62 protein-coding genes (2 of these 62 cut by a window edge) are annotated in these 57,671 nt (G+C 31.7%); 27 read left to right on the forward strand and 35 right to left on the reverse strand.

The genetic code is table 11. The features are described from left to right. Window positions 1-233 carry the 3' portion of a hypothetical protein gene (locus tag LG651_RS13655; protein WP_226696674.1) on the forward strand. 1 nt of this gene lie to the left of the window's left edge, so the window shows 233 of its 234 coding nt (coding positions 2-234); the start codon is cut by the window's left edge — 2 of its three bases fall inside, at window positions 1-2; its stop codon occupies window positions 231-233. 53 nt (window positions 234-286) lie between these two features. Here the strand turns inward: LG651_RS13655 and LG651_RS13660 are convergent, their stop codons facing one another. From LG651_RS13660 to LG651_RS13720, 13 genes are all read right to left on the reverse strand, one after another. Continuing rightward, complete coding sequence (locus LG651_RS13660) at window positions 287-991, reverse strand: response regulator transcription factor (protein WP_044632313.1); 705 nt, start codon at window positions 989-991, stop codon at window positions 287-289. A 2-nt stretch (window positions 992-993) separates the two neighbouring features. Beyond that, window positions 994-2,565, reverse strand: a complete 1,572-nt coding sequence (locus tag LG651_RS13665; protein WP_226696675.1) for a sensor histidine kinase — start codon at window positions 2,563-2,565, stop codon at window positions 994-996. Window positions 2,566-2,634: 69 nt separating this feature from the next. Continuing rightward, window positions 2,635-3,216 (reverse strand): dephospho-CoA kinase, encoded by a 582-nt coding sequence (gene coaE / locus LG651_RS13670; protein ID WP_226696676.1) that lies wholly within the window; start codon window positions 3,214-3,216, stop codon window positions 2,635-2,637. Next, entirely contained in the window at window positions 3,213-4,172 is a 960-nt protein-coding gene (locus LG651_RS13675) for a YbbR-like domain-containing protein (RefSeq protein WP_226696677.1), read from the reverse strand. Before LG651_RS13675 ends, coaE begins: the two co-directional genes overlap by 4 nt. Then, complete coding sequence (locus LG651_RS13680) at window positions 4,172-5,176, reverse strand: glycosyltransferase (protein WP_226696678.1); 1,005 nt, start codon at window positions 5,174-5,176, stop codon at window positions 4,172-4,174. Before LG651_RS13680 ends, LG651_RS13675 begins: the two co-directional genes overlap by 1 nt. Before the next feature lie 196 nt (window positions 5,177-5,372). After that, complete coding sequence (locus tag LG651_RS13685; protein WP_226696679.1) at window positions 5,373-6,194, reverse strand: enoyl-ACP reductase FabI; 822 nt, start codon at window positions 6,192-6,194, stop codon at window positions 5,373-5,375. Window positions 6,195-6,277: 83 nt separating this feature from the next. After that, a complete protein-coding gene (gene recN / locus LG651_RS13690) occupies window positions 6,278-7,930 on the reverse strand; it encodes a DNA repair protein RecN (protein ID WP_226696680.1) in 1,653 nt (550 codons plus the stop codon). A gap of 107 nt (window positions 7,931-8,037) precedes the next feature. Then, on the reverse strand, window positions 8,038-8,925 hold the full coding sequence (gene porD / locus LG651_RS13695; RefSeq protein ID WP_226696681.1) for a type IX secretion system protein PorD: 888 nt from the start codon (window positions 8,923-8,925) through the stop codon (window positions 8,038-8,040). Then, complete coding sequence (gene coaBC, locus LG651_RS13700) at window positions 8,918-10,129, reverse strand: bifunctional phosphopantothenoylcysteine decarboxylase/phosphopantothenate--cysteine ligase CoaBC (protein ID WP_226696682.1); 1,212 nt, start codon at window positions 10,127-10,129, stop codon at window positions 8,918-8,920. Before coaBC ends, porD begins: the two co-directional genes overlap by 8 nt. 11 nt (window positions 10,130-10,140) lie before the next feature. Further along, a complete protein-coding gene (locus LG651_RS13705) occupies window positions 10,141-10,467 on the reverse strand; it encodes a DNA-directed RNA polymerase subunit omega (protein ID WP_226696683.1) in 327 nt (108 codons plus the stop codon). A gap of 13 nt (window positions 10,468-10,480) precedes the next feature. Next, window positions 10,481-11,326, reverse strand: a complete 846-nt coding sequence (locus LG651_RS13710) for an outer membrane protein assembly factor BamD (RefSeq protein ID WP_226696684.1) — start codon at window positions 11,324-11,326, stop codon at window positions 10,481-10,483. 117 nt (window positions 11,327-11,443) lie between these two features. Beyond that, entirely contained in the window at window positions 11,444-12,322 is an 879-nt protein-coding gene (dapA, locus tag LG651_RS13715) for a 4-hydroxy-tetrahydrodipicolinate synthase (protein WP_226696685.1), read from the reverse strand. 1 nt (window position 12,323) lies between these two features. After that, complete coding sequence (locus LG651_RS13720) at window positions 12,324-12,842, reverse strand: DUF6913 domain-containing protein (protein WP_226696686.1); 519 nt, start codon at window positions 12,840-12,842, stop codon at window positions 12,324-12,326. A gap of 58 nt (window positions 12,843-12,900) precedes the next feature. Between LG651_RS13720 and LG651_RS13725 the strand changes: the two genes are divergently transcribed. Further along, complete coding sequence (locus tag LG651_RS13725; RefSeq protein ID WP_226696687.1) at window positions 12,901-13,656, forward strand: 5'-nucleotidase C-terminal domain-containing protein; 756 nt, start codon at window positions 12,901-12,903, stop codon at window positions 13,654-13,656. 3 nt (window positions 13,657-13,659) lie between these two features. After that, window positions 13,660-14,577 (forward strand): bifunctional metallophosphatase/5'-nucleotidase, encoded by a 918-nt coding sequence (locus LG651_RS13730; RefSeq protein WP_226696688.1) that lies wholly within the window; start codon window positions 13,660-13,662, stop codon window positions 14,575-14,577. On the opposite strand, the gene LG651_RS13735 is transcribed toward LG651_RS13730, so the two are convergent. The 5 genes from LG651_RS13735 to LG651_RS13755 form a co-directional block, all read right to left on the reverse strand. Beyond that, window positions 14,569-15,345, reverse strand: a complete 777-nt coding sequence (locus LG651_RS13735; RefSeq protein ID WP_226696689.1) for a hypothetical protein — start codon at window positions 15,343-15,345, stop codon at window positions 14,569-14,571. The genes LG651_RS13730 and LG651_RS13735 overlap by 9 nt on opposite strands. Before the next feature lie 348 nt (window positions 15,346-15,693). Beyond that, window positions 15,694-16,428: a hypothetical protein gene (locus LG651_RS13740; protein WP_226696690.1), complete on the reverse strand. Its 735-nt coding sequence runs from the start codon at window positions 16,426-16,428 to the stop codon at window positions 15,694-15,696. A gap of 80 nt (window positions 16,429-16,508) precedes the next feature. Then, window positions 16,509-18,509 (reverse strand): NAD-dependent DNA ligase LigA, encoded by a 2,001-nt coding sequence (gene ligA / locus LG651_RS13745; RefSeq protein WP_226696691.1) that lies wholly within the window; start codon window positions 18,507-18,509, stop codon window positions 16,509-16,511. Further along, a complete protein-coding gene (gene prmC / locus LG651_RS13750; protein ID WP_226696692.1) occupies window positions 18,506-19,363 on the reverse strand; it encodes a peptide chain release factor N(5)-glutamine methyltransferase in 858 nt (285 codons plus the stop codon). Before prmC ends, ligA begins: the two co-directional genes overlap by 4 nt. Beyond that, window positions 19,360-19,851, reverse strand: a complete 492-nt coding sequence (locus LG651_RS13755; RefSeq protein WP_226696693.1) for a GNAT family N-acetyltransferase — start codon at window positions 19,849-19,851, stop codon at window positions 19,360-19,362. Before LG651_RS13755 ends, prmC begins: the two co-directional genes overlap by 4 nt. 33 nt (window positions 19,852-19,884) lie before the next feature. Between LG651_RS13755 and ribD the strand changes: the two genes are divergently transcribed. Both ribD and LG651_RS13765 read left to right on the forward strand, forming a co-directional pair. Then, entirely contained in the window at window positions 19,885-20,868 is a 984-nt protein-coding gene (gene ribD, locus LG651_RS13760; RefSeq protein ID WP_226696694.1) for a bifunctional diaminohydroxyphosphoribosylaminopyrimidine deaminase/5-amino-6-(5-phosphoribosylamino)uracil reductase RibD, read from the forward strand. A gap of 6 nt (window positions 20,869-20,874) precedes the next feature. Continuing rightward, on the forward strand, window positions 20,875-21,483 hold the full coding sequence (locus LG651_RS13765; RefSeq protein WP_226696695.1) for an IMPACT family protein: 609 nt from the start codon (window positions 20,875-20,877) through the stop codon (window positions 21,481-21,483). 1 nt (window position 21,484) lies between these two features. On the opposite strand, the gene LG651_RS13770 is transcribed toward LG651_RS13765, so the two are convergent. Continuing rightward, window positions 21,485-21,883: an acyl-CoA thioesterase gene (locus LG651_RS13770; protein ID WP_226696696.1), complete on the reverse strand. Its 399-nt coding sequence runs from the start codon at window positions 21,881-21,883 to the stop codon at window positions 21,485-21,487. Window positions 21,884-22,074: 191 nt separating this feature from the next. On the opposite strand from LG651_RS13770, the gene dnaA reads away from it, so the two are divergent. The 3 genes from dnaA to LG651_RS13785 are packed head-to-tail and all read left to right on the forward strand — an operon-like array spanning window position 22,075 to window position 24,682. After that, window positions 22,075-23,502, forward strand: a complete 1,428-nt coding sequence (dnaA, locus tag LG651_RS13775; RefSeq protein ID WP_226696697.1) for a chromosomal replication initiator protein DnaA — start codon at window positions 22,075-22,077, stop codon at window positions 23,500-23,502. Window positions 23,503-23,514: 12 nt separating this feature from the next. Then, a complete protein-coding gene (locus LG651_RS13780) occupies window positions 23,515-23,967 on the forward strand; it encodes a low molecular weight protein-tyrosine-phosphatase (RefSeq protein ID WP_226696698.1) in 453 nt (150 codons plus the stop codon). 1 nt (window position 23,968) lies between these two features. Next, window positions 23,969-24,682 carry an SAM-dependent methyltransferase gene (locus tag LG651_RS13785; RefSeq protein ID WP_226696699.1) on the forward strand — a complete coding sequence of 238 codons (714 nt, stop codon included), beginning with the start codon at window positions 23,969-23,971 and terminating at the stop codon, window positions 24,680-24,682. A 13-nt stretch (window positions 24,683-24,695) separates the two neighbouring features. Here the strand turns inward: LG651_RS13785 and LG651_RS13790 are convergent, their stop codons facing one another. The 5 genes from LG651_RS13790 to dapF form a co-directional block, all read right to left on the reverse strand. Beyond that, window positions 24,696-25,352 carry a peptidoglycan-binding protein LysM gene (locus LG651_RS13790; protein ID WP_226696700.1) on the reverse strand — a complete coding sequence of 219 codons (657 nt, stop codon included), beginning with the start codon at window positions 25,350-25,352 and terminating at the stop codon, window positions 24,696-24,698. Between the two features lie 113 nt (window positions 25,353-25,465). Next, window positions 25,466-26,329, reverse strand: coding sequence for a DUF2279 domain-containing protein (locus LG651_RS13795; protein WP_226696701.1), 864 nt, complete (start codon window positions 26,327-26,329; stop codon window positions 25,466-25,468). A 35-nt stretch (window positions 26,330-26,364) separates the two neighbouring features. After that, window positions 26,365-27,408, reverse strand: a complete 1,044-nt coding sequence (mltG, locus tag LG651_RS13800; RefSeq protein WP_226696702.1) for an endolytic transglycosylase MltG — start codon at window positions 27,406-27,408, stop codon at window positions 26,365-26,367. After that, on the reverse strand, window positions 27,409-27,933 hold the full coding sequence (locus LG651_RS13805; RefSeq protein WP_226696703.1) for a GNAT family N-acetyltransferase: 525 nt from the start codon (window positions 27,931-27,933) through the stop codon (window positions 27,409-27,411). After that, a complete protein-coding gene (dapF, locus tag LG651_RS13810) occupies window positions 27,930-28,703 on the reverse strand; it encodes a diaminopimelate epimerase (protein ID WP_226696704.1) in 774 nt (257 codons plus the stop codon). The genes LG651_RS13805 and dapF overlap by 4 nt, the downstream gene beginning before the upstream one ends. Window positions 28,704-28,905: 202 nt before the next feature. Between dapF and LG651_RS13815 the strand changes: the two genes are divergently transcribed. The 7 genes from LG651_RS13815 to LG651_RS13845 all read left to right on the forward strand — a co-directional run bounded on the left by LG651_RS13815 (window position 28,906) and on the right by LG651_RS13845 (window position 35,558). Next, on the forward strand, window positions 28,906-30,315 hold the full coding sequence (locus tag LG651_RS13815) for a trypsin-like peptidase domain-containing protein (RefSeq protein ID WP_226696705.1): 1,410 nt from the start codon (window positions 28,906-28,908) through the stop codon (window positions 30,313-30,315). Window positions 30,316-30,463: 148 nt separating this feature from the next. Continuing rightward, the gene (locus LG651_RS13820) at window positions 30,464-31,912 is read left to right on the forward strand and encodes a glyceraldehyde-3-phosphate dehydrogenase (RefSeq protein ID WP_226696706.1); all 1,449 of its coding nucleotides are present in this window, start codon (window positions 30,464-30,466) and stop codon (window positions 31,910-31,912) included. A 127-nt stretch (window positions 31,913-32,039) separates the two neighbouring features. Beyond that, window positions 32,040-32,663 carry a tRNA (guanine-N1)-methyltransferase gene (locus LG651_RS13825; protein ID WP_226696707.1) on the forward strand — a complete coding sequence of 208 codons (624 nt, stop codon included), beginning with the start codon at window positions 32,040-32,042 and terminating at the stop codon, window positions 32,661-32,663. A 67-nt stretch (window positions 32,664-32,730) separates the two neighbouring features. Further along, on the forward strand, window positions 32,731-33,240 hold the full coding sequence (locus LG651_RS13830; RefSeq protein ID WP_226696708.1) for a TlpA family protein disulfide reductase: 510 nt from the start codon (window positions 32,731-32,733) through the stop codon (window positions 33,238-33,240). A gap of 19 nt (window positions 33,241-33,259) precedes the next feature. Beyond that, window positions 33,260-34,030: a thioredoxin family protein gene (locus LG651_RS13835; RefSeq protein ID WP_226696709.1), complete on the forward strand. Its 771-nt coding sequence runs from the start codon at window positions 33,260-33,262 to the stop codon at window positions 34,028-34,030. A 106-nt stretch (window positions 34,031-34,136) separates the two neighbouring features. Continuing rightward, window positions 34,137-35,105, forward strand: a complete 969-nt coding sequence (locus tag LG651_RS13840) for a hypothetical protein (RefSeq protein ID WP_226696710.1) — start codon at window positions 34,137-34,139, stop codon at window positions 35,103-35,105. An 18-nt stretch (window positions 35,106-35,123) separates the two neighbouring features. Beyond that, a complete protein-coding gene (locus LG651_RS13845; RefSeq protein ID WP_226696711.1) occupies window positions 35,124-35,558 on the forward strand; it encodes a hypothetical protein in 435 nt (144 codons plus the stop codon). On the opposite strand, the gene LG651_RS13850 is transcribed toward LG651_RS13845, so the two are convergent. Continuing rightward, window positions 35,555-36,160, reverse strand: a complete 606-nt coding sequence (locus LG651_RS13850) for a DUF1684 domain-containing protein (protein WP_226696712.1) — start codon at window positions 36,158-36,160, stop codon at window positions 35,555-35,557. The genes LG651_RS13845 and LG651_RS13850 overlap by 4 nt on opposite strands. 253 nt (window positions 36,161-36,413) lie before the next feature. On the opposite strand from LG651_RS13850, the gene LG651_RS13855 reads away from it, so the two are divergent. After that, complete coding sequence (locus tag LG651_RS13855; RefSeq protein WP_226696713.1) at window positions 36,414-37,649, forward strand: MFS transporter; 1,236 nt, start codon at window positions 36,414-36,416, stop codon at window positions 37,647-37,649. Then, window positions 37,625-38,593, forward strand: coding sequence for a YpdA family putative bacillithiol disulfide reductase (locus tag LG651_RS13860; protein ID WP_226696714.1), 969 nt, complete (start codon window positions 37,625-37,627; stop codon window positions 38,591-38,593). Before LG651_RS13855 ends, LG651_RS13860 begins: the two co-directional genes overlap by 25 nt. Before the next feature lie 53 nt (window positions 38,594-38,646). Here the strand turns inward: LG651_RS13860 and LG651_RS13865 are convergent, their stop codons facing one another. Then, complete coding sequence (locus LG651_RS13865; protein ID WP_226540700.1) at window positions 38,647-39,090, reverse strand: Lrp/AsnC family transcriptional regulator; 444 nt, start codon at window positions 39,088-39,090, stop codon at window positions 38,647-38,649. A gap of 123 nt (window positions 39,091-39,213) precedes the next feature. Here LG651_RS13865 and LG651_RS13870 point away from each other — a divergent pair, with 123 nt between their 5' ends. Beyond that, entirely contained in the window at window positions 39,214-39,609 is a 396-nt protein-coding gene (locus LG651_RS13870) for a hypothetical protein (protein WP_226540706.1), read from the forward strand. Here the strand turns inward: LG651_RS13870 and LG651_RS13875 are convergent. Then, window positions 39,606-40,145, reverse strand: coding sequence for a sigma-70 family RNA polymerase sigma factor (locus LG651_RS13875; protein WP_226696715.1), 540 nt, complete (start codon window positions 40,143-40,145; stop codon window positions 39,606-39,608). The two genes, LG651_RS13870 and LG651_RS13875, sit on opposite strands and share 4 nt — an antisense overlap. A gap of 311 nt (window positions 40,146-40,456) precedes the next feature. Between LG651_RS13875 and purU the strand changes: the two genes are divergently transcribed. Both purU and LG651_RS13885 read left to right on the forward strand, forming a co-directional pair. Further along, window positions 40,457-41,311 (forward strand): formyltetrahydrofolate deformylase, encoded by an 855-nt coding sequence (gene purU, locus LG651_RS13880; RefSeq protein WP_226696716.1) that lies wholly within the window; start codon window positions 40,457-40,459, stop codon window positions 41,309-41,311. A 154-nt stretch (window positions 41,312-41,465) separates the two neighbouring features. Continuing rightward, a complete protein-coding gene (locus LG651_RS13885) occupies window positions 41,466-42,563 on the forward strand; it encodes an OmpA family protein (RefSeq protein WP_226696717.1) in 1,098 nt (365 codons plus the stop codon). 34 nt (window positions 42,564-42,597) lie between these two features. On the opposite strand, the gene LG651_RS13890 is transcribed toward LG651_RS13885, so the two are convergent. Then, window positions 42,598-43,725, reverse strand: a complete 1,128-nt coding sequence (locus tag LG651_RS13890) for a TlpA family protein disulfide reductase (protein WP_226696718.1) — start codon at window positions 43,723-43,725, stop codon at window positions 42,598-42,600. Between the two features lie 91 nt (window positions 43,726-43,816). On the opposite strand from LG651_RS13890, the gene LG651_RS13895 reads away from it, so the two are divergent. From LG651_RS13895 to LG651_RS13915, 5 genes are all read left to right on the forward strand, one after another. Further along, window positions 43,817-44,524, forward strand: a complete 708-nt coding sequence (locus LG651_RS13895; RefSeq protein WP_226696719.1) for a DUF4197 domain-containing protein — start codon at window positions 43,817-43,819, stop codon at window positions 44,522-44,524. A gap of 86 nt (window positions 44,525-44,610) precedes the next feature. Then, entirely contained in the window at window positions 44,611-44,817 is a 207-nt protein-coding gene (locus tag LG651_RS13900) for a Lacal_2735 family protein (protein ID WP_226696720.1), read from the forward strand. 84 nt (window positions 44,818-44,901) lie between these two features. Further along, window positions 44,902-45,048, forward strand: a complete 147-nt coding sequence (locus LG651_RS13905) for a hypothetical protein (RefSeq protein ID WP_226696721.1) — start codon at window positions 44,902-44,904, stop codon at window positions 45,046-45,048. A gap of 155 nt (window positions 45,049-45,203) precedes the next feature. Next, window positions 45,204-46,748: a phytochrome family protein gene (locus LG651_RS13910; RefSeq protein WP_226696722.1), complete on the forward strand. Its 1,545-nt coding sequence runs from the start codon at window positions 45,204-45,206 to the stop codon at window positions 46,746-46,748. Continuing rightward, window positions 46,727-47,143: a response regulator gene (locus LG651_RS13915; protein WP_226696723.1), complete on the forward strand. Its 417-nt coding sequence runs from the start codon at window positions 46,727-46,729 to the stop codon at window positions 47,141-47,143. Before LG651_RS13910 ends, LG651_RS13915 begins: the two co-directional genes overlap by 22 nt. Window positions 47,144-47,149: 6 nt before the next feature. Here LG651_RS13915 and pyrF read toward each other — a convergent pair whose 3' ends face one another. From pyrF to LG651_RS13945, 6 genes are all read right to left on the reverse strand, one after another. Continuing rightward, window positions 47,150-47,959 carry an orotidine-5'-phosphate decarboxylase gene (pyrF, locus tag LG651_RS13920; protein ID WP_226696724.1) on the reverse strand — a complete coding sequence of 270 codons (810 nt, stop codon included), beginning with the start codon at window positions 47,957-47,959 and terminating at the stop codon, window positions 47,150-47,152. Window positions 47,960-48,017: 58 nt separating this feature from the next. Continuing rightward, window positions 48,018-49,094 carry a peptide chain release factor 1 gene (gene prfA, locus LG651_RS13925; RefSeq protein WP_226696725.1) on the reverse strand — a complete coding sequence of 359 codons (1,077 nt, stop codon included), beginning with the start codon at window positions 49,092-49,094 and terminating at the stop codon, window positions 48,018-48,020. A 514-nt stretch (window positions 49,095-49,608) separates the two neighbouring features. Beyond that, complete coding sequence (locus tag LG651_RS13930; protein ID WP_226696726.1) at window positions 49,609-50,082, reverse strand: hypothetical protein; 474 nt, start codon at window positions 50,080-50,082, stop codon at window positions 49,609-49,611. 309 nt (window positions 50,083-50,391) lie between these two features. Further along, a complete protein-coding gene (locus LG651_RS13935; RefSeq protein ID WP_226696727.1) occupies window positions 50,392-51,357 on the reverse strand; it encodes a DUF3078 domain-containing protein in 966 nt (321 codons plus the stop codon). Between the two features lie 74 nt (window positions 51,358-51,431). Beyond that, window positions 51,432-52,610, reverse strand: a complete 1,179-nt coding sequence (locus tag LG651_RS13940) for an AIR synthase related protein (RefSeq protein ID WP_226696919.1) — start codon at window positions 52,608-52,610, stop codon at window positions 51,432-51,434. 71 nt (window positions 52,611-52,681) lie between these two features. Further along, window positions 52,682-54,868: a glutamine synthetase III family protein gene (locus LG651_RS13945; RefSeq protein WP_226696728.1), complete on the reverse strand. Its 2,187-nt coding sequence runs from the start codon at window positions 54,866-54,868 to the stop codon at window positions 52,682-52,684. A gap of 256 nt (window positions 54,869-55,124) precedes the next feature. Between LG651_RS13945 and LG651_RS13950 the strand changes: the two genes are divergently transcribed. Then, entirely contained in the window at window positions 55,125-56,147 is a 1,023-nt protein-coding gene (locus LG651_RS13950; protein ID WP_226696729.1) for a glutamine synthetase beta-grasp domain-containing protein, read from the forward strand. A gap of 200 nt (window positions 56,148-56,347) precedes the next feature. Here LG651_RS13950 and LG651_RS13955 read toward each other — a convergent pair whose 3' ends face one another. After that, complete coding sequence (locus LG651_RS13955) at window positions 56,348-57,298, reverse strand: calcium/sodium antiporter (protein WP_226696730.1); 951 nt, start codon at window positions 57,296-57,298, stop codon at window positions 56,348-56,350. A 239-nt stretch (window positions 57,299-57,537) separates the two neighbouring features. On the opposite strand from LG651_RS13955, the gene LG651_RS13960 reads away from it, so the two are divergent. Next, on the forward strand, window positions 57,538-57,671 hold the 5' end (the start) of the coding sequence (locus LG651_RS13960; protein ID WP_226696731.1) for a BlaI/MecI/CopY family transcriptional regulator. Its footprint extends 226 nt past the window's final position; the window shows 134 of its 360 coding nt (coding positions 1-134); it begins with the start codon at window positions 57,538-57,540; the stop codon falls past the right edge of the window.

Here is a 57,671-nt window from a genome sequence, read left to right on the forward strand (position 1 = left end):
TGAAACAACTTAAGCTAATCTGGGATTTTTATGGGCCAAATGCCGAAAAAACGGCACAGCATCATGAAATACACTTAAAAGAATATATTAAAATAGAAAACTTAGATATTACAATTACTGGCTGCACCACAATTAGCGACGTACACACCATTGCTTTTTTGGTTGTTAACGAATCTGATATGAAGCCTATTAGAGATGCCTTAAAACCCCATCGCGGACAACTTTATAATTAAACAAAAAAAATCCAACACACGGTTGGATTTTTTTTTAAATATTATATGTTTTATTATTCGTTTATAACCAACCTAAAACCTTCACCGTGTATATTTAAAATTTCAACTTTTTCGTCTAGTTTTAAATATTTACGCAATTTCGCAATATAAACATCCATACTACGAGAAGTAAAGTAATTATCGTCGCGCCAAATTTTTGTTAAGGCTAATTCTCGAGGCATTAAATCGTTTTCATGTAATGCCAATAAACGCAATAACTCATTCTCTTTTGGCGATAATTTTACCGGATCTCCGCCGTTGAATTTTAAGAAACGTAGTTTAGAATTTAAATCGAATTTACCAATTTTAAATTCAAATTGTTTACTATCCGAAATGGTTTCGGTAGCCTTACGTTGCATAATTGCTTTAATTTTCATTAAAAGCACTTCGCTATCGAAAGGTTTGTTTAAATAATCGTCTGCCCCTACTTTATAACCTTTTAAAACATCTTCTTTCATGGTTTTAGCGGTTAAAAATATAATTGGCACATCGCTATTTTTTTCGCGAATTTCTTTGGCTAAAGTAAACCCATCTTTATAAGGCATCATAACGTCTAGAATGCATAAATCGAAATCATCTTTTTTAAACTTTTCAAAGCCTTCCATTCCGTTTTTTGCATGCGTTACCTCATAATCATTCATCATTAAATAATCTTTAAGTACGGTTCCAAAATTAGGGTCGTCCTCAACTAGTAAAATTCTTTTCTTTTGCTCTTCCATATTTAAGATATTAGTGGAAGCTTAATTATAAATGTGCTTCCTTTGTCTTTTTCACTTTCTACTGATATATGACCTTGGTGGTCTTCTACAATTCTTTTCACATATGCCAAACCTAAACCGTGGCCCTTCACATTATGTATATTTCCTGTGTGCTCTCTATAAAATTTTTCGAATACACGTTTGGCAACTGCTTTACTCATGCCGCTACCGTGGTCTTTTATTTTTAAAACAATATTAGTTCCTACATTTTCTGTATAAACTTCTATTTCTGGGATGTTTGGAGAATACTTTATAGCATTATCCAAAATATTAACTATTACATTTGTAAAGTGTGTGTCGTTTGCCAAAACCGAAGATTTGTCGGCATTTAAAAAGGTTTTTATATAACCTTGCCTATCTTCAATAATTAACTCAACATGCATTATAGCATCTTCAACTAAGTCGTGCAACTTTACACGTTCCTTACTAATGTTTAACTCGTTTTTTTCTAATTTAGATATTCTTAATACGTTTTCAACCTGAGCATGCATACGTTTATTTTCATCTTTTATCATTTTTAAATAACGTAGCACTTTAGTTTCGTCGCTTATAATTTTAGGATTTTTTATGGCATCTAACGCTAAATTAATAGTTGCAATTGGCGTTTTAAACTCATGCGTCATATTGTTTATAAAATCACTCTTTATTTGCGAGATTTTACGCTGTTTAACTAATTGTAAAATGGCGCTTGTGTAAGCCAGAATTATAATTAAGGTGAAAATTACAGACAGTAAAATCATACCTATAACTCCAGACAAAATAAACTTATCGTCGTCTGGGAAATTAACCAATAAACGGTATGGAGTTTGCCTGTTTTCGTCGTAAAAAATAGGAACTTTAAATGTTGAATTAGGCCTGTTTTCGAAATTTTCACTACTCACCTTAGTTGCTAAATCATTGCTATAAATGGCTAATTCAAAATTAATATCGATACCATCCTTTTTTAGTTTTTCGCCCAGTAATTTTCTAATTTCTGCTTCGGAAACTCTTTTATGAATTGGTGTTCGTTTTGAAATAGCTTTGTAACTTTTTTCAAAACTAATTCGTTGTGCCTCATTTATAGCCCCACTGTTACGAATAATTTCGGAAATTGGACTCTTTAAATCTTTATCTGCTGGCCCAAAATCTGTATAAACTTCGGCAGTTGAATTACCAATTATATTTGTAATATCAAGACTATCTAAACCAATGTCAAAGAGCGATGAAGATAATTTATAATTTTCTTCAAGTACATTACTTCTATAAATGAGGGTTTCGTTGGTTGTATTGTTTTTTCTGTAAACCAATAATTGCGAAACATTTGTAGAGTCTAAAACTTTATCTTTATCTAACTTCTGAAAATTTTTAAAAGCCGTTTCTAACTCATTTTCTTCAATTATATTAGACACATAATTTAATGCTGTAACCACATTAAACTTAAAATGTTCCTTTTCGTTTTTAACCGATTCGTTTATGTAATAAGCTTGAATAGATATAATACCTATAAGCGACAAACTCATTAATATTATGAGTAGGATAAAAATTCTTTTCCTCATTAGTCAAATTTAACATTTTAACATTTAGAAATTTTATTTTTAACCTTACATTAACAAAAAGCAAACTACTTATCGTGTTAAAAGATTTTCATGAATTTTTGCTACCTGATTTTTAATACTTTGCAATGTTGTATTATGAATTACAAAATGTGAACGTTCTATTTTTTGGTCGTCGCTCCATTGGTTTTTCATAATAGCTTCAATTTTTTCAATCGTAGTATTGTCTCGTTTTAATAACCGTTCTATACGCGTTTCACGATTTGCAGTAACGGTAATAACAAAATCGCAGGCTTTATCACCGCCATTTTCGAATAGTATTGCAACCTCTTTTATTACGTAAGGCGCCTTTTGTTTTAAAGTCCATTTTAAAAAATGTTTTGCCACTCTTGGATGAATAATGGCATTCATTTTTTCTAAATAACTTTTATCGTTAAAAATAATATTAGCTATAAATGGTTTATTTAACTCATCGTTTACATAAACCTCTTCGCCAAATAATTGGATGAGTTTTCGTTTAATAATTTTAGATTTGCGCATTAGTTTTTTAGCCTCGTCGTCTGCAATATAAACGGGAATTCCCAATGCTTTAAATTGCTTTGCCACGGTGGTTTTACCGCTACCAATACCTCCTGTAAGTCCTACAACTATCATTTTACTATTATAAATTCTACACGTTGTCTATTAATTTTAGCGTTTTTTACCAAGTTTGGCTGCTGAACCAATTCGGGTATTAAAACCGTTTGATTATTATTTAACTTGCTGTAATCGCAAACCACTTTAAAATCTTTTGTAGTTATTTTATCGTAATTACTTAAACTTACATTATAACGCACATTTACAGATTTTGGGAAGTATTTTAACTCTAAGTTTTTAGGCTTATTAATTATGGTTATAGGTACGCTTAAGTTACCCTCTGTAAATTTTTCGACTCCTGCTTTTAAGGTTACGGTATTAACCGAAAACTTTAAATCTGAACTATTTTTAGGCAACTTTAGTTTTACAATTTTATTTATATCAGACCGAACCTCGTTAAAAACTTGAGCCTCGGTTTCTATTTCATTTATTTTTGAAACTAAAACATTAGGTCCAACTACAACTAACGAGTCTGGCTCGACTACAACAGGGTTTGGCGAATTATAACCTGGCGAAAAGTTTAACTGTGCCTTTACAACAACTGGAACTTTTTTTACCTGGTTAATTCCATATTTAAACGTTAAGGTATCAGGTTCTATATTAAGTATTTCAACTTCTTTACCAAATTGCGTATTATTTAAATATGCAGCCGATTTATACCAAACAAAAACACCCTCTTTTTTATAAACATCTTTACTAAAATCTATAGTTATTTTAGGTTCGCTAAATGCATATTTAAGCCATTTAAAACCATGTGTTTTTAAAGTAATATTTAGTTGCACCGAATCGTTTAAAATAATAAATTCTTGCGGAACATCCTGTTTTACAACAGAAAACCCTAACGTATTGGTATATGTTTTAGATAGTTTAGTGAAAATTAGAATAATAAAGGCAAACAACAAAAACAGAAAGAACACATTGATTCTTTTGTTTTTATGCGATTTTATTATTTCGGATTTTAGTTTATTAATCATTACGATTTAAAGAATAAATTTGGGAAATGACTTTCTGGATCTTTTTTTAACACGCTAACAGCTAAGGTTGATTTAAAAAAACCTAAACCATAACCAAAAAATTGGTACAAAATAGCCACCATTGCTAATAGTGACACAGTTATACTCTTTGTTGAAATTACAGCCAACAAAAAGGCTAGTAAAAAATACAAAACAAAACCATAAAACACCCAATTTACTCCTATAAAAAACAAAATAACAGAAACTATTAAGCCAAGACTAAAAACTGTAGGAAACCAGTAAGTTATTTTTTTTGTTGAAGGGTGCCAAACATTTAAAATAGGACGAACTAAACCAAATTTATGTACTTGATTATAAAATTTGCGCCATGAAATACGACGTTTATGATATACAAAAGCTTCTGGAATAAGTTTGGTTTTAAAACCTAATTGCCATAAACGTATGGTTAAGTCTGGATCTTCACCGGGATGGATTTTCCCAAAACCTTTTGATGCTAGAAATGCCTTTTTTGAAATCCCCATATTAAAACTTCGTGGTTGAAACTCATTGACACTATTTTTACTTCCTCGAATACCGCCTGTGGTAATAAATGAAGTCATGGCAAAATTTATTGCTTTTTGTAAATTACTAAAGGAAGATTGTGCTGCATCGGGCCCGCCAAAACAATCTGCATAATTTAAGTTCAAACTTTGGGTAACCTCATTGAGGTAATTTGGTGGCAATACGCAATCGGAATCGAGAATTATAAAATAATTACCCGATGCGTTTTGCATGCCGTAGTTTCTGGAGTCTCCAGGACCTGTATTTTCTTTAAAAAAATATTTAACATTTAACTTAGTATCAAACTCTTCTACAATACGTTTTGAAGTTATTGTAGAGCCATCTTCTACAATTACAATTTCGAAATTGGTATTGCCTTGTAATGTTGTAAAACTTTGTAAAAGTTCTAAGGTTTCGTCGGGACGATTGTAAACCGGAATTATAAAGGAAAACTGTAATTTCATGTTTGCACTAAACTTCGCTGATTTTTGCGTTAGGGATTGAGCCATTGTTGGAGCTCCTCGCAGAGAGCGACTTGCGAAAGCCCGACCCCGAAACTTCGGGGTAACGCCCAACTTATTTTAATTAACAAATGTAACAAAAAAAGCCACCTTAAAAAGATGGCCATGTATTTTTATAAACCTTAATGGTTTTTCAAACTTATTCTTCGTCTCCAACAAATGTACTCATAACAGCATCGCTAACGCCCATGTTGCTAAATCCGCCGTCGTTGTAAAGGTTTTGTAAGGTTACGCGCTTGGTTAAATCGCTAAACATTGCTACGGTGTAGTTGGCGCAGTCCATTGCTGTTGCGTTACCTAGTGGCGACATTTTTTCGGCGTAGGCTATAAAACCATCGAATCCTTTTACACCACTACCGGCTGTTGTTGGCGTTGGCGATTGCGAAATGGTATTAACACGCACGTTTTTATCGCGACCAAAAAAGTAACCAAAACTACGTGCAATACTTTCTAAATAGGCTTTATTATCGGCCATATCGTTATAATCTGGAAATACACGTTGCGCCGCCATATAGGTTAAAGCTACAATACTTCCCCACTCGTTCATAGCATCGCTTTTGTAAAGTGTTTGCATTAATTTGTGAAACGACATAGCAGAAACATCGGTTCCTTTTTGTGTCCAATCGTAATTTTGATCGGTGTAGTGCTTACCTTTACGCACGTTTATTGACATTCCTATTGAGTGTAGTACGAAATCTATTTTTCCGCCTAAAATCTCCATAGATTTATCGATTAGGTTTTGCAAATCTTCAACATTTGTCGCATCGGCAGGAATAATTTGAGATCCTGTTTTTTCGGCTAATTCGTTAATTTGCCCCATGCGCATTGCAACTGGTGCATTGGTTAATACAAATTCTCCACCTTCTTCGTGCACGCGTTCGGCCGTTTTCCATGCGATAGAATTAGAATCTAAGGCTCCAAAAATGATTCCTTTTTTTCCTTTTAGTAAATTAAATGACATATTTATTTTTGTTAAAAATCGTTAGTTGAAATTTTTAGTTGGGCAAAGGTAACAAACTTTTTACTTAAGCCTTTTAACTTTTACTAATTTAGTAAATCTTTAGCATGTGCAATAGCCGAGGTTGACATTTCTGTACCACCTAACATTTGTGCAATTTCCACAATGCGCTCGTCGTGATTTAGTTTTACCAAATTGGTTTGTGTTACCTCGTTAACATCTTCTTTATACACTTTAAAATGCGAATGTCCTTTGGCTGCCACCTGTGGTAAATGAGTTATGGAAAATACTTGCATGGTTTTACTCATTTGCAACATGATATCGCCCATTTTATTCGATATTTCTCCTGAAACACCGGTATCGATCTCGTCGAACATTATGGTTGGTAACTGTATATAATTGGCTAAAACAGACTTTATTGCTAACATTATACGCGATAATTCTCCTCCGGAAGCTGCTTTTTTAAACTCGTTAAAGTTGCCGCCTTTATTTGCTGAAAATAAAAAGGACAGCTCGTCTTTTCCGTTTGCTAAAAATGTACTCGATAAACTTAAATCTATTTTAAACTGTGCATTAGGCATTCCTAAACTGCTTAAAAGAGTTTCTAATTGTGTTTTTAGCTCAGGAATTACGGCGTTACGTTGCTTTGTAATTTGTAAAGCAATGGTATTAAGTTGTTTTTCTTTTGAATTTATTTCCGATTGTTTAGCTTTAATACTATCGTCTAAATTTTCGGTTACCGCTACTTTTTCTTGAAGCTTATTTTTAATTTCAATTAATTCTGAAACTTCGCTAACCACATGTTTTTGCATTAAATTATGCAGCATTTTTAGTCGCGCATCAACAACTTCCAGTCGGTTTGGATCGGCATCGATTGCTTCTTGTAAACTAGTTATTTCGCTAAAAATATCGTCCAGTTCTATAAAACTACTTTCGGCACGTTTATAAACATCTTCATATTTTACCGAATAACTAGACAGTTTCTGCAACGCATTTTTTAAAGCAGTTAAAGCTGTTAACGCTCCCATTTGCTCATCGCCCAACAACTGCTCTGCTTCACTTAATTTTTCCTGAATATTTTCAATATTGTTAAGTGTTTCATATTCTTCTTCAAGCGCTTGTAATTCGTCGTTAACCAAATTAGCTTCAACTAATTCGCTTAATAAAAAACTGTTATAGTCGTGTTCTTTTATGGCTTCTGCCTTAAAATTTAATAATTCTTTATATTCTTTTTCTAACTTTTTAAGTACTCTTAATTCCTGTTTGTAGTTTTTTAAAATATCGTCGTTTTTTGCCAAAGCATCAATAACTTGAAACTGATAATCGTTATTAGTTAATTGCATGGTTTGGTGCTGCGAATGGATGTCAATTAAGCGTTCACCAAGTAATTGCAAACTGCTTAAATTTACAGGAGAATCGTTTACAAATGCTCTAGATTTTCCAGAAGGTAATATTTCTCGCCTTATAATGGTTTGCCCTTCGTAATCGAAGTCTTCAGCTTTAAAAAGTGCTTCAAGTTTATATTTTTCAATATTAAAAACGGCTTCGATGATACATTTTTTAGTATCATCTTTTAAACTACTTAAATCCGCTCGTTTACCTAAAATAAGCGATAAACCACCAAGTAAAATAGATTTACCAGCACCAGTTTCTCCAGTTATTATTGAAAACCCATCGTTAAAATCGACTTTTAAATGATCGATTAACGCGTAATTTTTTATTGAAAGTGAGGTTAGCATGTTTTAGTTTATAGTTTTAAATCGCAGTGTTTAATTTTTTTATTTAATTACAGAACAGTCTCCGCTTTAAATTGTTACAAAAAAATTACTGCTAATTTAGGCTGACTTTAAAATTTTATATTTTGCCATTTACTACTATGAAGCGGTGCAATTTTTGGCAAAGTTTCTTTTAACTTAACAATATTTACACTTGGTCCGTTTGAAAAAATTTGCTCTATTTCGTCTGCTTTAGCATCAAAAAAGGTACGTAATAAAAAAGAGTTTGGTCTACGACTATTCATAGCATTAAACTTTAAAATAGACGTTGCAATAGCTTCTTTTCCTGTTTTAACATTTTCGCTCATAACATCTAAACCATCGCGATGATACGTGTACATTATGTTGCGATACTCTTTATAAGTTGGAGATAAAATATTATCGATTAAAACAAATCGGCTTTGTAAACCATCTTCCACTTTCCAGCCACTAAAATTACTTTGTTGCGAAAAGTTAACAATGGTTTGGGCTTGTTTATAATAAGGGCTTCCGCCGTTTTCAGCAAAAGTATCTGCATCTAAAGCCAAAATAATATAAACGTGATAAGCAATTATAGAAATAAGGTTAGATTGAAACTGCGTATTACTAAAGTTTAAATTTTGAAACTCCAAATACCTAAAAGTTAAATCTTTGTCGTTAAAACTATAAATTGGCGTGGTAAAGCTAGACCCATAAACAGGACGAGAAGCTTGCACTTGTAAAGCACCTTGAAATGTTTCGCCGCTATAATTGCTAATGTTTAACACCATGGAACAATTAATGCGTTCTTGTGGTTTAAAGGCTTTGTTAGTCCATTTAGTATTATTAACAAACTCGTTAAGTTGTTTTTCTAGTGTTTTAAAAATAGGGAAGTTTTCGTTACCCGTTTGTTGTGCATTAACAACCAATTTGCAGTTTAGCTCTTGCGAAAAACCGGCAAAACACAATAAAAATGCCAATAAAATTAATAGTTTACGCATGTATTTTAGTTGTAATATGATTTATTAAATCGTTTGCCACTTCGGTTTTAGTTTTTAAATCGAATGCCGTGATATTATCTTTATCATCGATAAAAGTAACTTTATTGGTATTCCCTTTAAATCCGGCACCTTTATCGTTTAACGAATTTAATACTATTAAATTTAAATTTTTACGTTTTAGTTTCCCTTTTGCGTTTTCTAACTCGTTATTAGTTTCTAAAGCAAAACCAACTAAAAATTGTTTCGTTTTTATTTCGCCTAAAGATGCCAAAATATCTTTAGTTTTTTCTAACTCTAAAGTTAACGTATTGGTTTTCTTTTTTATTTTCTGGGTTGCTACTTCTTTTGGGGTAAAATCGGCAACAGCTGCCGAAAGAATTGCTACATCGCTGCTTTTAAAATATTCGTGTACAGCATTATACATGCTTTGAGCACTAACTACAGGAACCACTTTTATTGCGCTGTGGTTAACTTTTTCATGGGTTGGCCCTGTAACTAAAACAACTTCTGCTCCGTTATTGGCTGCTGCTTTAGCTATTTCGAAACCCATTTTACCAGATGAATGATTCCCTATAAAACGCACAGGATCGATGGCTTCGTAGGTAGGGCCAGCCGTAATTAAAATAGTTTTTCCGTGAAGTGGTAATTTATTTAAAATATCGTTTTCTATAAAAGAAACAATATTTTCTGGTTCTGCCATTCTACCCTCTCCTACCAAACCGCTTGCCAATTCGCCACTAGCAGCAGGAATCATAACATTTTTAAAAGCTTGTAATTTTGTAAAACTGGCTAAGGTAGATGGATGTTTGTACATGTCTAAATCCATGGCAGGCGCAAAATACACAGGACATTTGGCCGATAAATACGTTGCTAACAATAAGTTATCGCAAACACCATTTGCCATTTTAGACAAGGTATTGGCCGTTGCTGGAGCAATTACCATGATATCTGCCCAAAGGCCTAAATCGACATGATTATTCCATACTCCAGTGTCGTCATCTTCATTTGTAAACGAAGAAAACACCGGGTTTTTAGATAAAGTAGAAAGTGTTAAAGGTGTTACAAAATCTTTTGCCGCTGGTGTTATAACCACTTTAACTTGGGCACCAGATTTTATAAACAACCTAACAAGTGAAGCTGTTTTGTAAGCGGCAATACCACCACTAATTCCTAATAGTATGTTCTTGCCGCTTAATATTGACATTTTAGAATGTTTTACTGAGCGTCTTCTTCAGTATTTCTAAAATAAATTTTATCCGTTAACCATTCTTGAACAGCTAACGCATGAGGTTTTGGTAACTTTTCGTAAAATTTAGAAACTTCGATTTGCTCTTTATTTTCAAAAATTTCTTCAAGACTATCGTTATATGTAGCGAATTCTTCTAACTTATCGATAAGTTCCTTTTTAATTTCGGTATTGATTTGCTCAGAACGTCTTGAAATAATAGAAATAGCCTCGTATATGTTTTCTGTAGGCTCATCTATTTGGTTTCTGTCGTACGTTACAGTATTAACAGGTGCATTAGTTTTCTTTAAATCCATCGGTCTTCTATATTTAACTTTTTGTGCTATAATTTTTTAATTCTTCTTCTAGTTGCACTGCCATATCGTTTACAGTTTCTAGATATTTAGAATTTACAAATGTACTTTTAAATGTGGTTGAATATTCTTTAGCACTCTCTAAACGTTCCTTACGCAAATGCACCAAACCTTCTTGTATGGTGTTTTTGTATTCTCTACTGTTTATAGCTTGCTGAAACATAGCATCGAGCTTTAAAAACATGGCTTCTTCTCGTAAAGAGGAACCAGGAAATTCAAATAAAAAGTTATCGAAAGATGTAATGGCTGCATTAAAATCTTTTGTATAACCTGGTGCAATCACCTTATATTTTCTAGCTATTTCGAATGCTTTCTTTTGAAGTTTAAAATCTAATTCTTGAACCAATTTATTTGCTTCACCTGCATATTCTGAATCTGGAAACATATTAATAAAATCTTGAAGATTCTCGATAGCCGTAGCTGTTTCGGTTTGATCTTTAGAATATACTGGCGATAGCATAAAAGAACTTTTTGCCGCTAAAAACGAAGCTTCTTCTAACTTTTCACTATTAGGGTAGCTCGTTGCAAAACGCTCGAACTGGTAACCGGCCGTATAATAATCCTTCATTTTGTAATATGAATTAGAATACAAAAACATAAGTTTTTCGGCTTGTGGTTTACCTCTATAATTAGGCACAATTTGAGCAAAAAGTTTGTTGGCTTTTCCAAACTTACCTTCATTATACAAGTCTTCACCCAATTTAAATTTTGTAGCAATATCTTCGGACTTTAAAGCCTTTTGATATTCACTACAACTTGTTAAAAGTGTTACAGCTAATAGTATGTATAAAACGTTCTTCATAAATCTTAAACAGTTTGCAAAATTAAGTTAATAAAATGGATTTTAAAAATATTATTTAAACGCTAAAATAACAGGTAAAAGCTAGTATTTATAAGGTTTAAGTAATATTTAACACCATTAAAATGCTTTTACAAAATCTGCAATTTTACTTTTTAACGCGTTTGAAGCTGGTACTAAAGGTAACCTTACGGTGCTTTCGCATAAGTTTAAAGCTTCAAAAACAGCCTTAATTCCTGCCGGATTGTTTTCTTCAAAAATGTAATCAATTACATCCATTAATTTAAAGTGAATTTTGTAGGCTTCTTTTGCATTTCCTGCTAAACCTAAACGAATCATCTCTGAAAATTCTTTTGGAAACCCTTGCCCAATCACCGAAATAACACCAGAACCTCCCGCTAGTACAATACCTAAAGCTAAATCGTCGTCTCCAGAAATAATCATAAAATCTTCTGGTTTATTTTTAATTAACGTTAAATATTGCGCCACATTATTACCTGCTTCTTTTACAGCCACAATATTTTTAAAATCGTTAGCTAAGCGCAGTGTTGTTTCTGGCTCCATATTTTTTGCGGTACGCCCAGGAACGTTGTACAAAATAATATCTACAGGACAAGCTTCGGCAATGGCCTTGAAATGTTGGTACATGCCCTCTTGTGTAGGCTTACTGTAATATGGCGATACCGATAATATAGCATCCATATTACTTAAATCTGTTGTTTTAATTTCTTCAATAACCTGCATGGTATTATTACCTCCAATACCTAAAACCATAGGCACTCGCCCGTTATTAGCTTTAGTTACAGTTGCAACAACGGCTTTTTTCTCTTCTTTAGTGATGGTAACGCTTTCGCCTGTGGTACCACAAATTACTAAATACTCTACACCGTTTTCAATATTATAATTTACAATATTTGCTAATGCATCGTGGTTAATTGATAAATCGGAATTAAACGGTGTAACCAAAGCTACTCCGGTTCCAAGAAACTTATTATTCATTTTATATTTTATTTAAAATAGTAAGGTATTTTACCACCTCGTCTTTAAAAAGATTAATTTCTTTTGTTGATGTTTTTATTATTAAATCGTTTAATCGTTCGTCTTGTTGAAAATTACCAATCTTGAATTTAGATTGACTCATTGCCGTAATCAATTTAATTTCTGTAATATCTTTTTCATAAAAACTGATTAGTAAATCGAAGTTTTTATTTAAAAAACCAGATAATTCAACGTTCTTAACAGCTCCTTTCCAGCCCAAATCGCTAGGGTTAAAACAAGAATCCCAAGATAAAACTTGTTCTTTTTCGTTTTCGGTAAAGGTTATAATTTTCAATCGGTTAGATCGAATATTTAAAGCTTCAGAAAAATTTACAAATTTATCTAAATCATCAAATTCATCAAGGTTTACAATAATCCCCAGACTTTCAATTTTGTTATCATTAACAATTATGTCTCTTTTTGATAACAATTTATTTAAATACTTTTTATTAGATTTTTCTTTAAAACCTTGTAAAATCATTTACCTTTATACTTTGCGCAAAGGTAGCAAAAGTACATTCAAAAAATATCGTAAAAAAATGAGGATAACAATTTTATTGGTTTTGTTATATTTTTTAAATTTTTCTAGTTGTAAACAAAATCAATTACACTTAAATAAAATTGAAGGTGAACGTATTGAAATTAACAATACAATTACCGAAAATGCCGATATAGAAGCATACATAAAGCCTTATAGAGAACACATTCAAAACGACTTAGACAGCATTATTGCTTACGCACCTCATACTTACACAAAATCGGATGGCGAATTTAACACCGCTATTGGGAACTTTATGGCCGATGCGGTGTACCAAGAAGCGAACCCCATTTTTAAAAAGAGGACGGGGCACGATATTGATATGGTTTTACTTAACCATGGCGGTATTCGTTCTATTTTATCGAAGGGAAACATTTCTAAAAGAACAGCTTTTGAATTGATGCCTTTTGAAAATAGCATTGTAGTTGTAGCTTTAAAAAAACCGCAAATCGATAGTTTATTACTTTACTTATCGAAATCAACTAAAGCTCATCCTATTTCGCAACTTAAATTAACTTTAAACAAAAATTTTGAAATTGTTGATGCTAAAATTAAAGGTGAAAATATCGCAAATAAAACTTATTACGTAGCTACAAACGATTATTTATACAACGGTGGCGATAATATGCGCTTTTTTAAAACTAACGATTCTTTATATGTTTTAAATTATAAAATAAGAAATGCCTTAATTGATTATTTTATTAAAAACGACACCATAAACCCTATACGAGACGACCGATTTACCCAAATAAATTAAACTATGAAACGTAGATATTTTTTACAACAAACAGCTGCAAGCACCACTTTAATTGGTTTGGGCGGATTAGGATTAACATCGTTTACTTCAGCAAAAAAACCAACTAAAATAACTATTTTACATACCAACGATGTGCATAGTCATATTGATGCTTTTGGACCAGAAGATGGCAGAAATGCCAATAAAGGAGGCGTAGCCAGACGCGCAACTTTAATTGACACCTACAGAAAAGAAAACCCAAATACCTTACTGTTAGATGCTGGCGATATTTTTCAAGGCACACCTTATTTTAATTATTATGGAGGTGAACTGGAGTTTAAGTTAATGAGTAAATTAAAATACGACGCATCAACCATTGGAAATCATGATTTTGATAACGGAATTGATGGTTTATACGCCCAATTACCTCATGCCAATTTTGAATTTGTTTGTGCCAACTACGATTTTAAAAACACCGTAATGGATACGCATGCTAAGCCTTATAAAACTTTTATGAAAGACGGTATTAAAATTGGTGTTTTTGGCATAGGAATTGAACTTGAAGGCTTGGTGGCACCAAATATGTTTAAAGAAACAAAATATCTCGACCCGGTTGAAATATCTCAAGATATGACGCGCATTTTAAAAAATAATGAGGCCTGCGATTTAATTATATGTTTATCGCATTTAGGCTATCATTATAAAAGCAACCCTAATAAGATTAGCGATTTAAAACTAGCAGCGGCCACAAAAAATATAGACTTAATTATTGGGGGTCACACGCACACGTTTTTACCAAAACCTACAGTAACTAAAAATGTTGAAGGAAACAATGTACTGGTAAATCAAGTTGGATGTTACGGATTGTATTTAGGTAAAATAGATTTTTATTTTGATAACGAAAAGAATAAAAGTGCCAACGGAACGTCTATCCTAGTTTAAAATTACAACGTCTGTAATAGCTTTGGGGTTTTTACGAACCTTTAATTTGGCCTTTCTCAACTTTTGGCTTTTTACCGCCTCGATAGTAGCATATTTAAAAATAAAATAGATACCTACAACATATAACATTCTATCAATCATTAAATAGCTAAAGCTACTAACATAATATTCATTTACATACTCCAGGATTAAAGAAAAACCAAAACAAGCAACCGACGATAAAAAAAATATTGCCTTTTGTGTTTGGTAATTTAAATACACTCCTAAAGCAACAAAACCCAGAACAACTAGTACCAAACTTTTAATAGCAAACACTTTTACTCCTAAATCGTCTGGAATAATAGTGAGCAAGAAACTATAAAGTGAATACAATAAATATATGTTTATTGAAAAAACAAGAATAAGATAACCTGCAATAATTTTATCTATTCGTTGAAATTTAAATTGCGGAGCAATCATAAAAATTAAGTACCCAAAACTTATTAAATAAAAAGCGTCGGAAATAAAACCAAAACTCAAATCGCTAATAAAAACTCTACTAACGTTTCCGAGGAGAGAAAACACCAAAAATGAAATTAATGGCAAGTTTAATTTTTTATAACGCATTAAAAAAACGGTCATAAAAACAGGAATTAATGCCACAAACGATGTTTGTATTAAAAATTGGCTTTTAGAAAAAACTCCAAGTAAATTAAAAAATAAAGTAACTATTAAAACTGCTAATAACAGCTTGCTAAAAACTGGTAGGGTTAATTTTTTCACAATCATAATATAAGTAGGTTGTTACAAATTTATAATAATAATTCAATTTCAACGTTAAAAAATGACTTTTTATCGATATTTTTAAAAAACCAGACACTTTATCGATAAACGTAAATTAAATTATCAACATTTTAAACCTATAAGCTTTACCTTTTTTAGGAAACTCTATTCCTGTTATGATTTTAACTTATTCACAAACGAATTTGCCCCTTTTTAGTTAAATAAAAGTAACTTGAAACACGAAAAATTTTTTCGAAACAATATAAAAGCAGAAATACTGAATTAAATAAGAGTAATTACTTATAGCAACTCATTAAAAAATTACAAGAAGAAGAAAATATTGGAAAAAAATTATTAACGATTTAAAATTTTAAATCTATTAGCTCCGTTAACAAAACCAGACTGCAAGTAAAAAAAGTAAAAAGCAAGTAACGTAAAAGTTGATCCTAACACATAGATTAACGACATACTAGACACATAAATATAAGCAACATCCATAACCTCGGAAAATACAATAGATAATGAGCCTAAAAATAGGTACAATGATTTCTTATTGTCATTATAAAAATAATTTAAGAGCGAAATAGACAACAGCAGCAGCACGATACTATTATAAATGACCTCGAATATACTCTCGAATTCATATCGTAAACTAGTATCGGAGACTAGCTGTAAAACATAAATTAAATAAATATTTAAAAAAGCGAGGACTATAATATGAATCCATAAATTTTTTAAAACAAATGACATTGATAAAAACTTACTAATTTTTACAATTAAGCATAAATAGGCTAAATCATATAATATATTCGATACATAGTAATCTAATTTGTAATAAACACTTCCATCTAAATTAAAATCGACGACTGTCCACTCTACAATAAACCCCAAGACATCTGAAATAGAATAAAATATTAAAAACAAGAAAAACCAAATGTTTTTTTCTTTAGCTAATACCAAATAACAGACAGTAATTAAAGGAACCATAATACTGTCGAAAAATGTAGAAAGAATATAATAACCTAAAAACTCACAAATTGCAAAAAGACAAAAGCAAATCGTTAAAATTGGTATAAATATTTTAGACATTTTCATAGGTAAAATCGTCAATGCACTCAACAAACATAGTTAAAAAACACATATCAACCAATAAAATATCGTTTTATCGATTATTTTTCAAAAATACGTAGGAATTGAATTTCATTTTTGAGTTCAATACCCAACTTTTCTGCCTTTTCTTTCTTGCTTGGTCCCATTTTATCGCCGGCAACAATGAAACTAGTTTTAGATGAAATTGAACTACTTACCTTACCTCCATTATCTTCTATAAGCTTTTTTAACTCAGTTCTAGAAACGGTTTCAAAAACTCCAGAAACAACTATAGTTTGACCTTCAAGTAAATTTGTTTGTCCTTGTAAAGCTTCTTCCGATAATTCTAACTGAACTCCAAACCCTTTTAATCTTTCAACAATTGTTTTGTTTTCTTCTGAAGTAAAAAATGCTACTACGCTCTCTGCTATTTTTACGCCTATTTCATCAACATTTACTAATTCTTCTTCTGTTGCCATCATTAAAGCATCAATACTTTTATAGTGCTTCGCTAATTTTTTTGCAACTGTTTCTCCAACATAGCGTATTCCTAATGCGTATAATACACGCTCGAACGGAATGGTTTTAGAATTTTCAATACCATTTACCAAATTTTCAGCACTTTTTTCAGCCATACGCTCCAAAGGAATTACTTGCTCTTTAGTTAGTTCATACAAATCGGAATAATTATTAATCAAACCATTATTTACTAAAAGCGCCACAGTTTCACCTCCTAAACCATCAATATCCATAGCTTTTCTGGATATAAAATGCTGAATACGACCAATTATTTGAGGATTACATCCATTAAAATTAGGGCAATAATGTTGCGCTTCACCAGCTTTTCTAACTAATTCTGTTCCACATTCTGGACAATGTGTAATATATTTTGTTGGTTCAGAATCTATTGGTCGTTGCAACATATCAACGCCTAAAACTTTTGGTATAATCTCACCACCTTTCTCTACATAAACCGTATCGTTAACTCGAATATCAAGTTTTTCAATTTGGTCGGCATTATGCAACGACGCTCGTTTTACGGTTGTGCCTGCAAGCTCTACTGGTTCTAAATTAGCAACAGGTGTTATTGCGCCTGTTCGACCAACTTGGTAAGTTATACTGTTTAATTTTGTAGACACTTGTTCGGCTTTAAATTTATAAGCCATGGCCCATCGCGGTGCTTTAGCTGTGTAACCTAATTCCTCTTGTTGTTGTAAATTGTTAACTTTAATAACAACACCATCGGTTTCGTATGGTAAAGCATGACGTTCTTCGTTCCAGTAATCTATAAACTCTAAAACTTCATCAATACTTTTTGCTAGTTTTGCGGCGTTTGGCACTTTAAATCCCCATTGGCGGGCTTTTTCTAAACTTTCAAATTGTGTAGAAACACCTAAATTATTTCCAGTTAAATTGTACAGCAAACACTCCAACGGACGCTTTGCTACTTCTGCACTATCTTGTAATTTTAAACTTCCAGATGCTGTATTTCTTGGGTTTCGGTAAGGCTCCTCGCCTATTTCTATACGCTCTTCATTCATTTTATTAAACCCATCAAAAGGTAAAATAATTTCACCACGAATGTCGAATTTTGGAGGATAATCGCCTTTTAATTGTAAAGGAACCGATTTTATTGTTTTTACATTAGCTGTTACATTATCGCCTTGAAAACCATCGCCACGTGTTACTGCTTTCGTTAGCTTTCCGTTTTCGTAGGTTAAACTAATAGATGCGCCATCGTATTTTAGTTCGCATGTGTATTCAATTGCTCCATCAACTAGTTTTTTTATGCGTTTTTCCCAGTCTTCTAAATCTTCTTTTGAGTAAGAATTATCTAAAGAATACATTCTAAACTCATGCGGAATAGTTTCGAAGTTTTTAGTTATTTCCCCGCCTACACGTTGTGTTGGCGAATTGGCATCAAAAAACTCTGGATGTTTATCTTCAAGTGCTTGTAATTCCTTCAGCTTAATATCAAAATCATAATCTGATATCGTGGCGTTATCTAACACATAATAATTGTAATTATGTTGGCGCAACTCGTTTCTTAAAGCTTCTATTTTTTGTTTTACATCATTCATTTTAAAACACCTTTTATCATTCTATCTTTTTCGAAAATGTCTTTTTTTAATTCAACTTTATTAAAATTTAAATTTAGTAAAGCCTTCATATCTTGCCCAAGATACTCATTGATTTCAAAAAACAACAAACCATTTTTATATAACTTATCAACAGCAAAATTTGTAATTGCTTTATAAAATATTAGAGGATTGTCATTATCCACAAACAAAGCTAAATGCGGTTCGTTCTCCAAAACATTGGGTTTCATTAATTCTTTTTCAAGGTTGCGAACGTATGGCGGATTGGAAACAATTACATCAAATTTTAAATCCTTCGAAAGTAATTTTGAGTTCTTTACATCTAAAATGGAATCCTCAATAAACTCAATATTTACATGGTTTAACTCAGCATTTTGTTTCGCTATTTTTAACGCTTCCGCGGAAACATCTAGCGCATAAACTTTAGCATTTGGTAGGTTTTTGGCTAAGGAAATAGCAATGCAACCGCTGCCTGTGCCAATATCTAGAATATTTATTTTGGCAGACGCCTTTTTACAATCGTTTATTATCCAACTTATTAATTCTTCGGTTTCTGGACGTGGAATTAAAACAAATTGAGACACCTTGAACTTTAAACCATAAAACTCGGTTTCACCAATAATATATTGTATCGGTTTTTGTGCTTCTAAATCTTTTAAAGCTTCATTTAATTTTGATACATCATCAACTTCAACATCTGGATTCAATGCTAAGTTAATTCTAGAAATGCCAAAATAGAATTCAATTAACTCGTAATAAAACGCATTAATTTCTTCCGAAGAATAAAACGCAGCTAAACGTTTTAAAAACGTATGTTGGATGGGTTTTAATTTCATAAATCTTTAATCATCCATACGCCACAAGAAAAATGACCTGTATTTCCCAATGCACCTTGCAAGTGTTTAAAACCAAAATTTTCGTAAATATGTATAGCCGCTTTTAATTGCGATGCAGACTCTAAATAACACTGCTTATAACCCAGTTGCTTCGCAGCTTCAACACATTTAGCAAAAAGTTGTTTCCCGTAACCTTTACCTCTAACTTTAGGTGAAAAATACATTTTTTGTATTTCACATATATCACCATTTGAATCTTGCAACGGTTTTACACCACCACCGCCTAATACTTCACCATTTTCTTCAATAATAAAGTACACATCGTTACTATTTTGATAGGCTTCATGCATTTTTTTAGTTTCAGGATCGGTATACGCTGTACCTTCTAACGGAATTTTAAACTCATGAAAACAGGCGCGTATTACAGCCTCAAGTTGCTCATTATCTTGAGGTTCTATTTCTCTAATAACTATACTATCTTTACTCACTTTAAAATGATATTTTTGTAGATATTTTACGGGATGAAGATACATGAAAAATACATAAAACGCTGTATAGAAATAGCCAAAAACGGTTTAGGAACAACGAGACCTAACCCCATGGTAGGCGCAGTTATTGTAAAAGACAATAAAATTATTGGCGAAGGTTTTACGAGTCCTTATGGAGGTAGTCATGCCGAGGTAAATGCCATAAACTCGGTTGCAGATAAAAATCTACTTAAGGAAGCGACCATTTATGTAACACTCGAACCATGTTCACATTATGGTAAAACACCACCATGTAGCGATTTAATTATACATCACAACATTCCAAATGTTGTTATAGGTTGTATTGACGATAACGAAAAAGTAGCAGGAAAAGGTATAAAAAAACTCATGGAAGCGGGTTGTAATGTTAGTGTTGGTGTGTTGGAAGTCGAATGTAAATCTTTACACAAAAGATTCTTTACATTTCACAATAAAAAACGCCCGTACATTATTTTAAAATGGGCGCAAACTACAGATGGTTTTATCGCGCCTAAAACAAAAAACGAGCAAAAACCTGTTTGGATTACCAATACATTTTCCAGACAATTGGTACATAAATGGCGCGCCGAAGAACAAGCTATTCTAGTTGGCTACAATACAGTGCTAGCAGATAACCCTAGCTTAACAACCAGAGATTACTTTGGGCAAAATCCTGTTAGAATTGTAATTGATAATAATAACAGTTTACCCAAAGACCTCAATATTTTTAACGCTGAAGCGGAAACAATTAGCTTGCAAGAAAATACGGCTAAGGCTATTTGTAACGAACTATTTAATGCAAATATTAATTCCGTTATAATTGAAGGCGGAAGTAAAACATTGCAAACCTTTATAAATGAAGGTCTCTGGGATGAAGCTAGAGTTTTTAAAGGCGCCGTTGTTTTTAATGAAGGTATTGAAGCTCCTAAATTCGCGGGAAAATTAATTTCTACCGAAACTATCGCAGGAGACATATTAGAAATATACCAAAACAAATAACTCTTTTTGATTAACGAAGACACATATCAAACTATTAACAAAGCAACAGAACCTGTTTTATTTAAAGATAAAAACAGCAAGTTTTTCGGGTATGCTTTTCCAGTTTTAACCGAAGATAATGTTAAACTTAATTTAGAAATGGTTAAAAAAGAACACCATTCGGCAAGACATTGGTGTTATGCTTACCAAATAGGCACCGAACAAATACATTATCGTGCAAACGACGATGGCGAACCTAGCAATTCAGCAGGTATGCCCATTTACGGACAAATACAATCGTTTAACGTTACCAATATTTTAATAATAGTGGTTCGCTATTTTGGCGGCGTTAAATTAGGTGTTGGCGGATTAATTAATGCCTACAGACAAACCGCACAATTAGCATTAGAAAGCGCAACGATTATTGAAAAAACAATAAATATTAACTACCTAATAACTTTCGATTATAAAAACATGAATGTGGTAATGCGCAGAATAAAAGAGCACCAAATAAATATTATTAACCAAAAACTAGAATTAAATTGCCAATTAACAATTTCTGTTAGAAAAACAGAATCTGAAAAAATATTTGAAATTTTTAATTCTATTTTCGAGGTAAAAATCAAAGCAATTTAAACTAATCTTCAATTAAGTTTAAAACATAATCTGGAGCTTTAACTGGCCGCAAAGTTTTCATACTAACAAAAACTAATGTTGTACTTGCTAAGGTCAATATTTCCCCCTTCTCATTGGTTATTTCATAGTCAAATTCTATCTTAGAAGTTGGTTTATTTTTAAGCATAGTTTTAACCGTAATTAACTCATCATAACCCGCCGATTTTTTATAATTAATATTTAAAGAAACGACAGGTAACATAATACCGTTATCTTCCATCGATTTGTAAGAAATCCCTAACTTCCTTAACCACTCAACCCGTCCCATCTCCAAGTATAATGCGTAATTTCCGTGATACACCACTCCCATTTGATCGGTTTCACCATACCTCACTCTTATTTGTATTTCATCGAATTTCATACTGTATTTTAAATATTTTTTTGTAGTTTCCCTTGCTGGCTAAACATGAGAAAAAATTTCTTAAAATTCAAGAGGTATTCATTTTTTTTTTTAGAATTTTGTTCACATATTTGCCTCACTATAAAAGGGGGTATTGAAATTCCATTTCAATCAATCTTATCTAACAAAAAACCTAAAGAAATTTTTAAAAAATGAGTAAAACTGCGAAATCGGTGTGGAATAATTGTCTTTTATTTATAAAAGATAATATTCAGCCCCAAGCATACAAAACATGGTTTGAGCCCATAGTCGCAGTTAAACTCACAGACAACGCGTTGAGTATTCAAGTTCCTAGTAAATTCTTTTATGAATGGCTTGAAGAGCACTATGTAAAAATTCTTAAAGTAGCACTTACTAAAGAATTAGGTGAAACTGCCAAACTGGTGTACATTATTAAAATGGAAAATACCTATGGCAACAAACAACCATTTACCGAAAAAATACCGAGTTCGCATAGAACAGCGGTAAAATCGCAAGATGTAGATATACCCTTAAATAATAAAAGTAGAGAATTAAAAAACCCTTTTATTATTCCTGGTATTCGCAACGTAAAAATTGAATCGCAACTAAATCCTAATTATAGTTTCGAAAACTTTTTAGAGGGAGACTCTAACCGTTTAGCAAGAAGCGCAGGGTTAGCGGTTGCTGCTAAACCAGGAGGAACATCATTTAATCCGTTGTTAATTTTTGGCAATGTTGGTTTAGGAAAAACCCATTTAGCACATGCTATTGGGGTAGACATTAAAGATAAATATCCTGAAAAAACGGTTTTATATATTTCTGCCGAAAAATTTACACAACAATACATTGAAGCTGTAAAAAAGAATAATCGTAACGATTTTATTCATTTCTATCAAATTATAGATGTATTAATTATTGATGATGTTCAATTTTTATCAGGTAAGAGTGGTACACAAGATGTGTTTTTTCATATTTTCAACCATTTACACCAAAATGGCAAACAGGTTGTTTTAACTAGCGACAAAGCTCCTGTTGATATGCAAGACATTGAGCAGCGTTTACTATCGCGCTTTAAATGGGGCTTATCTGCCGAATTACAAAATCCAGATTTTGAAACACGCGTTTCTATATTAAAAAATAAATTATATAGAGATGGTGTTATTATGCCAGATGAAATTATCGATTACATTGCCAAAAACATAAAAAGTAACGTTCGTGAACTTGAAGGCGCTATTATTTCGTTAATCGCACAATCTTCGTTCAATAAAAAAGAAGTCACTTTAGATTTAGCACGTGTAATTGTTGAAAAGTTTGTAAAAAATACTAAACGCGAAGTTTCTATAGATTATATACAAAAAGTAGTTTCAGATTATTTCCAAATGGATATTGAAACTTTACAATCGAAAACTCGTAAACGCCATATAGTTCAAGCCAGACAGTTGGCTATGTTTTTTGCGAAAAAATTCACAAAAGCATCTTTAGCTAGTATTGGTTCTCAAATAGGAAAACGAGATCATGCCACTGTTTTACATGCTTGCAAAACGGTTGATAACCTATCTTCTACCGATAAACAATTTAGAAAATACGTTGAAGATATCACCAAAAAACTATCGGTTTAAAATTATATACTAATGACTAAAATTCTTATGGTTTGCTTGGGCAACATTTGTCGTTCACCGCTTGCCGAAGGTATTTTAAAAGCCAAATTACCAAAACATTTTACAGTAGATTCTGCGGGAACATCGAATTACCATATTGGTGATGCTCCCGACAGACGCTCTGTGGCTGTTGCAGAAGTTAATGGCTTAGACATTTCAAATTTACGCGGACGCCAATTTAAGGTTTCAGATTTTGATGCTTTCGATTTAATTTACGTTATGGACGATTCCAATTATAAAAATGTCGTAAAACTAGCACGAAACGACGACGATGTTGCCAAGGTTTCTATGATTTTAAATGAAGTATATCCTAACGAAAATTACAATGTTCCCGATCCATACTATGGCGGAGACAAAGGCTTTGAAACTGTGTACAATATGCTTGATGAAGCATGCACAATTATAGCCAATAAATTAACGGACTAAAATGACGGTTACAGGGCAATTATACTTAATACCAAATACATTAGGAGATAACAATCCGTTAGATGTGTTACCAATTACCGTAAAAAACATTATTGATAAAACCGATTTTTTTATAGTTGAAAACAGTAAAGCTGCTCGACGATTTATAAAAAAAATATGTCCTGAAAAACCACAACCTTCACTAAAATTATTCGAATTAAACAAACGAACAGATTTAAGCGAGCTTCCGAATTTCTTAAGCCCGTGTTTAGAAGGTAAAAACGTTGGTTTATTATCTGATGCTGGGTGCCCAGGCGTTGCCGATCCGGGCGCCGATATTGTAAAAATTGCACATCAAAAAAACATTAAAGTTATTCCTCTTGTGGGACCTTCTTCCATTTTAATGGCAATGATGGGTTCTGGAATGAATGGACAAAGCTTTGCCTTTAATGGTTATTTGCCAATAGATAAAGGTGAACGAAAAAATGAAATAAAACGTTTAGAACGATTATCATTCGAACAAAATCAATCGCAATTATTTATTGAAACTCCCTACCGAAACAATAAAATGCTCGAAGATCTAGCGAATTGTCTTGACGCAAGTACGAATATTTGTGTAGCCTGTGATATTACCCTTTCTACCGAATTTATAAAAACAGAAACAGCAAAGTACTGGAAAAAAAATATGGTAGACCTTCATAAAAGACCTACCATATTTATAATTCACAAAAACTAAATAACCTTTTTGTTTATATAGCCTTAGCTTTTTTATTCGCCTTCACGAATGAGGTATCATAACCTGAAAAGCGTTTCATGTAATAACCTACCGTTGTACCATATCCGTCAGCAAAATTATCAAGACCATAACTACGTAAATATTTCTTCACGCTTCCAGGACCTGCTAAATGTGCCGCAGCTAAAATTCCAGATTCGGTAACCACAGTACCATTAATTCGTCGTCCCACAAAATTCTTAATGTCACGACGTAAAATCCACTTATTACGAGCTACATTAGCAATAAATGCTTTTTCCTGTAACTTTGGATTTTTTAAAAATTCATTAGGATTATTAATACCTATTAATTTTAGTGTTCCTGCACCAAATTGATATTTACCCAAATATCCAAAGGTATTAACCGAAAAATAATTTCCACCAGACTCTTTAAACGCAAGAGCTTCTTTAAAACCTACAAACGATTTACCCAAATACGGAGAAAATTCGTAGTCTTCTTGTTCTGTTGTAGCTAAAGACAATACATCGGTATTATCTTCTACAGTATAATCTAAACTTAACCCTTTTGTAGAGTAATCGTTTAAATTTGGAGTTTCATTATTTTGAAACGCCACGTTAATAAGTACACAAATTGTAAGTGCTATTGTAACATACATTGCAATATTTCTTACCATAACTTCTAAATTTTATAAAGGCACTTTATTAAATTCAGCACCTTTTTAAATTTGAGCGTGCAAAGGTAGTGATTTTTAAAATATCTGCAAAATTTATCGTTAAAAAACCTTTTTTAATAGTAGAATAGATGAAATACCCCTCCATTTTTATTAAATTCTAAAGTAGGAAATGGAATTTTCACCATATTAAACACATCAAAAAGGGTGTTTAAAAATTTCGATTTGGTACGAATAGCATTTAAATCTACATCGAAACTAATATAAAATTGTCGATACCTATCAGTTATCAAATTAGTATTTTCAACTCCCGAAAGCATCCCTTCCCCACCATAGCCTAATGCCAAATTTAACCACCGTGGAAACTCACTTTTTTTAAAAAAAGAATGCAAGTTAAAGCTTAACCAATACGTTTGTCCGTTATAATCCTTCAAAAATTGCTCTATATACGTTTTTCCGAGTTTGTTTGGATTTTGATTAGCATAATTTGTGTGATGAAACGAGTATTTTAAACTAATTCGTTGTTCGTCCCAAAGCAATTCTTGACCTACGAACAAACCTGTTCCTGCCGCATTAGCTAAAATATCACCCCATGAAAAGCCCCATTCTTGCGAAAAACCATCTAAAACCTCAATTGCCGATAAAAATGTAAAACCTAAAGTACCTCCATAAATAAGTTGCTCATTTTTTTTAACGCCACTCCAGTTTAATAATTGTGCACCATATTTCCCCATTTGGTATGAGGTAAAAGCATGCCCAACTTTATCGAGCTGCAGCCATTCCTTATTATCGTTTGTTGTATGAAATTTAGATTGTTCATAATCTGCATACCAAAGTTGGCTCAATCCCACGATTGTCGCTGTAGAAATAGCAGCTTCAGAAATTAAAACTGTATTTCGTCTGGATTTATTTAAGGTATCGCTTGCTGTAAAAAAGGTATCTATTTTAGGTTGAGAACAAACCAAAAATGGCAATAACATAAATATGAACCCATATTTTATAGCATTACAATGCACTATTTAAGAATACCTTGTGAAGATAAATAACGATGGTATTCTCGAGCATTTGCATTATGCTGAGCCAAAGATTTAGCAAACTTATGAAACCCAAGTCGTTTAGCGTCGGCAGCAAAATATAAGTAATTGTGTTTTTCGTAATTTAAAACAGCATCGATTGCCGAAATATCTGGCATGGCAATTAACCCTGGTGGTAATCCTAAGTTTTTATAGGTGTTGTAGGGTGAATCAATTTCCTTATGTACGTTTAATACCCGCTTAATGACCGTGTTTTTATATTTTGGTAATTGGTAAGCTGCGAATTTTAAAGTTGGGTCGGCTTGCAAAGGCATACCAATTCGCAATCTATTCAAATACACCCCTGCAACACGAGGTTGCTCGCTAGGTTGTTTAGACTCTTCGTAAACAATAGATGCCAGAGCGATTACTTGGTTTGGATTTAAACCGACAGCATTGGCCTTTTTTACTCTATCATCAGTCCAAAAACGTTTGTATTCTGTTAGCATTTTAGCTCTAAATTTTTCAGCAGAAGTATTCCAGAAAAATTCGTAGGTGTTTGGTAAATACATGCCTAAGGCGGTGGCCTCATTAAATTTATTTTCCTCTAAAAAACTAGCATCTTTCATAGCTGTTAGTAAAGACAGACTATCGGCTTCAATTTGGGTTGCCACGCGTCCTGCTAATTTTTCTAAAGTTTCTTGGTTATTGAATGCTACTTTTATTGGTAAATTTCGGCTTCTAATAGAATTTATAATATCGTTATTATTCATTCCTTTTTTAATTTCGAAACGTCCCGCTTTAATATTGGTTGTATATTTCTTTTGCTCAGCTAAAACATCAAATGAATTAATATCTAAAAGTAAAGGCTCTAACTGGCTCCTTACATCATTATAACTAGCATTTGTAGGTACGTAAATATAAGCAGCTTCGTTATTAAACGCTGTATTAGGTTTCATCATGGCTTTGTAAACCATATTTGCAAAATAAGCCGCTGCAGCCAACCCAATTAAGGCTATAGCAATAAGTATTTTTTTAATGTACATTTAGTTTTTTATTAGCTGAAATAAATATTCATTTTTATAAGAACCGTTAATTTTTGTCCAATCTTTTTTTAGTCCTACTTTTTTAAATCCTTGTTTGGTAAATAGTTTAATACTAGCTTCATTGTCTTCTGTAATGTTACAATAAAGTTGATGCAAGCCTAAATGTGTAAAACAATAATTAGTAAGCAATTTTAGCGCTTCGCTACCTACACCTCTTTCTCTATGGTTTACATCTTTAACTAATACGCCAACACCGGCACGAGCGTTTTTAAAATCGAAATCGAAGATATCAATCATTCCTAAAGTATCTTTGTTATAATTTGAAATGGCTAATCGCAGCTGTTTTACTTCAAAAATATCTTTATGTGCATGATCTAAATATTGTTTAATTAAATATTTAGAATACGGTGTTTGTGTATTACTTATTTCCCAAATGGTTTCATCGTTTTCAATGTCGTGAATAAACTCTAAATCTTCAGGCTCCAGCGCACGCAAATAAATATGTTCTCCTTTTAAGGTAATCATATACTGCCTTTAAACACAAATTTGGCTGGTCCAATTAACCAAACGTTTTTATATGCACCATTTTCAACATCGAAAGATACTTGTAGTTTACCTCCTTCTACATTTAAATCGATTAAATTCTTCTCGGTTTCACCAATATAATGCATACCAATTGCTACAGCAGTTGCTCCTGTTCCGCAAGATAAAGTCTCGTCTTCTACCCCACGTTCGTAAGTTCGCAATCTAAAATTAGAGTCAGATATTTTTTTAACAAAATTCACATTACTACCAGCCTGATTGTAAGGTGCGCCATAGCGAATTTTAGCACCTAACGATTTAATATCAAAAGCATCAATAGCTTCTTCGAATTGCACATGGTGCGGCGATCCCGTATTTAAAAACACGTGTGTTTTATGGTTTTCAACCACATTAACATCCAGCATTTGTAAGCTCACAATATCATTTTTAATAGTGGCATGATGTAAGCCATCAATAGCTTCAAAAACAGCCTTATCGCTAATAACGCCAAGGTGTTTTGCAAAAGCCACTAAACAACGACCTCCATTACCACACATGGTACTTTCGTTACCGTCGGCATTGTAATACACCATTTTAAAATCTAACTCCGGATGATTTTCAAGTAAAATTAGTCCGTCGGCTCCTATGCCAAAACGTCGGTCGCATAAAAAAGCTACCTGTTTGGTATTATTTTTGTCGAATGTTTGTGAACGATTATCAATCATCACAAAATCGTTTCCTGTACCTTGATATTTGTAAAAAGTTTGTGCCATAATGAAACACAAATATATAAATATAAAACCATTTTTATTGTTGTTAAAAGGCGTTAAAAACGGCGTTAAAAATCGTTAAAAGGTAAAATGAAATTCAATAAATAATTAATTTTAATCGTTATTAACAAAAAACATAAAACATTCGCAATTTAAAGCGGGTGTTTTTAACAATAAACAACTTTAAGTAAAATACATTTAAATTATGAAAAAGGTTTTAACACTTGTTTTAGTATCCGCACTTGGGGGTATTTTTACCTTAAGTACCTACAAATTATTTTTAGAAAAAGATAAACCCGTGGTTTTAGCTACTACCGAAAGTAATCCATCATTTTTGCCAACAACCAACTTAAACACCTTGTATAGTGCAGAAGATAAAGTAGATTTTACCATAGCTGCCGAAAACACCGTAAATGCTGTGGTTCACGTAAAAAACATTACCATAAGCACCGGGCAAATGAGTTTTCAAGATTTATTTTTAGGAAGAAGTCCGCAACGTGCTCAAGAAGGAACAGGTTCTGGTGTTATTATTAATGCCGATGGTTACATTATAACAAACAACCATGTTATTAATAATTCAGACAAACTTACTGTTACCTTAAATAATAATAAAACCTATGATGCCGAAATTGTGGGTACAGATCCCAAAACCGATATTGCGCTTTTAAAAATTGAAGCCGACAAAGATTTACCTTATGTAACTTTTGCAGATTCAGACACCGCTAAAATTGGCGAATGGGTATTGGCTGTTGGTAATCCATTTAATTTAACATCGACCGTAACAGCCGGAATAATTAGTGCCAAAGCCAGAAATTTAGACCCAACAGGAACCTATTTACAATCGTTTATTCAAACTGATGCCGCTGTAAACCCAGGAAACTCTGGAGGCGCACTTGTAAATACTAATGGTGAATTAGTAGGCATTAATACCGCTATATCATCGCAAACAGGTTCTTATGTAGGTTACTCGTTTGCTGTACCAAGTAACATCGCGCGCCGTGTTATTGAAGATCTTATGGAATACGGTAACGTACAAAATGGTATTTTAGGAATTAACGGTGGTGCTTTAAACAGTAAATTTGCAGATGATTTAGGTATAAATGACACCGAGGGCATTTATGTAGCGAGTGTAATTGAAGATTCAGGAGCCGAAAAAGCGGGTATTGAAAAAGGCGATATTATTAAAGAAATAGATAATATTAAAGTATCGAAGTTTGCTGATTTAACTGGACATATTGGTGCTAAACGTGCCGGCGATAATGTATCGCTTAAAATTGCTAGAGATGGTAATATTAAAACAATTCCTGTTACATTAACCAGAAACGAAACCTTTACAATGCCACTTGTTGGCATGGTTAAAAATGCGAAAAAACAAGAATTGAAAAAAGTTAATGCTTCGAACGGTGTAAAAATTACCGATTTAGACGAACAATACGAATCTTATTGGAAAAAGAATGGTGTAACAGAAGGCTGCATAATTACTGCTATTAACGATGTTAAAATTAATAGTATCGATGATGTTAAAAACGCGCTAAAAAACAAAACGCAATACGAACCGCTAAGAATTGAACTAATAAATAATAACGGTGAAAAAGAGCGTTATAACTTTAGGTAAATTGTAAAAAAGAAACATTCTTTTCTACCCAATACCCCGTCGAAAAAAATATATTTTTCGACGGGGTATTTTTTTCGATAAACAGCTTACGAAAACGTTTGAAATGTGGTATTTTTACTTCATAAACATTAAACTAAACTTTAAAATTATGAGTTTTAACAAAACTTATGAAAAGGAATTAGCTTTTCAAGCAGACCGACGAAGAGCCACGGTAGAATTTATTAAAATAGTAAATGACCTTTGGTATGAAAAATCTATTGAATTGGTCATTTTTAGAAATCAATTAATAGATAAAAATGTTAGCCAAATTTTAAACTTGCACGATTACGCTGGTAAATTTGTACAAAAACCAATTTCTATTTTCGATTCGGTTGAAATTGCACAAGCTATTAAAACCCTAAACTTACCACCAGCAAAATTAGATATTGGTAAACTAACATACGAATATCATTTAGAAGATAATACACATAATAATGCTACTGCATTTGTGGCATCAAAATTAAAAGATGCTCATAAAAACGGGGCCATTACACCAAAAGATGTTGTTTTATATGGCTTTGGTAGAATTGGTAGGTTGGTTGCAAGAGAGCTCATGGTACGCACAGGAAAAGGTAATCAATTACGCTTAAGAGCTATTGTAACTCGTGGTGAAATAAACGAGCAAATTCTGGAAAAAAGAGCTTCGTTATTAAAAAACGATTCTGTACATGGCGATTTTTTTGGAACTGTAAATATAGACGTAAAAAATCAAGCTTTAATAATTAATGGCACAACCGTAAAAATTATTTCGGCAAATGCACCTAATGAAATAGATTACACAAAGTTTAATATAAATAATGCTTTAGTAATTGATAACACCGGTGCTTTTAGAGACGATGTAGCATTAAGTAAACATCTTGAAGCTAAAGGTGTAGATAAAGTTATTTTAACTGCTCCAGGAAAAGGCTTACCCAACATTGTTTATGGTGTAAACCATAAAGCTTATAGCCCAGACGAATTAAATATATTTTCGGCCGCTTCTTGTACTACAAATGCCATAACGCCTGTTTTAAAGGCAATTGAAGATTCATTTGGAATAAATAGCGGACATCTAGAAACCATTCATGCCTACACCAACGATCAAAACTTAGTTGATAATTTTCATAAAAAATATCGTCGTGGTAGAGCAGCCGGATTAAACATGGTAATTACCGAAACTGGCGCAGGAAAAGCGGTAGCAAAAGCACTACCAGAGTTAGAAGGCAAATTAACATCAAACGCTATTCGAGTTCCTGTACCAAACGGATCATTAGCTATTTTAAATTTAGAATTAAAAAATAAAACCTCTCTCGATGGGGTAAATACTATTTTAAAAAAATATGCTCTAGAAGGCGATTTAGTAGAACAAATTAAATACGAATTAAGCGACGAACTTGTATCAACAGATATTGTAGGAAGCTCTGCTCCTTCTATTTACGACAGCAAATCAACCATAGTGCGCAAAGATGGGAAAAATATAATTTTATACATTTGGTACGATAATGAATATGGTTATAGCCATCAAGTTATAAGACTTGCAAAATATGTTGCTAAGGTTAGGCGTTATACCTATTATTAATGCTATTTTTAACGTCCAGAAAAATAAATTAGCCGTATATAAATTAGCCTCATAAATTGAGGCTTTTTATTTAAACTTAATTTTATATTTTAGTAACCTTACAAAACAATTAACAATCATCAATATAATGAACGCTTTATCATCAAAATTTTTATTAATACTAATTTGTTTATTCTCTAGTTTATCTTTCTCTCAAACTACAGAAATCGAAGAAACCCAATCTATAAACAGTGGCACTATTGATAATCAGTTTGAATACTTATTAAGAAAGTCGGGTAATTTCAAAGGAACTAATGGTCAGCCATACGAAGCTGTAAAATTAAGTATGATTAACGCTTTAAGAGCAAATACAAAAGATTCTTTAAACACCATAAAAAAGAATTTAGCCGACACCAAAGCTGTTGTAAACACACAAGCCAAAGAAATTTCTACCTTAAAATCTAATTTAAATAGCACACAAAGCTCCTTAGATGCAACAAATGCTGAAAAAGACAGTATGTCTTTGTTTGGTATACAAATGAGCAAAACGGGTTATAATAGCTTAATGTGGATTATTATTGCTGCTTTATTGGCTCTGTTGCTTTTATTTATTTATAAATTTAAGAATAGTAATGCGGTTACAAAAAGTGCTAAAAAAACTTTAGCAGAAACCGAAGAAGAATTTGAACAACACCGCAAAGTAGCTTTAGAGCGTGAACAAAAAGTACGCAGACAACTACAAGACGAAATTAATAAACAAAAAAATGCTTAAAACTTTGTTAAAGCATTAAACCTATATTTCCTCAGGAAGTCTAACAGCTTAATAAAAACCTATTTTAATGAAAAAAAGTCTTTTATTAAGCTGTTTTTCTTTGATCTTTTTACTAACTGCTTGTGGCAATAAAAAGAATAAAAATACTGCAATAAACAACAACGAAAATATAACTGTATATAATTTTAATACTATTGAACCATTGTTGTACAGTACTTCCAACAAAACCAAAATCGTTAATTTTTGGGCTATGTGGTGTGCGCCTTGCGTAAAGGAATTACCTTATTTACAGGAATATGCCCAAAAACATCCAAACGTTGAACTTTTATTAATTAGTCTAGATTTTCCTGAGACCATTGAAAAGGAACTAAAACCTTTTTTAAAAGAAAAAAATATTACAGCCAAAGTAGTTATGTTAGATGATCCTGACGCTAATTCATGGATTAATAAAATAGATACTAATTGGTCTGGCGCTATTCCTTTTACCATAATTTCAAATAAAAATAAACGTTTGTTTTTCGAACGCTCTTTTGATAGTGTTGAGGATTTAGAAAACGAAATTCAAAAAAACTTTTAATAATAACTTTAAACTATTTATGAAAAAATTTAATGTACTAGCAATAGCTCTAATTTTAACTTTAGGAGCATTGACTTCATGTAAAAACAAATCTGAAGCCAAGGAAAAAGAAGTCGTAAATCACGAACACAAAGGTCCAAAAGGAGATCGTCCACCAAAAGGCGAGCATCCTCCCAAACACCATGGCGACCGCAAAGGACCGCCTCCAGGTGGAAAACATAGCCCAGAACAAACTAAAACCTTAGAAGAAATTGGAGGCTATAAAATAGGTGAAACCGCTACCGATTTTAAACTTAAAAATGTAGATGGCAACCAGTTTTCGTTATCAAGTATTGAAAACGCCAAAGGTTACATTGTTGTGTTTACATGCAACGAATGTCCATTTGCTAAAATGTACGAAGATCGCCTAGTGGCATTACACAACAAATATGCATCTCAAGGGTTTTCAGTTATTGCAATTAACCCTAACGTTAGCGCCAATAATGATAAAGAAAGTTTTGAAGCTATGCAGAAAAGAGCTAAAGAAAAAGCATTCCCTTTTGTGTATTTAGCTGATGAAAACCAAGAAGTTTTCCCAAAATACGGCGCGGTTAGAACGCCTCATGTATTTTTATTAGATGCTGAAAGAAAAGTGCAATACATTGGTACTATTGATGACAATGCAAGGTCTGCAAACGATGTTAAAACAAAATATGTTGAAAATGCCATTGATGCTTTATTAAAAGGTGAAAAACCTGAAACCAATTACACAAAAGCGATTGGCTGTCCAGTTAAACCTGTAAAAGCTTAGTTTTCTATAAATTACTAGCTAAAAACCGCAATTATTTTGCGGTTTTTTTTATGTCTTTAAAAAATTAAAAGTACTTTTAAAACTAAATATAATTCCTGTTTTTCTAATGAAATGTTATAAAATTATACTCGGTTTTTTATTTACAATTACAATAGCGTGTGCTCAAAATAATTTAGACTTTGGAGAGAAATTCCCTCTAGAATTAGGTCAAACCACACCGTACGCAAAAGTATCTGTTGGAAATATTGAAGGTTATTTTTTGGTTGATTTCGGAACCACATCTAGCACCATAGACACAAATAATTTTACTAACGGCAAGCCATACGCGAACACTTCAAATAAATACAATAACTTTAATTTTCTTGGTAATTGGGGTACGGTAAGTTTATATCATCAAAACCACTCGAACATTGCAGGATTGAGTAATTTTAAGCAAGCAGGTATTATTGGAACCGACTTTTTAACGACTAATATTTATACTTTAGATTACGAAAATAAAGCTATTTATAAATCATCTGGAATAAATTTTTATTCCAACAAAAGCTTAGTTAAACAAGGTTTTAAAGCCGCATCTAGCGTTGGTTATTATTCAAACGATTACAAAAAATTGAATAACGATTGCACTGCAAACATACCAACCATTCCAATAAAAATTGGTTCTATTAGCGCCACAGCTCAAATAGATTCTGGTTACGACGATGCAAAATACCGCCATTCCATAAATATTAATCAAGCCTTTTTTAATGCTTTAATTGATGGAGGTATTTATTTAGTTGAAAATCCTTCAGCAAATATAACGCTAAGCACTTGTGTAAGTTTTTATAGTGAAGCTGTTAAGGCCTATAAATTGCCTAAAGGCGTAAAATTCTCGATTACTTCGGTTGATGGCTCTCCAATATTTTTAACCAACGATGTAAATATTTTTTTAAAACAAACACCACCCGAAGCGCAAACTTGCGGAGGTATTGGTACCTGGAAAATTCCTGCTGCACAACTAGGAGCTTCCTTTTTAATGGATAGTAAAAAGGTGATTTTCGATCCGTTTCAATCGAAAGTTTGGTTTTATACTAAATAATAATAAATAACATTAATTATGTTTGGAATAGAAAATTCAAAAGATAGACTTAATCAATTGAAAGAAAATTTTAAATCCTTACAAAAAGATTCCCTTAATATATCTTTGGCTGAAAAAACTTGTTCGGATGCGTGGCATTTAATTGATTGGGTGTATGAAGAGAAAAAAATAGAAGATTCTTCTCTTACTAAACAAAATTTTCGAATTTTTGTTTATAATAATTGCAATCAAATGAAAATTCTACATGATCTAGTAAATTCATTCAAACATAAAAAACTTACATCTCCCAAAGTACACATAAAAAAAACAATTACTAAACAAGGTGATTTTAGTGGTATTTTTTCAAATGATTTTAATATTTCTAGATTAGAAATTTATTACGGAAATCAATCCAAGATTAGCGTAAATGAACTCATTAAAACCACCATTGGTTTTTGGGAAAAATTAATCTAGTGTTTATTAAACGCCTTCACTCCTGCTTCAATTTTAGTTCGTAAATAATTTACACGAGGTACAATGGGACAAGAATATTTATCGTTATAAGCACAGTACGGATTGTATGCCTTGTTAAAATCGATAGTTAAGTTATCATCTTCAGGAATTCTTAAATCAATGTAACGCCCGCCGCCATAACTTGTGCTTCCGTTAGTTTCATCTAAAAAGGGTAAAAACAAATAATCTTCAAAACCTTCGCGCTGCATTAATTCTAAACCTTGGTAAACATTTAGTTTATAGGGCTTTCCTTTTAATTCAAAATGTAAAACGCCATAAATACGTTCTTTAGTCAACCTGTTTGTTGTAGTTTTCATATTAAACCATTTGCTATCTGGAGTGCGCTCTAATTTTGCATTTACAACATAAACAGAATCTACTTTAAAAAAATCTAAACCTTCAAACGTTTTTCTATCTTCCTTTTTTAATGGTGATGTAGAAGCATCTTTATATTCTGCATTCAATTCCTTTTGAAAATCAGTTTCTCCTTTTAAAAATCGCTTTTTTTGAGCACAACTAGTCAAACAAAAAAACGCAGTAAATAATATAATTAATGGTCTCATATTAAATTTTTTCATTTCAAAAATACAACTTAAAACTTTTTTACCTAGCTTTGGGGTAATAAAGAAAACAAAAATGCAAGTCAACATTTTAATTTGTAAAAAACGTTATACCTCGTTACAACAACAGAGGTTGGGTTATTTATGTATTAAAATGTAATAAAACATTGCACAAAACATATTTTTTAAGCCCGACCTTTTTAGGTCGGGCTTTTTATTTTTTATAAACCAAATTTTATGATTTAAAACTTTACAAATGAAAACTTTATTTAACAACTACATAAATACTTTTAAAGGCTTATCGAGAGAAATCTGGTGGCTTGCTTTTATTACTTTAATAAATAGAGCTGGCACCATGGTTATTCCATTCTTGTCGTTATACTTAAAGGAAGATTTAAACTTTACAGTTGCCGATGTTGGTTGGGTAATGAGCGCCTTTGGTTTAGGTTCGGTTGCGGGCTCTTGGTTAGGTGGTAAATTAACCGATACTTTAGGCTATTACAAAGTAATGGTAGGGAGCTTATTAAGTACTGGTATTTTATTTATTGCTCTGCAATTTCTTAACACTTTTGCATCAATATGTTTCGGTATTTTTGTTGTAATGCTCGTAGCCGATACGTTTAGGCCAGCTATGTTTGTGGCACTAAATGCTTACAGTAAACCAGAAAACAAAATACGTTCGTTAACTTTAATTCGATTAGCTATAAATTTAGGTTTTTCGGCAGGTCCTGCTCTTGGAGGCTTAATAATTACAGGTTTAGGTTATGGCGGATTATTTTGGGTTGACGGCATTACGTGTATTGCAGCAACCTTAGTATTAATAAATGTATTACACCCTAAAAAAGCGAAAGTTTTAGATGAAGTTAAAACCGAAAACCCGGTATCTGCTTATTCAGATAAAGCATTTCTTGTATTTTTAGTAGCCATGATGTTGTTTGGCATTGTATTTCTTCAATATTTTTCAACAATAACAATATATTACAAAGATGTACATGTTTTAAGCGAATTTGAAATCGGTATTATTTTAGGTCTTAACGGATTTCTTATTTTTGTATTTGAAATGCCTTTAATTAAGTGGCTAGAAAACTCAAAATACAGCAAACTTAGTCTTATGTTTTTTGGTGCCATTTTAACAGGTTTAAGCTTGTTAATTTTAAACTTAACAACTTGGTCTGGCGTTTTAGTTATAGGTATGTTATTAATGACTTTTGGCGAAATGATAGCCTTTCCTTTTTCTAACGCATTTGCTGTAGATCGTGCAAAAAAAGGTAATCAAGGTGAATACATGGCTTTATATTCCATTTCGTTTTCTGTGGCTCATATTTTTGGGCATAATGCTGGGTTACAACTTGCAGGAACCGTTGGTTACAATACAACTTGGTATATTATAACAGCTATTGCAGCTATTTGTGCTATTATTTTATTTAGCCTAAATGAAAAATTAAAAACTAATAAAAAAAGAAAAGCTTGGAAAATAAAAAAGATATCATAATTGTTGGCGGAGGACCAATTGGAATTGCTTGTGCTTTAGAGTGCAAAAAAAGAGGTTGGAGTTATTTAATAATTGAAAAAGGAGCGTTAACAAACTCTTTATTTAATTACCCTAAAAATATGACCTTCTTTTCTACTTCAGAAAAATTAGAAATTGATGATATTCCATTTATAAGCAATAACCCAAAGCCTAACAGAGATGAAGCTTTAGAGTATTACCGCCGTGTTGTAACATCAAATAAATTAAATATCAATTTATATGAAAACGTTAAAACTATTAATAAAAACAATAATGAATTTACTGTAACAACAGATAAAGCAAATTACATTAGTAAACGGGTAATTATATCAACTGGTTTTTATGATATTCCGAAACTATTAAATATTCCTGGTGAAGATTTACCAAAAGTTACACATTATTACAAAGAAGCTCACAACTACGCCTTACAAAATGTGGTTGTAGTTGGTGCAAGTAATTCAGCTGTTGATGCCGCTTTAGAAATTTATAGAAAAGGTGGTAATGTAACTATGGTAGTTCGTGGGGAAGCCATTGGTGAACGCGTTAAATATTGGGTGCGACCGGATATTTTAAACCGTATAAAAGAAGGCAGTATTACAACATATTTTAATTCTGAACTCTCTGAAATTACAGAAAATACGGTAACCATTGAAACGCCAGAAAAACAAATTACTTTAAATAACGATTATGTAATTGCTTTAACCGGTTATTTGCCAGACTTTAATTTATTAAAGAATAATGGCGTAACACTTTCTGAAGAAAAAAGAATACCTAACTACAATCCAGAAACTATGGAAACCAATATAGCAGGTATGTATTTAGCCGGTGTAATTTGTGGTGGCGAAGAAACCCATAAATGGTTTATTGAAAACTCTAGAATTCATGCTAAATTAATAGCAAAACATATAGAAAGTACAAATACTTAAACAGGGTATTTTAAAGCTAAAAATATAATTTTTTAACAAAGAAAGTTATCCCTTTACTTCAAAGGAATAACTTCTTTTTGTTTTACTACTCTAGATAAAACAATTTGAGTTTTAGATTCGCCGTAGGTTATTAACTGGTCTATAAAATTCTCTAAATGTTTATTGTTTTTTAAAACCACCTCCATTACAATATTTTCATCACCTGTAATTCGGTAACAGTTTATTACTTCGTCGTAGGTTTTTACCTTTTCTAAGAATGGCTTTAATTTACCCATAAAGGCACGAAGTGTAATTATAGCTTTTAATTGGTAACCCATTTCAAATGGCGAAACAATAGTTTTATACCCTTCAATTATACCTAAATCTTCCATCTTTTTTATGCGTTCTGAAACTGCTGGAGAACTTATACCTACTCGCCTACCTATTTCGGCATTCGATAAACGTGCATTTTCCTGTAAACACTTCAAAATCTTACTATTAAGAGAATCTAATTTCATTTTACATAAAAATTAACTTAAAAACTTAAAAATTAAATCAAATATATCAATTTACTTTAAAATCTAAAGAAGAATATAAATTTATGTGAGTAATTTTGATGTGATTGCTAAGAAAAACAACATATGTCTACTAATACCCCATTAAATCTATCGGAATTACCGGTTTACAGAAAAGCTCAAGAGATTTTTACTATATCTCAAAACATATCTGCATACTTAAACCATGATTTATCTGGTTTAAATCCAGATGGTACAGAAGACAATAATATTTATTTTTCTGGAGATATCGTACAACAATCAAATTCTTTAGCTCCAGAAATTGCTAATGCCCAATTGGAACGTTGTTCGCTTAAAAAACGTAAGCACATTGCGTCTTTAAAACGTTTAACTAACAGACTTTATAAAAACTCTTATAGACTTGAACGCTCGAACAGTAATGGAAAAGATTTTTTACCTATTTTAAGAAGCGAATTAAAAAAGTTTAAAAAGTTACAGCGTAACTGGATGATGACGCTTTAGTGGCAAATTTTGCAATCTTCTTTTTCTTTAAGTTCGCCAACCAAATAGCCCGCTTCATTTAATGTATAACCACAGCAGTACATAAACCCTTCGGCTATTTTAGTTCTGCCACGTTGTATTTGAGATTTTACAGTAGATAACGGCAACTTTAAACGCTCCGCCACCTCACGTTGTTTTAAACCCATTATATCTGCTAAAAAAATGGGGTTTCTATATTTTTGTGGCAAATTAACAAGTATACCTCGCAAGCAATCTTTTTCAGAATGTTTATAAATTTCTGGTTCTACCTCGGCTTCAATTTCATTTGTATTCACTTTAATATTACTAGTTTTAAAATAATCTAAAACAGTATATCGAGCTACAGAAAATAACCACGCTTTAAGTTTACTATCATCTTTTAAGGTATGTATTTTTGTATGTACTTTTATAAAGGTGTCTTGCAGTAAATCATCCGCAATATCGTTTTGCTTTACTTTATCTTTTATAAAACGTTTTATATCTTTTGAGTATGTTTCCCAAATTTTCTTTGTTGTCATATCTTAATTTATAAAAATCAGCTTAAATTTCAAAAAATTCAAGCTGATAGTTAGTTAACAATTGCAGTTTTTACAATTACAGTTCTCGCATTGGCAATCGTTACATTTTCCTTTACTACATGGCTCGCAATTACAAGCGCAATTTTCTCTATTTTTCATAATGATAAATTTTATTGTTCATTTAATAGACGATTATTTTGTAAAAAAGATGCAAAAATTATTCACGATTTATGTATTAATCATAAAAAATAAAAAAATTAACAATTTTAATACTATTTAAATTAATTTTGAATGCATTAAACAAAGAATAAATGAACAAAATAACCATATTAATACATTGCCAAGATCAACCAAATATTATAGCTTCTGTAACTAATTTTATAGTTAAAAAAAATGGAAACATTGTATATATAGATCAGCACGTAGATCGTGAACAGAACATATTCTTTATGCGATTAGAAAGTGAATTTTCTGAAAATAATTTTTCTACTGATGACTTTAAAACTTGTTTTAAAGAAGATTTAGCCGATAAATTTATGATGAAATGGCGCATTTATTCATCTGAAGCAAAACCTAAAATGGCACTATTTGTTTCAAAATACGATCATTGTTTATACGATTTACTTGCTAGATATAATTCTGGAGAACTAAACCTTGAGATTCCTTTTATAATTAGTAATCATAATGATTTAAAACATATAGCCGATAATTTTAAAATTCCGTTTTATCACATTCCTGTAACTAAAGCTACAAAAGCCGATGCTGAAAACAAACAATTAGAGCTTTTAAAAAAACATAATATAGACTTTATTGTTCTTGCGCGGTATATGCAAATTGTTTCTAGTAAATTAATAGATGTTTATACTAATAAAATAATAAACATTCACCATTCATTTTTACCTGCTTTTGTTGGCGCAAAACCGTATCACTCTGCATATGTTCGTGGAGTTAAAATTATTGGAGCAACAAGCCATTATGTTACCGAAGAACTGGATGCAGGACCTATAATTGAACAAGATGTAACTAGAGTAACACATACACACTCAATTAACGACCTTATAACCAAAGGACGAGATTTAGAAAAAATTGTTCTTGCGAATGCTGTAAAATTACATGCAAACAGAAAAGTTATGGTTTACAACAATAAGACTATTATTTTCACATAATTATTAAGTAATAACTTACATTTGGTTACACATTAGTAAAGCCCACTTAACATTTTTTTAAGAAATTTTAATTAATTTTAGTGACCCTTTATTTTTTTTCGTGTCATAAACATGAAAGAATTAAAAACCGTTATAAATAACTAAAATTAAAACAATGAAAAAACAATTATCGATTGGGCTAATGTTACTATTAGGTGTAGGATTTGCAAATTCTCAAAATTTACCTGCCAATCCAGATCCAGGAAAATGTTACGTAAAATGTATCACTAAGGATGAGTTTAAAGATGTAGAAGAAACTATTGAAGTGTACCCTGCTTACACAAAATTAACTGTTGTTCCTGCTACTTACAAAACCGTAGAAGAACGTGTTTTAGTAAAAGAAGCAACTAAAAAGTTTGTTTACGTTCCTGCAACTTACGAAACTATTGAAGTACCTTACGTAAAAAAAGAAGGAAGAAATAACTTAGAAGTTATTCCTGCTACTTTTGGTTCTGATTCAAGAACTTTTGAAGTTTATCCAGCTACTTCTGGTTGGGAATACAAAGAAACAGCTTGTGATTCTCCAAATAAAGAAGATTGTGTTGTGGCATGTTTTGTTGAATACCCTTCACAATCAAAAGACGTTAGCTTTACTACTTTAGCAAGCGATGCTAGCACTAGAAGCATTCCTGTTTCTGAGGCAAGCGCAACCTACAAGAAAAGAGTTATAAAAACTCCTGCAAGAATGGATGAAATTGCTATTCCTGCTGAATATGCAACAATTACAAAGCAAGTGTTAGATACTCCTGCAACTACTAAAAGCGTAACTGTACCGTCTAAAACTCAAACGGTAACTAAAACAGTTTTAGCTAAAAAAGGTGGTATTACTACTTGGGAAGAAGTTGACTGTGGATTGTTAAGCGCTAACGTTTTACCAATTTTTTACGAATTAGGTAGTGCAAGAATTACTCCTGCTTCTAAAAAAATAATTGATGATACTTTATTACCATTATTAAATAGCAAGCCTGTAAACATTGAGTTAATGTCGCATACAGATTCTAGAGGTAACGACGACTTTAACATGTCTTTATCGCAACAACGTGCTAACTCGGTAGTAAACTATTTAGTTTCTAAAGGTATTTCAAGAAGCCGTTTAACTGCTAAAGGTTATGGTGAAACTCGTTTAGTAAACCGTTGTTCTAATGGCGTTGATTGTTCTGAATCTGATCACCAAAAGAACAGAAGAACTGAGTTTAGAGTTTTAAACAACTAATAATAACTCATTATATAACAAAAAAGCATCCTTTTTAGGGTGCTTTTTTTGTTATGTTATATACTGGATAAGCTGTGTTTTTATTTGAAACCTGGATGCCATAATCTTGGAAGTTACTTACCATTAATTCATAATATTTATAATGAATTTGCCAATCATGTAATGCGTCTTCTTCATATTTACCATCTACTAAAATAGGCTTTTCAATAAGATTAGATACTTTATAAATAACATCGTTAAACGTTACATTATCCGCTTGAATTTCAGAGTCGCCTATTAAAAACTTTTGATTATTACCTTCCCAATTAAATTGAGATGTATCCCAGAAATTAGCCGTATTAAACGCAACTGTTAATACATCACCTGTTAACTCATCTTGTTTTGCATTTAATTTTAAAGACTTAAAAATTGTGCGCTTCATATTTTTACTTGCCCTGCTTCCTTTTGTAAAGCGCATGCTATAACTTCTGTTATCTGTATCACTAATTTTTATTTGCTTGTAATAAACCCCATATACATACGATAATATTTTCTGTAAACTCCCACTTAACTCAATATACGAATCATTTTCAATAATTTGAATAGTCTCCAAATCGCTATAATCATCAATAACACGATATTCAAAATCGTTGAAATCTATTGGTTCCAAATCTGAAGTTTCAACAGCATAAGCTTCTGTTTTGAAAAAAGAATTTACATCAATTACATTTTTATTTTCCCTTAAAAAGGATTCTAAATGTTGCTTTTTAAAATTTGCAGGATGCCCTTCCCATAATTTTTCACCCTTTGCATTAAACAAAACACCTTGTGGCAAACTGTAAATGTTATACTTTTTAAATGTTTCGCCATCAAAATCAATTCCAACAGCCAACTTAAGATCGTGTTTTGCTAAAAATTTAGCCACCACTTCTGGACTTTCCTGAGAAAGCGACAATACATAAAAGTTTTTAGGATATTGACTCTGTAAAGTTTCTAAATATTGCGACACATGGATACAAGGATTACACCAAGTAGCCCAAAAATCTACAAAATACAAAGCATTTTGCTCACTTTTTGCTAATTGAGATTCTGACATTATTTGAGACACTCTAATTTGACCAAAAGCGCTATAAAAGCCAAAGAAAACGATAAAAATAAAATATTTGGGAACCAGTAAATTCATGATATTAATTTTAATTTTATTAACAACAAATACCATGCTAAAATAGTATATAAATATTAACTTTGCGGCTAAAAATTAAAGTCCACTACTTATGATACGTAAAATTTTATTAGTTCTTATCGCTTTAAACTTAACGGCATGCGCCGAACTTCAGCAAGTTGTTAACCAGCTTCCTCAAGAAACTACAACTTTAGGGAACGACCAAATTGCAAACGGCCTAATTCAGGCTTTAAATTTAGGAATAGATAAACAAGTTACTAAATTAACTCAAACCGACGGTTTTTTTAAAAATGAATTGGTTAAAATAACATTGCCTGAAGAGTTACAAAAAGTTGATAAAGCTCTAAGAGATATAGGATTAAGTAGTCTAGCCGATGAAGGTTTAAAAGTATTAAATCGAGCTGCTGAAGACGCCGTGAAAGAAGCAACTCCTATTTTTGTTGATGCTGTAAAAGGTATAACTTTTGCAGATGCTAAAAATATTTTATTAGGTAACGACGACGCTGCAACCCAATATTTAACTACAAAAACGCAAACTTCACTTTACGATAAATTCCAACCAGTTATTAATAATTCGTTTGCAAAAGTTGGTGCAGATAAAATATGGACTAATTTAATAACAAAGTATAACAATATTCCTTTTACTAGCAACGTAAATCCAGATTTAACCGATTATGTTACTGGCGAAGCTTTAAATGGAGTTTACAAAATGATTGCCGTTGAGGAAAAAGAAATACGAAATAACGTAGCATCAAGAACAACTGATATACTAAAAAAGGTATTCGCATTACAAGACTAAAAAACATATCAAATAAATAAATTTTACGTTAAAATTTTAAATATTCGTTAGTTTTTTGTACTTTTAAGTACTAACTACTTAAACTAATGAATAGAATTGAACTAATACAAATTAAGCTCAACAAGCTTAAGCGTAGACACAGGCAACTTGTTGAGCGCTCGTACAACTACAAACAAAGCGATTCTGCACTAAGTGATTTTTTCGAGTTTAGAGCTATTAAAATTTCTTATAAAATTAATAGACTTAATTTCCTATCCAGTGAGCTTAATCACAAAAAGCAAGCTGTAGCATAAAAAAACTCCATTTTTCTATATTATTTGCTATATAGAACATCCAAATTCTCACTTTTTACGTAATTTCTTTAAAAGAACATTATTATGAATAAGCATTTTTGTAAAGTTGGTAAAATTAAACCAAACTTAAGTAAACTTTTAAGTTTAAAAGAATTAGAAAACATGATTGAAAATTTTGTTGATGACGTTAGCAAAGTAGATTATAAACATGACTTAGGACAATTATCCTAATATTTAAATTTAAAAACTAAGACAATAAAACGTCGTTTAAGTAATTTATGACCAAGCTCATAAACTAGTTTATTATATTTACGTAAGTTAAAACACCTTTAATTGAAAGAATTTTACTATATTCGTTAAGGTGCCAACTTAGATATAATAAACTTATGCCTCACCAAAACGAGAATAATTTACGCCACACAACTTTATTTGCATATAAACTAACTGCAAATTTCACCATTTTAATGGCAGTTATAAATATTTATGCATGGAGCTCAAACCACATAAATAATTTTTTTACTGGATATATTATAAATCCTGATGCTACCATGAAGGTAGCCACAAGTTTAAGTTTTATCTTTCTTGTTATTCCTTTATTCATAAAACGGAAATTTATAAGATATTTTTTATTGGCAGGTTTAGTTATTCAAATTGCTCAAATACTGGCCTATATATTTAATTTAAGTCCAAGCGGTGTTTTTGCCTTATCATCGTATGCCACAATTTTAATGTTTATATTAGCTTATGCTAGTATATACTTTGTTTGGGTCCTCAAAAAAAACCTTTACTTTATAATAAGCAATTGCTTATTATATTTATTATCTTCATTTGCCATATTTTATTACCTTTTAGATAAAGATTCTGTAACAACAGTAATTGGTTTTAGCAGTTTAAGCTGGAATACGTCCATACTATTTTTTATCAATGCGATAGCATTATTTGAAATAGCATTAATTGAAAAAATAAAAAATTATGAATTTCAAATTCTACCTCTAAAAAAAACACACCCCTATTACTATTTTCCATACTTTTTTTTATTACCTATAATTATAATAGTTAGCATTTCTATTGCCATATATTTTAATATAATTCTTCCAAACGTTGGCATATTTATAATATTTCTGTTTTTAAACCTTACCATACTAATGAGTATTTTTTTATACTCGTTTCGCTTTATAGATTTTTTTAAGGAAATTTCAGATAAATCAGAAGCTTTACTGCATGCAAATATCCAACTAAAATTAGTTAATAACGAATTAGGTAAAAAAAACAACTACTTAAACGATTTTGCTTCATTAACATCCCACAACTTAAGAGAACCTATAATTGCTTTAAAAGAACTTTATAATTTTTACAAAGAATCTGAAACAGAAGCGGATGATTTAAAATTTAAAGATTTAGAAAACATGTATTTAACTAATACCAATAATTTAAATTATGGATTAAATTTATTGACTAACTACCATGAGTTTATTAAAAGCTTAGGGAATGATAAAATCTCCAAAATTAAATTTTCTGAAAACTTGGAAAACACAATATTTGAGTTAGACTATTTAAAACCAAAATCGACAACTATTAGCCATAACCTAATAGCTAATTTAAACTTGCCTGAAGTTTATATTAAAAACTTATTAGTTAATTTATTAATTAATTCTTTTATGAATAAATTAAATAATATTGATTTAAAAATTAACATAACCACTACACACACTAACACCTTTTTTAATATCGTTTATACTGATAATTCTGGTTTTTTAATAACTAATAATACAAAAACCCAAATAAAGAATAAACACCAAAATTATAGCTTACACTTTTTAAATTTATACCTAAAAAAACTATGCGGAAAAATTAAAATTTTACCGCAAAAAACTATTGGCAACATTATTACTATAAAACTGGATTACGCATGCATAAAATCGCAATTATAGATGATAATTTACTGTTTAGAAAAGTTACTCAAAAACTGCTCTTTAAGTTGAGTATTAAAGACTCGCAAATATTATTATTTGAAAACGGTAAAACTGCACTTAGTTTCATATCAGATAATATTGAAACGCCCAAAACCCTGCCTAGCATTATTTTACTAGATTTAAATATGCCTTGTGTTAATGGTTGGGAATTTTTAGAGCTAATAAAAAAAATTAACCAAGATAATTTATACCAACCAATTATACATATTATAACCTCATCGATAGATGATAATGACAAGCAAAAGGCAAAACAAACTAACTTGGTAAGTAATTATTTAGTAAAACCCATAAATTTAGGGCAATTACAAAATGTTTTAAATTTTAATAGTAATAACGAAAAAATGGTATCGTAACCACTATTAAACAAATGCAATCATTTCATTTTGTATTTCTTGTGCCTTTTTAGCTGCTTGCTGCGCAAAATCTTCGTTTTTTGATGCATAAATAATGCCTCTAGAAGAGTTTATTAATAAACCGATTTGGTCATTTAAACCATATTTACAAACCTCTTGCAAATTTCCACCTTGCGCACCAACACCTGGGACTAATAAGAAACTATCGGGAATAATTTGCCTTATTTCAGCTAAATATTCGGCTTTAGTAGCACCAACAACATACATTAAATTTTCTGAGTTCTTGTAGGTTTTTGATACCTTTAAAACCTCTTTATATAATTCATTCTCCTCCACCTGTTTTGTTTGAAAATCGAAGGCACCTTGATTAGAGGTTAAAGCCAAAAGTATAGTATGCTTATCTTTAAATTCTAAAAAAGGTTCTACAGAGTCTTTTCCCATATATGGAGCCACAGTAACAGAATCGAAAGCTAAATCTTCAAAAAAAGCTTTGGCATACATTGTACTTGTATTACCTATGTCTCCGCGTTTAGCATCTGCAATGGTAAAAATTTCAGGATAATTTTCGTTTAAATATATAATAGTTTTCTCTAAAGCTTTCCATCCTTTTAAACCATAAGCTTCATAAAAAGCGGTATTTGGTTTGTAGGCAACACATAAATGGTGAGTTGCATCAATAATGGCTTTATTAAAAGCAAATATCGGATCTTCTTCTTTTAATAAATGTTCTGGAATTTTGTTTAAATCAACATCTAAACCAATACAAAGAAATGATTGCTTTTTTTTAATTTCTGAAACAAGTTGTGCTGTTGTCATGTTTAATATTTTCAGTAAACTATTATATAAAAAGAATCCCGCAATTGCGGGAATATATTTAAATGGTTTCGTCGCTTGCTTTTAATTTTTCTGTGTTTTCTGCAAGCATTAACTCATCTATTATTTTTTGAATGTCTCCGTTTACAATGTTTTGTAAATCGTAGAGTGTTAAACCTATTCTGTGATCGGTTACGCGCCCTTGCGGATAATTGTATGTTCTAATTTTAGCACTACGATCTCCTGATGTTACCATGCTTCCACGCTTGGCAGCATCTTCTTCCATTTTTTTAGCCAATTCTAAATCATATAATCTAGAACGTAACACCTTAAATGCTTTTTCTTTGTTTTTATGCTGCGATTTTTGGTCTTGACATTGCGCTACTAAACCTGTTGGAATGTGCGTAAGTCGTACAGCTGAATAAGTTGTATTTACTGACTGCCCACCAGGACCAGACGAACAGAAGTAATCAATTCTAACGTCTTTTGGGTCTATTTCTACATCAAACTCTTCTGCTTCTGGAAAAACCATACAGGTTGCTGCACTTGTATGTACACGACCTTGTGTTTCGGTTTGTGGCACACGCTGCACACGGTGTACACCGGCTTCAAATTTTAAAGTACCATAAACATCTTCACCAGATACTTCAAATTGAATCTCTTTAAAGCCTCCGTTTGTGCCTTCACTAAAATCTACAACATCTACGCGCCAACCTTTGCTTTCGCAATACTTACTATACATTCTATATAAATCGCCTGCAAAAATACTCGCCTCATCTCCTCCCGTTCCTGCGCGTAATTCAACTACGGCATTTTTAGCATCTTCTGGATCTTTTGGTATTAAAAGTACACGAATCTCTTCTTCTAATTTAGGAATACCCTCCTTAGCTTCATCATATTGCATTTTGGCCATTTCAACCATTTCTGCATCGCTACCGTCTGCTATAATTTCTTCAGCTTCAGCTAAATTATTAGTTAATTCAATATATTCTTCGCGCTTATCCATTAGAATACGTAAGTCTTTGTACTCTCTGTTTAACTCTACATAACGCTTTTGATCTGATATAATATCTGGTTGAATAATTAAATCGCTAACCTCATCAAATCTTTGTTTTACTATCTGTAACTTCTCTAACATCTCTCTTCAAAAAATTGGAAACCAAAAGTACAACTTTTTACCGATTTATTTAAAGCGTAAAATAATTTTAATTCACCAAACGTTAAAAGACGTATGACACGGCAAATAACCTCCATTATAAACTATTACAAACCATTAGCATTATGGTCTTTTTTAATAACAATTATTATTACCGTTATTAATCCAATGGTAATATTAGCCCTATGCACAAAGCTATTTTTAACACTTTTACTTTGGGTAATGTTAAGTGATAGAAACTTAAGAAAACGCTTAAATTTTTATAAAATAAGAGGTGTTTCTAACTTTAAGTTTTTTCTGAGTCTTTTTTTAATAGATGCCTTTATAACTTGCAGTTTTATTTCATTAATAAAAGGCTTTATCTAATAATAAACTTGATGCTTTTTTTGAGGAATTAAGTTGAATAGCAAATTAAACATAAATTGTGTTTTCAATTTATGACTAAAAAAAGGTTCTTGATGATTAACTATTTCTACAATTTTAAAAATTAATTCCCCTAAATTATTTTAGACTTATGCGGTTTTAATAATGATGAAATAAAGTAAACGAGCCCAAATAAATAAAGTAAACGAGAAAAGTAAAACAGTATGTTTAAATTAAGATGAAAACCTAAAACATAAAAGATATCTGAAAACACTATTGCTATAATTCCCCCAACAAAAAATAACGATTTTTTTGTATTAAATCCTAAACCATAAATAATAGCTAAATAGCCTAGAGCTAGCATAATAAGGCTTTCTGGAATATATAAATAAAACCTAACAGGATTATAAATGGTTGGTTTTATTAAATCTAATATTAATGCTACACCTCCAATATTAATTATAAGTACAATTGTAATTATGATAAACGAAAATCGATCTACTCTTTTAAAATTTACATATTTCCATATTAAAAAAGTTAATAATACATGTCTCAAGTACCTCGCAAAAACATAATAATAGGTATAGTTTTCTTTAGAATGAAACATTAACAAATAATCACACAATAAAAAAACTAAAGCAATAGCAACAATTAACTTACTATTTTGTTTGAGTTTATTTGAAACGAAAAAATAAAATAGAAAAAACAGTAAAGCCGTAATAAACCTAAACAAACGGCTATAAAAAAAATCGAAGTGATAAACCGCTAGTAAGTTAACAATGATTAATAAAAAAACAACAACCAAGTTTAAATACTTTTGGTTTAAAAAATTAATCATATTACATTAAATTACTAAAAACGAATGCAATTATACAACAATAAAATTAATGAAAGAAAAAGGCAGGGCGGCTTGTGACTAAAAGTCTACAGCAACACCTATTCCAAGAAACTGTTTCCATTGCACTTTCGCTCCAGCTTCATCGAACTCACCTTCAACTTCGGTTGAGGGTACAGTTGTTTTAACATCGTCGTCGTAACGAATATGCGAGCCTAAAGTTGCCTTTATAAAATTGTTAACTTTAAAATCGAAATCGACGCTCCAATCAATATCAACATTTCCAAAATTATTAACATAATCTGAATATAAACTTAACTGATTTTTGATATTAATATTAGTCGCTAACTCTGCTTCATAAGTATTAGTTACTAACACCCCTACTTCGTTTCTTACGCGCTCTCCTGGAGTTAAAATAGCACCATTATCGTCGTAAACAGCAGGATCTACTCCAAAAGCGCCGGCATTCGACAAATCTTCATCTAAAACAAAAGTTGCTTTTAAGGTAACCGGAGAAAAGTAAAATGATAATTTATCTATATGTTTTCCATATTCCATACCACCACCAAAAAACAAATAACCAGGTGCCATTAATCTTGAAATTGGATTATCGGTATCGGGATAAGAATAACCATTAAACATCTGGCTTTTAAAACTCATTCTTGCAGAATAAAACCAATTAGACGTAATATCTGACTGATATCCTAAATTAGAATTTATCTCAACTAAATCGTCCGATTTTTGTAAACCTAAAGACTGCTGTTTGTTTATTCCCAATCGAACCAAAGCACTATTTGTCCAATTAAAATATTTATCGGTATAGTTGGCTTTAGTCTCGAAAGCGAACAAACCTGAGATTGAATTAGTACCACCAGCATTCCAGTTAACAAACGAAACCTGGCTTAAATAAACCGAAGCCTTATTTGTTTGGTCCCATTTTGGACCAGTGTATTCGTCCTTTTCCTTTTCTTTTTTAAATAAAAAACTTGGCTGTGCGTGCATTAAACTAAATAAGAAAAAAGCCGGTACGAAAATAAAATGTTTCATTGGTTTATGTTTGGTTAATCATTAAGTTTCAAAACCTATCAACAATCATTCCAAAAAATAAATTTGACTAAGTTTTAATAATTAAACTCTCCAAACTCACTTTTTATTGTAAGCTTTTTTTCTTTTGATGCTTCCACTCGTCCAATTATTTGAGCGTTAACATTAAACGATTTTGATATTTCAATAATATCTGTAGCAACATCTGGAGAAACATAAAGTTCCATTCTATGCCCACAATTAAATACTTGGTACATTTCTTTCCAGTTGGTATTACTTTGTTCTTGTATTAACTTAAACAAAGGCGGAATTGGAAACAAATTATCTTTTATAATATGATTTTCTTCAATAAAATGAAGAATTTTTGTTTGCGCACCACCCGAACAATGCACCATTCCATGTATAGCTTCGCTATTATATTTTGCCAATATTGCTTTAATAATTGGTGCGTATGTACGTGTTGGTGACAACACTAATTTACCAGCATCTATTGGTGAATCTTCCACTGTATCGGTTAATTTCACTTGTCCAGAATACACTAAATCTTCGGGTACAGAGGCATCAAAACTTTCTGGATATTTTTCGGCTAAATATTTATTAAACACATCGTGTCTTGCAGATGTTAACCCATTACTTCCCATTCCACCATTGTACTCTGTTTCGTAAGTTGCTTGCCCAAAACTTTCTAAACCAACAATAACATCTCCAGGTTTTATGTTTGAATTATCAATAACATCGCTTCGTTTCATTCTGGCTGTTACTGTAGAATCTACAATAATGGTTCGCACTAAATCGCCTACATCGGCAGTTTCACCACCTGTTGAATGAATGGTAACACCAAACTTTTTTAATTCTGATATTAATTCTTCTGTGCCATTAATTATTGCAGAAATTACTTCGCCCGGAATTAAATTTTTATTTCTACCGATGGTTGAAGATAACATAATATTATCTGTAGCGCCAACACATAATAAATCATCAATATTCATTATTAAAGCGTCTTGAGCAATACCTTTCCATACCGAAACATCTCCGGTTTCTTTCCAATACATATAAGCTAAAGATGATTTTGTTCCAGCACCATCGGCATGCATGATTAAACAATAGTCATTATCATTGGTTAAATAATCTGGAACTATTTTACAAAATGCTTTAGGAAATAAACCTTTATCTATGTTTTTTATGGCATTGTGTACATCTTCTTTTGATGCTGAAACGCCTCGCTGTGCGTATCGTTTAGAAACTTCTTGACTCATAATGTTATATTGATGTGCAAATTTACTTTTTTGCATTAAAAAATCCCGCATTTTTATTACGGGATTTAATTTTATCTTGTAAATAATAATTCGCTGTATTTAGCAAGTGGCCAAATTTCATTGTCAACTAGTAATTCTAAACTATCGCAATGAGTACGAATTTTTTCGAAAAAAGGCATTACCTTAAAACAATAAGCCATGGCTTTTTCTTGAACTTTTTCATTATTATTGGCAACCTCTCTTGCCTTTATCATTTTTGTTACGTTATCGTTTATACCTTCAATATGTTTTGATACTTCTTGAATTAATTTTATTTGCTCTTTAGCCAATTTATTAAAATCGTTTTCAAAAATAGATTTTAAACCTTGTACATTTTCTATTAAAGTATTTTGATATTTTACTGCCGTTGGTACAATTTGATTTCTGGCCATATCGCCTATTACAATACTCTCAATTTGAATATGGGTAATATAGGCTTCCATTTCAATTTCATAACGAGCTAAAGTTTCAATCTTACTCATAACTCCCATTTCTTCAAAAAGCGAAATACTTTTCTCCGATATTTTAGCTTCAAGTGCTTCTGGTGTAGTTCTGTTGTTACTTAAACCTCGTTTTTTAGCTTCGTCTTCCCATATTTTTCCGTAGCCATTACCTTCAAATAAAATGGCTTTTGTATCTTTTATATACTCTCTAAGAACATTAAAAATAGCCTCGTCCTTTTTTAAATCTTTTTTACCTATTAAATTATCAACTTCTGCTTTAAAATCTTTTAATTGTTTGGCCACAATGGTATTTAAAACCGTCATAGGATTACCACAATTAGCCAAAGAACCAACAGCTCTAAACTCAAATTTATTTCCTGTAAAAGCAAAAGGAGATGTCCTGTTTCTATCTGTATTATCCAGTAAAACATCAGGAATTTTCCCAACTACGTTAAGTTTAAGTTCTGTTTTTTCTTCAGGAGATAATTTACCTTTTGTTACACCTTCTAGCTCTGCTAAAACTTTTGATAATTGTTCTCCAATAAATACCGACATTATTGCTGGCGGAGCTTCGTTTGCTCCCAAACGGTGATCGTTACTAGCAGAAGCTATCGAAGCTCTAAGCAACTCCTCATAATCTTTAACTGCTTTTATAGTATTTATAAAAAACGTTAAAAATTGTAAATTACTCATTGGTGTTTTACCTGGAGACAATAGGTTTATACCCGTATCGGTCGATAATGACCAATTGTTATGCTTTCCCGAGCCATTAATGCCGGCAAATGGCTTTTCGTGTAACAAAACTTTAAAATTATGTCGTCTTGCCACACGCCCCATAATATCCATTACTAAAGCATTATGATCTACTGCTAAATTGGCTTCTTCAAAAATAGGAGCCAATTCAAATTGATTTGGCGCGACCTCGTTATGCCTTGTTTTTACAGGAATACCCAACAATATGCATTCGTGCTCTAGGTCTTTCATAAAATTAAAAGCACGTGTTGGTATAGCTCCAAAATAATGATCATCTAACTGCTGCCCTTTGGCCGAAGAATGCCCCATTAAAGTTCTTCCTGTTAACAATATATCTGGCCTGCTTGCAATAAGCTCTCTATCTACTAAAAAATACTCCTGTTCCCAACCTAACGAAGACGTTACTTTTTTTACATTCTTATCGAAGTACTTCGCAACGTCTGTTGCAGCTTCATCAATAGCATGTAAAGCTTTTAAAAGTGGTGTTTTATAATCGAGAGCCTCTCCTGTATAAGCAACAAATATAGTTGGAATACACAAAGTTGTTCCATATATAAAGGCCGGCGAAGTTGGATCCCATGCCGTGTAACCGCGAGCCTCGAAAGTATTGCGAATACCTCCACTTGGAAAACTAGAAGCATCGGGTTCTTGTTGCACTAAAGAGCTTCCATCAAATTTTTCAATCCCTAAGCCATTGTCTTTTAATTCAAAAAAAGCATCATGCTTTTCGGCTGTACTTCCTGTTAAAGGTTGAAACCAATGTGAATAGTGCGTAACTCCTTTTGATAATGCCCAATCGCGCATAGATGCTGCTACTTGGTCGGCAACACTTCTTTCTATTTTTTTTCCACGCTTTATAGCATTCATAACACCTTGCATAGCCTCTGTTGTAAGGTATTTTTGCATGGTGTTTTCATTAAACACATTATTACTAAATAATTCAGAACGTCTTTTTTTACTATCAAAAAATATAGGTTTGTTAGCTAAAGACTTTTTCAAAGCATGAAAACGAAGTAATGACATAGTTTTTATATGTTTTTGGCAAAAATACACACGAAAAACTAAAAATGATTTAAAAAAAGAAAAATTCTTATTAACACTTTTTCAGTTTTCATAAAAATAAATATACTTTTTTTAATATATCCCTTAAAAAAATGGGGTTTAAATAAAAATTTATTTAGCAATAGTTAAAACACCCCTATTAAATTTAGAGTAACAACATAAAAATTTATATTTGTGTGGATATAACTAACTATTATTTATTAATTAAACATACATTATGGCAAAAATTAAATTGGAATACCTTTGGTTAGATGGGTATTTCCCAACTCAAAACTTGAGAAGTAAGACAAAAGTAGAAGAGCATGAAGATTTTAAAGGAACTTTAGAAGAATTAGGAAACTGGTCTTTTGATGGTTCATCAACTAAGCAAGCAGAAGGTGGTTCTTCAGATTGTTTATTAGTTCCTGTAGCTATTTATCCAGATCCAGATAGAAAAGATGGTTATTTAGTAATGACTGAAGTTATGAATGCTGATGGTACACCACATGAGTCTAACGGTAGAGCTACTATTGATGATGAAGATGATGATTTCTGGTTTGGTTTTGAGCAAGAATACTTTATTATGGATACAGAAACCGGTTTACCTTTAGGTTTCCCTGTTGGCGGTTATCCTGCTCCACAAGGTATGTACTACTGTTCTGTAGGAGGAAAAAACACTCACGGAAGACACTTAGTTGAAGAGCACGCAGACCAATGTATTGCTGCTGGATTAAACTTTGAAGGTATTAACCAAGAAGTTGCATGTGGACAGTGGGAATTCCAATTATTCGCTAAAGGTGCAAAAAAAGCTGGAGATGAAATTTGGGTTGCTAGATATTTATTACAACGTTTAACTGAAAAATACGGTTACTACATCGAGTATCACCCAAAACCTCTAGGTAAAGATATGGACTGGAATGGTTCTGGTATGCACGCTAACTTCTCTAACACTACTTTAAGAACTTGTGGTTCTAAAGAAACTTACGAGAAAATTTGTGAAGCGTTTAGACCTGTTGTAGACGAGCATATTGCTGTTTACGGTGAGTTTAACGACCAACGTTTAACTGGTTTACACGAAACTGCTGCTATTACAGATTTCTCTTATGGAGTTTCTGATAGAGGAGCATCAATTCGTATTCCATTAATTACTGTTGAAAAAGGTTACAAAGGATGGTTGGAAGACAGACGTCCTGCATCTAACGGTGACCCATACAAAATTGCTGCGGTAATTATTAAAACTGTAAAATCTGCAAAGGTTTAATAAATCTGTTTTATTCATAAAAAAAGGGCTTAACATTATAATTGTTAAGCCCTTTTTATTTTTCTGTGAACTCTTACACCATTAAATTAAACCAGAAAACTTCTTAATTATTTTACATTAATTAAATTGTCAGAGCTAATTGATTAGGACAAAAACATGGCAATATTCCTATTCTATAACTTTGTGGGAAAAGTAAATTATTAAAACTTATCTTTAGTAAAAACTAAAAACATAAAAACACCATAAGCTAAAACCAAAACAAACCCTTTTACTCTACTTATTTGAAGTCGTTTTGGTAAAAATACCAGTGGTATTAACACAGCTGCAAAACCTAACATCCAGAAAAAATCGCTGTTTAAAATTTGAGGTTCGGTAACAGGAATAGGTTTTACTATTGCTGTTAAGCCTAAAACCGAAGCAATATTAAAAATATTAGAACCTATTAAATTACCTAAAGAAATGGCTTTTTCTTGCTTTGCAGCAGCAATTACAGAAGCTGCTAATTCTGGAACACTTGTACCTATTGCTATTAATGATACACCTATAACGGCTTCGCTAACACCAATAGAACGTGCAATAGTTTTAGAACCCTCTACCAACCATTCGCTTCCAAAATATAATGCCGCGGCGCCAATTAATAACCAAATTACAATTTTAAAATTTGATGTATTTGAAAGCTTATCATCTACTTCTTCTGGTATGGCATCTTGTTTTGCATTTTTTATTAAAATGAATAAAAACACAACTAAACCTACAAATAAAATACCACCTTCTATAGCCGAAAGTAAATTGTCGTTTTTCAAGAAATAGTACAAAACAATTGAAAACAGCATCATTGCTGGCCAATTTAATTTGTAAAACGATTTATCTACTGCAATGGCACCTACCATAGCCGTTACACCTAATACCAAACCTATATTAGCAATGTTCGAGCCTACTACATTATTAATGGCAATGGCCGGCGAACCAGACATGGCCGCTTGTAAACTTACTAGTAATTCTGGCGCAGAAGTTGCAAAACTCACAACCGTCATCCCAATTACCATTTTAGATATATTAAATTTAAATGATAACGCCACAGACGAACGTACTAAAAACTCGCCACCAATTACCAACAGTACAAAACCTAATATTACCCAAAGTAAACTCATAAAAAATATTTTTTTGCGAAGATAATTAAAGTTGAAACTATTTTGCTAAAACTTTTGCGATTGCACTTAATATGTTGAAATAACTTAAAATTTAGTTAAATAACTATTTATTTAGTTTTATAACTACAAAAATAGTTTTATATTTGAATTGCGTTAGGGATTGCAGCGGCATCCTTTTTTTGAGGCACGAGAAAAAAGATATAGCGTAAAGCCCGCCCGAACGCCAAAAAACTACAACTATGGAAAAATTAACTAATAAAGAAGAAGAAATAATGCACATTTTATGGAAGCTAGAAAAGGCTTTTGTTAAAGATGTTATGGCAGAAATTAAAAGCGAAAAACCGCATTACAACACCTTATCGACCATAATTAG

The sequence above is a fragment of the Neotamlana sargassicola genome (assembly GCF_020523965.1).
In the GTDB taxonomy this organism is placed as follows: Bacteria; Bacteroidota; Bacteroidia; order Flavobacteriales; family Flavobacteriaceae; genus Neotamlana; species Neotamlana sargassicola.

What these genes read in the sequence shown, in the direction of transcription:
- purU (WP_226696716.1), top strand. Translation starts at nt 40,457, where the DNA reads ATGAACAAAATAACCATATTAATACATTGCCAAGATCAACCAAATATT.
- LG651_RS13660 (WP_044632313.1), bottom strand. Translation starts at nt 991, where the DNA reads ATGGAAGAGCAAAAGAAAAGAATTTTACTAGTTGAGGACGACCCTAAT.
- coaBC (WP_226696682.1), bottom strand. Translation starts at nt 10,129, where the DNA reads ATGTCAATATTAAGCGGCAAGAACATACTATTAGGAATTAGTGGTGGT.
- LG651_RS13830 (WP_226696708.1), top strand. Translation starts at nt 32,731, where the DNA reads ATGAAAAAAAGTCTTTTATTAAGCTGTTTTTCTTTGATCTTTTTACTA.
- LG651_RS13720 (WP_226696686.1), bottom strand. Translation starts at nt 12,842, where the DNA reads ATGATTTTACAAGGTTTTAAAGAAAAATCTAATAAAAAGTATTTAAAT.
- LG651_RS13675 (WP_226696677.1), bottom strand. Translation starts at nt 4,172, where the DNA reads ATGATTAATAAACTAAAATCCGAAATAATAAAATCGCATAAAAACAAA.
- prfA (WP_226696725.1), bottom strand. Translation starts at nt 49,094, where the DNA reads ATGTTAGAGAAGTTACAGATAGTAAAACAAAGATTTGATGAGGTTAGC.
- LG651_RS13795 (WP_226696701.1), bottom strand. Translation starts at nt 26,329, where the DNA reads ATGTTATTGCCATTTTTGGTTTGTTCTCAACCTAAAATAGATACCTTT.
- LG651_RS13845 (WP_226696711.1), top strand. Translation starts at nt 35,124, where the DNA reads ATGTTTGGAATAGAAAATTCAAAAGATAGACTTAATCAATTGAAAGAA.
- LG651_RS13820 (WP_226696706.1), top strand. Translation starts at nt 30,464, where the DNA reads ATGAGTTTTAACAAAACTTATGAAAAGGAATTAGCTTTTCAAGCAGAC.
- LG651_RS13855 (WP_226696713.1), top strand. Translation starts at nt 36,414, where the DNA reads ATGAAAACTTTATTTAACAACTACATAAATACTTTTAAAGGCTTATCG.
- LG651_RS13705 (WP_226696683.1), bottom strand. Translation starts at nt 10,467, where the DNA reads ATGGATTTAAAGAAAACTAATGCACCTGTTAATACTGTAACGTACGAC.
- prmC (WP_226696692.1), bottom strand. Translation starts at nt 19,363, where the DNA reads ATGAAATTAAAACCCATCCAACATACGTTTTTAAAACGTTTAGCTGCG.
- LG651_RS13935 (WP_226696727.1), bottom strand. Translation starts at nt 51,357, where the DNA reads ATGAAACATTTTATTTTCGTACCGGCTTTTTTCTTATTTAGTTTAATG.
- LG651_RS13825 (WP_226696707.1), top strand. Translation starts at nt 32,040, where the DNA reads ATGAACGCTTTATCATCAAAATTTTTATTAATACTAATTTGTTTATTC.
- ligA (WP_226696691.1), bottom strand. Translation starts at nt 18,509, where the DNA reads ATGAATGATGTAAAACAAAAAATAGAAGCTTTAAGAAACGAGTTGCGC.
- porD (WP_226696681.1), bottom strand. Translation starts at nt 8,925, where the DNA reads ATGCGTAAACTATTAATTTTATTGGCATTTTTATTGTGTTTTGCCGGT.
- LG651_RS13835 (WP_226696709.1), top strand. Translation starts at nt 33,260, where the DNA reads ATGAAAAAATTTAATGTACTAGCAATAGCTCTAATTTTAACTTTAGGA.
- LG651_RS13875 (WP_226696715.1), bottom strand. Translation starts at nt 40,145, where the DNA reads ATGACAACAAAGAAAATTTGGGAAACATACTCAAAAGATATAAAACGT.
- dnaA (WP_226696697.1), top strand. Translation starts at nt 22,075, where the DNA reads ATGAGTAAAACTGCGAAATCGGTGTGGAATAATTGTCTTTTATTTATA.
- LG651_RS13910 (WP_226696722.1), top strand. Translation starts at nt 45,204, where the DNA reads ATGCCTCACCAAAACGAGAATAATTTACGCCACACAACTTTATTTGCA.
- LG651_RS13915 (WP_226696723.1), top strand. Translation starts at nt 46,727, where the DNA reads ATGCATAAAATCGCAATTATAGATGATAATTTACTGTTTAGAAAAGTT.
- LG651_RS13725 (WP_226696687.1), top strand. Translation starts at nt 12,901, where the DNA reads ATGAGGATAACAATTTTATTGGTTTTGTTATATTTTTTAAATTTTTCT.
- LG651_RS13895 (WP_226696719.1), top strand. Translation starts at nt 43,817, where the DNA reads ATGATACGTAAAATTTTATTAGTTCTTATCGCTTTAAACTTAACGGCA.
- recN (WP_226696680.1), bottom strand. Translation starts at nt 7,930, where the DNA reads ATGCTAACCTCACTTTCAATAAAAAATTACGCGTTAATCGATCATTTA.
- LG651_RS13805 (WP_226696703.1), bottom strand. Translation starts at nt 27,933, where the DNA reads ATGATTACCTTAAAAGGAGAACATATTTATTTGCGTGCGCTGGAGCCT.
- mltG (WP_226696702.1), bottom strand. Translation starts at nt 27,408, where the DNA reads ATGTACATTAAAAAAATACTTATTGCTATAGCCTTAATTGGGTTGGCT.
- coaE (WP_226696676.1), bottom strand. Translation starts at nt 3,216, where the DNA reads ATGATAGTTGTAGGACTTACAGGAGGTATTGGTAGCGGTAAAACCACC.
- dapF (WP_226696704.1), bottom strand. Translation starts at nt 28,703, where the DNA reads ATGGCACAAACTTTTTACAAATATCAAGGTACAGGAAACGATTTTGTG.
- pyrF (WP_226696724.1), bottom strand. Translation starts at nt 47,959, where the DNA reads ATGACAACAGCACAACTTGTTTCAGAAATTAAAAAAAAGCAATCATTT.
- LG651_RS13840 (WP_226696710.1), top strand. Translation starts at nt 34,137, where the DNA reads ATGAAATGTTATAAAATTATACTCGGTTTTTTATTTACAATTACAATA.
- LG651_RS13900 (WP_226696720.1), top strand. Translation starts at nt 44,611, where the DNA reads ATGAATAGAATTGAACTAATACAAATTAAGCTCAACAAGCTTAAGCGT.
- LG651_RS13950 (WP_226696729.1), top strand. Translation starts at nt 55,125, where the DNA reads ATGGCAAAAATTAAATTGGAATACCTTTGGTTAGATGGGTATTTCCCA.
- LG651_RS13850 (WP_226696712.1), bottom strand. Translation starts at nt 36,160, where the DNA reads ATGAGACCATTAATTATATTATTTACTGCGTTTTTTTGTTTGACTAGT.
- LG651_RS13680 (WP_226696678.1), bottom strand. Translation starts at nt 5,176, where the DNA reads ATGAAATTACAGTTTTCCTTTATAATTCCGGTTTACAATCGTCCCGAC.
- LG651_RS13780 (WP_226696698.1), top strand. Translation starts at nt 23,515, where the DNA reads ATGACTAAAATTCTTATGGTTTGCTTGGGCAACATTTGTCGTTCACCG.
- LG651_RS13930 (WP_226696726.1), bottom strand. Translation starts at nt 50,082, where the DNA reads ATGTTTCATTCTAAAGAAAACTATACCTATTATTATGTTTTTGCGAGG.
- dapA (WP_226696685.1), bottom strand. Translation starts at nt 12,322, where the DNA reads ATGAATAATAAGTTTCTTGGAACCGGAGTAGCTTTGGTTACACCGTTT.
- LG651_RS13735 (WP_226696689.1), bottom strand. Translation starts at nt 15,345, where the DNA reads ATGATTGTGAAAAAATTAACCCTACCAGTTTTTAGCAAGCTGTTATTA.
- LG651_RS13730 (WP_226696688.1), top strand. Translation starts at nt 13,660, where the DNA reads ATGAAACGTAGATATTTTTTACAACAAACAGCTGCAAGCACCACTTTA.
- LG651_RS13665 (WP_226696675.1), bottom strand. Translation starts at nt 2,565, where the DNA reads ATGAGGAAAAGAATTTTTATCCTACTCATAATATTAATGAGTTTGTCG.
- LG651_RS13870 (WP_226540706.1), top strand. Translation starts at nt 39,214, where the DNA reads ATGTCTACTAATACCCCATTAAATCTATCGGAATTACCGGTTTACAGA.
- LG651_RS13885 (WP_226696717.1), top strand. Translation starts at nt 41,466, where the DNA reads ATGAAAAAACAATTATCGATTGGGCTAATGTTACTATTAGGTGTAGGA.
- LG651_RS13785 (WP_226696699.1), top strand. Translation starts at nt 23,969, where the DNA reads ATGACGGTTACAGGGCAATTATACTTAATACCAAATACATTAGGAGAT.
- LG651_RS13740 (WP_226696690.1), bottom strand. Translation starts at nt 16,428, where the DNA reads ATGTCTAAAATATTTATACCAATTTTAACGATTTGCTTTTGTCTTTTT.
- LG651_RS13905 (WP_226696721.1), top strand. Translation starts at nt 44,902, where the DNA reads ATGAATAAGCATTTTTGTAAAGTTGGTAAAATTAAACCAAACTTAAGT.
- LG651_RS13890 (WP_226696718.1), bottom strand. Translation starts at nt 43,725, where the DNA reads ATGAATTTACTGGTTCCCAAATATTTTATTTTTATCGTTTTCTTTGGC.
- ribD (WP_226696694.1), top strand. Translation starts at nt 19,885, where the DNA reads ATGAAGATACATGAAAAATACATAAAACGCTGTATAGAAATAGCCAAA.
- LG651_RS13770 (WP_226696696.1), bottom strand. Translation starts at nt 21,883, where the DNA reads ATGAAATTCGATGAAATACAAATAAGAGTGAGGTATGGTGAAACCGAT.
- LG651_RS13955 (WP_226696730.1), bottom strand. Translation starts at nt 57,298, where the DNA reads ATGAGTTTACTTTGGGTAATATTAGGTTTTGTACTGTTGGTAATTGGT.
- LG651_RS13685 (WP_226696679.1), bottom strand. Translation starts at nt 6,194, where the DNA reads ATGTCATTTAATTTACTAAAAGGAAAAAAAGGAATCATTTTTGGAGCC.
- LG651_RS13815 (WP_226696705.1), top strand. Translation starts at nt 28,906, where the DNA reads ATGAAAAAGGTTTTAACACTTGTTTTAGTATCCGCACTTGGGGGTATT.
- LG651_RS13940 (WP_226696919.1), bottom strand. Translation starts at nt 52,610, where the DNA reads ATGAGTCAAGAAGTTTCTAAACGATACGCACAGCGAGGCGTTTCAGCA.
- LG651_RS13710 (WP_226696684.1), bottom strand. Translation starts at nt 11,326, where the DNA reads ATGAAGAACGTTTTATACATACTATTAGCTGTAACACTTTTAACAAGT.
- LG651_RS13865 (WP_226540700.1), bottom strand. Translation starts at nt 39,090, where the DNA reads ATGAAATTAGATTCTCTTAATAGTAAGATTTTGAAGTGTTTACAGGAA.
- LG651_RS13945 (WP_226696728.1), bottom strand. Translation starts at nt 54,868, where the DNA reads ATGTCATTACTTCGTTTTCATGCTTTGAAAAAGTCTTTAGCTAACAAA.
- LG651_RS13790 (WP_226696700.1), bottom strand. Translation starts at nt 25,352, where the DNA reads ATGGTAAGAAATATTGCAATGTATGTTACAATAGCACTTACAATTTGT.